The organism is Advenella sp. FME57 (assembly GCF_014897675.1).
Classification (GTDB): domain Bacteria; phylum Pseudomonadota; class Gammaproteobacteria; order Burkholderiales; family Burkholderiaceae_B; genus Advenella.
The window spans coordinates 1-41,085 of sequence record NZ_JABUXU010000024.1 but is presented as its reverse complement, the minus strand read 5'-3'; the positions used below and the strand labels follow the sequence as shown (position 1 = coordinate 41,085).

At 56.5% G+C, this 41,085-nt stretch carries 40 protein-coding genes; 18 read left to right on the top strand and 22 right to left on the bottom strand.

The window, feature by feature from the left end; translation table 11 throughout:
• Nucleotides 1-320: 320 nt before the first annotated feature.
• Nucleotides 321-2,234: a phosphomethylpyrimidine synthase ThiC gene (thiC, locus tag INT32_RS20310; protein WP_193090511.1), complete on the bottom strand. Its 1,914-nt coding sequence runs from the start codon at nt 2,232-2,234 to the stop codon at nt 321-323.
• Between the two features lie 286 nt (nt 2,235-2,520).
• Nucleotides 2,521-3,936 (bottom strand): siroheme synthase CysG, encoded by a 1,416-nt coding sequence (gene cysG, locus INT32_RS20305; RefSeq protein WP_193090510.1) that lies wholly within the window; start codon nt 3,934-3,936, stop codon nt 2,521-2,523.
• Between the two features lie 342 nt (nt 3,937-4,278).
• Here cysG and INT32_RS20300 point away from each other — a divergent pair, with 342 nt between their 5' ends.
• A complete protein-coding gene (locus tag INT32_RS20300) occupies nt 4,279-6,111 on the top strand; it encodes an assimilatory sulfite reductase (NADPH) flavoprotein subunit (protein ID WP_193090509.1) in 1,833 nt (610 codons plus the stop codon).
• A gap of 9 nt (nt 6,112-6,120) precedes the next feature.
• Entirely contained in the window at nt 6,121-7,866 is a 1,746-nt protein-coding gene (gene cysI / locus INT32_RS20295; RefSeq protein WP_193090508.1) for an assimilatory sulfite reductase (NADPH) hemoprotein subunit, read from the top strand.
• A 190-nt stretch (nt 7,867-8,056) separates the two neighbouring features.
• Here cysI and INT32_RS20290 read toward each other — a convergent pair whose 3' ends face one another.
• Complete coding sequence (locus INT32_RS20290; RefSeq protein ID WP_193090507.1) at nt 8,057-8,482, bottom strand: helix-turn-helix domain-containing protein; 426 nt, start codon at nt 8,480-8,482, stop codon at nt 8,057-8,059.
• A 312-nt stretch (nt 8,483-8,794) separates the two neighbouring features.
• The gene (locus INT32_RS20285) at nt 8,795-9,382 is read right to left on the bottom strand and encodes a TetR/AcrR family transcriptional regulator (RefSeq protein ID WP_193090506.1); all 588 of its coding nucleotides are present in this window, start codon (nt 9,380-9,382) and stop codon (nt 8,795-8,797) included.
• A 140-nt stretch (nt 9,383-9,522) separates the two neighbouring features.
• Between INT32_RS20285 and INT32_RS20280 the strand changes: the two genes are divergently transcribed.
• Complete coding sequence (locus INT32_RS20280; protein ID WP_193090505.1) at nt 9,523-10,737, top strand: MFS transporter; 1,215 nt, start codon at nt 9,523-9,525, stop codon at nt 10,735-10,737.
• A 39-nt stretch (nt 10,738-10,776) separates the two neighbouring features.
• Entirely contained in the window at nt 10,777-12,000 is a 1,224-nt protein-coding gene (locus INT32_RS20275; RefSeq protein WP_193090504.1) for an MFS transporter, read from the top strand.
• 147 nt (nt 12,001-12,147) lie between these two features.
• On the opposite strand, the gene proB is transcribed toward INT32_RS20275, so the two are convergent.
• The 9 genes from proB to INT32_RS20230 form a co-directional block, all read right to left on the bottom strand.
• A complete protein-coding gene (proB, locus tag INT32_RS20270) occupies nt 12,148-13,314 on the bottom strand; it encodes a glutamate 5-kinase (protein WP_193090503.1) in 1,167 nt (388 codons plus the stop codon).
• Nucleotides 13,315-13,366: 52 nt separating this feature from the next.
• Nucleotides 13,367-14,485, bottom strand: coding sequence for a GTPase ObgE (gene obgE / locus INT32_RS20265; RefSeq protein WP_193090502.1), 1,119 nt, complete (start codon nt 14,483-14,485; stop codon nt 13,367-13,369).
• 158 nt (nt 14,486-14,643) lie between these two features.
• Complete coding sequence (gene rpmA, locus INT32_RS20260) at nt 14,644-14,904, bottom strand: 50S ribosomal protein L27 (protein ID WP_014749778.1); 261 nt, start codon at nt 14,902-14,904, stop codon at nt 14,644-14,646.
• 33 nt (nt 14,905-14,937) lie between these two features.
• Complete coding sequence (rplU, locus tag INT32_RS20255; protein ID WP_025373688.1) at nt 14,938-15,249, bottom strand: 50S ribosomal protein L21; 312 nt, start codon at nt 15,247-15,249, stop codon at nt 14,938-14,940.
• Between the two features lie 184 nt (nt 15,250-15,433).
• A complete protein-coding gene (locus tag INT32_RS20250; protein WP_193090501.1) occupies nt 15,434-16,564 on the bottom strand; it encodes a DUF1853 family protein in 1,131 nt (376 codons plus the stop codon).
• A complete protein-coding gene (gene argJ / locus INT32_RS20245; RefSeq protein ID WP_193090500.1) occupies nt 16,527-17,753 on the bottom strand; it encodes a bifunctional glutamate N-acetyltransferase/amino-acid acetyltransferase ArgJ in 1,227 nt (408 codons plus the stop codon). The genes INT32_RS20250 and argJ overlap by 38 nt, the downstream gene beginning before the upstream one ends.
• Before the next feature lie 207 nt (nt 17,754-17,960).
• Nucleotides 17,961-19,238: a glutamate-1-semialdehyde 2,1-aminomutase gene (gene hemL, locus INT32_RS20240; protein WP_193090499.1), complete on the bottom strand. Its 1,278-nt coding sequence runs from the start codon at nt 19,236-19,238 to the stop codon at nt 17,961-17,963.
• A gap of 102 nt (nt 19,239-19,340) precedes the next feature.
• Entirely contained in the window at nt 19,341-20,012 is a 672-nt protein-coding gene (thiE, locus tag INT32_RS20235) for a thiamine phosphate synthase (protein ID WP_193090498.1), read from the bottom strand.
• 92 nt (nt 20,013-20,104) lie between these two features.
• A complete protein-coding gene (locus tag INT32_RS20230) occupies nt 20,105-20,914 on the bottom strand; it encodes a bifunctional hydroxymethylpyrimidine kinase/phosphomethylpyrimidine kinase (protein WP_193090497.1) in 810 nt (269 codons plus the stop codon).
• Between the two features lie 208 nt (nt 20,915-21,122).
• On the opposite strand from INT32_RS20230, the gene INT32_RS20225 reads away from it, so the two are divergent.
• From INT32_RS20225 to INT32_RS20195, 7 genes are read left to right on the top strand one after another with little or no spacing between them, the layout of a single operon-like run.
• Nucleotides 21,123-21,287, top strand: coding sequence for a rubredoxin (locus tag INT32_RS20225; protein WP_014749785.1), 165 nt, complete (start codon nt 21,123-21,125; stop codon nt 21,285-21,287).
• A 25-nt stretch (nt 21,288-21,312) separates the two neighbouring features.
• Entirely contained in the window at nt 21,313-21,894 is a 582-nt protein-coding gene (locus tag INT32_RS20220) for a YqgE/AlgH family protein (protein WP_193090496.1), read from the top strand.
• Complete coding sequence (gene ruvX, locus INT32_RS20215; protein ID WP_193090495.1) at nt 21,887-22,282, top strand: Holliday junction resolvase RuvX; 396 nt, start codon at nt 21,887-21,889, stop codon at nt 22,280-22,282. Before INT32_RS20220 ends, ruvX begins: the two co-directional genes overlap by 8 nt.
• 45 nt (nt 22,283-22,327) lie before the next feature.
• Nucleotides 22,328-22,852 (top strand): bifunctional pyr operon transcriptional regulator/uracil phosphoribosyltransferase PyrR, encoded by a 525-nt coding sequence (gene pyrR / locus INT32_RS20210; protein WP_193090494.1) that lies wholly within the window; start codon nt 22,328-22,330, stop codon nt 22,850-22,852.
• Complete coding sequence (locus INT32_RS20205; protein ID WP_193090493.1) at nt 22,845-23,798, top strand: aspartate carbamoyltransferase catalytic subunit; 954 nt, start codon at nt 22,845-22,847, stop codon at nt 23,796-23,798. Before pyrR ends, INT32_RS20205 begins: the two co-directional genes overlap by 8 nt.
• Nucleotides 23,795-25,087: a dihydroorotase gene (locus INT32_RS20200; RefSeq protein WP_193090492.1), complete on the top strand. Its 1,293-nt coding sequence runs from the start codon at nt 23,795-23,797 to the stop codon at nt 25,085-25,087. Before INT32_RS20205 ends, INT32_RS20200 begins: the two co-directional genes overlap by 4 nt.
• Nucleotides 25,084-25,833 carry a lysophospholipid acyltransferase family protein gene (locus tag INT32_RS20195; protein ID WP_370540263.1) on the top strand — a complete coding sequence of 250 codons (750 nt, stop codon included), beginning with the start codon at nt 25,084-25,086 and terminating at the stop codon, nt 25,831-25,833. Before INT32_RS20200 ends, INT32_RS20195 begins: the two co-directional genes overlap by 4 nt.
• An 81-nt stretch (nt 25,834-25,914) precedes the next feature.
• On the opposite strand, the gene INT32_RS20190 is transcribed toward INT32_RS20195, so the two are convergent.
• The 7 genes from INT32_RS20190 to mpl all read right to left on the bottom strand — a co-directional run bounded on the left by INT32_RS20190 (nt 25,915) and on the right by mpl (nt 33,712).
• A complete protein-coding gene (locus INT32_RS20190; RefSeq protein WP_193090491.1) occupies nt 25,915-26,730 on the bottom strand; it encodes a symmetrical bis(5'-nucleosyl)-tetraphosphatase in 816 nt (271 codons plus the stop codon).
• On the bottom strand, nt 26,730-27,905 hold the full coding sequence (gene lptG, locus INT32_RS20185) for an LPS export ABC transporter permease LptG (RefSeq protein WP_193090490.1): 1,176 nt from the start codon (nt 27,903-27,905) through the stop codon (nt 26,730-26,732). Before lptG ends, INT32_RS20190 begins: the two co-directional genes overlap by 1 nt.
• 305 nt (nt 27,906-28,210) lie before the next feature.
• A complete protein-coding gene (mtgA, locus tag INT32_RS20180; protein WP_193090512.1) occupies nt 28,211-28,900 on the bottom strand; it encodes a monofunctional biosynthetic peptidoglycan transglycosylase in 690 nt (229 codons plus the stop codon).
• 83 nt (nt 28,901-28,983) lie between these two features.
• Nucleotides 28,984-29,832 carry a shikimate dehydrogenase gene (gene aroE, locus INT32_RS20175; protein WP_193090489.1) on the bottom strand — a complete coding sequence of 283 codons (849 nt, stop codon included), beginning with the start codon at nt 29,830-29,832 and terminating at the stop codon, nt 28,984-28,986.
• The gene (locus INT32_RS20170) at nt 29,829-31,733 is read right to left on the bottom strand and encodes a ribonuclease catalytic domain-containing protein (RefSeq protein ID WP_193090488.1); all 1,905 of its coding nucleotides are present in this window, start codon (nt 31,731-31,733) and stop codon (nt 29,829-29,831) included. Before INT32_RS20170 ends, aroE begins: the two co-directional genes overlap by 4 nt.
• Nucleotides 31,734-31,745: 12 nt before the next feature.
• Entirely contained in the window at nt 31,746-32,327 is a 582-nt protein-coding gene (locus INT32_RS20165; RefSeq protein ID WP_193090487.1) for a YqiA/YcfP family alpha/beta fold hydrolase, read from the bottom strand.
• Entirely contained in the window at nt 32,324-33,712 is a 1,389-nt protein-coding gene (gene mpl / locus INT32_RS20160; protein ID WP_193090486.1) for a UDP-N-acetylmuramate:L-alanyl-gamma-D-glutamyl-meso-diaminopimelate ligase, read from the bottom strand. The genes INT32_RS20165 and mpl overlap by 4 nt, the downstream gene beginning before the upstream one ends.
• A gap of 206 nt (nt 33,713-33,918) precedes the next feature.
• Between mpl and INT32_RS20155 the strand changes: the two genes are divergently transcribed.
• The 7 genes from INT32_RS20155 to INT32_RS20125 all read left to right on the top strand — a co-directional run bounded on the left by INT32_RS20155 (nt 33,919) and on the right by INT32_RS20125 (nt 39,826).
• Complete coding sequence (locus INT32_RS20155; RefSeq protein ID WP_193090485.1) at nt 33,919-34,449, top strand: TlpA disulfide reductase family protein; 531 nt, start codon at nt 33,919-33,921, stop codon at nt 34,447-34,449.
• 94 nt (nt 34,450-34,543) lie between these two features.
• Nucleotides 34,544-35,008, top strand: coding sequence for a type II 3-dehydroquinate dehydratase (gene aroQ, locus INT32_RS20150; protein ID WP_128395822.1), 465 nt, complete (start codon nt 34,544-34,546; stop codon nt 35,006-35,008).
• 26 nt (nt 35,009-35,034) lie between these two features.
• Nucleotides 35,035-35,472 (top strand): acetyl-CoA carboxylase biotin carboxyl carrier protein, encoded by a 438-nt coding sequence (accB, locus tag INT32_RS20145; RefSeq protein ID WP_193090484.1) that lies wholly within the window; start codon nt 35,035-35,037, stop codon nt 35,470-35,472.
• Between the two features lie 2 nt (nt 35,473-35,474).
• A complete protein-coding gene (accC, locus tag INT32_RS20140; RefSeq protein WP_193090483.1) occupies nt 35,475-36,824 on the top strand; it encodes an acetyl-CoA carboxylase biotin carboxylase subunit in 1,350 nt (449 codons plus the stop codon).
• Nucleotides 36,825-36,882: 58 nt separating this feature from the next.
• Complete coding sequence (gene prmA / locus INT32_RS20135; RefSeq protein WP_193090482.1) at nt 36,883-37,800, top strand: 50S ribosomal protein L11 methyltransferase; 918 nt, start codon at nt 36,883-36,885, stop codon at nt 37,798-37,800.
• A 9-nt stretch (nt 37,801-37,809) separates the two neighbouring features.
• On the top strand, nt 37,810-38,865 hold the full coding sequence (locus INT32_RS20130) for a DUF3426 domain-containing protein (protein ID WP_193090481.1): 1,056 nt from the start codon (nt 37,810-37,812) through the stop codon (nt 38,863-38,865).
• A 10-nt stretch (nt 38,866-38,875) separates the two neighbouring features.
• Nucleotides 38,876-39,826, top strand: coding sequence for a carbohydrate kinase family protein (locus INT32_RS20125; RefSeq protein ID WP_193090480.1), 951 nt, complete (start codon nt 38,876-38,878; stop codon nt 39,824-39,826).
• 59 nt (nt 39,827-39,885) lie between these two features.
• Here the strand turns inward: INT32_RS20125 and INT32_RS20120 are convergent, their stop codons facing one another.
• Entirely contained in the window at nt 39,886-40,434 is a 549-nt protein-coding gene (locus tag INT32_RS20120) for a YggT family protein (protein WP_193090479.1), read from the bottom strand.
• A 199-nt stretch (nt 40,435-40,633) separates the two neighbouring features.
• Nucleotides 40,634-41,085, bottom strand: a 452-nt coding sequence (locus tag INT32_RS20115; RefSeq protein ID WP_193090478.1) for a histone H1-like DNA-binding protein, incomplete at its 5' end; no start/stop codon positions are given.

The window sequence follows — 41,085 nt, the reverse complement described above, 5'->3', positions numbered from 1 at the left end:
ACGGTAAAAGGGCCCGACCGAAGCCGGGCCCTGCCTGATAAGGAGGATACGATGAAGCAAATCGTATTACAACTTATCCTGATCAGTATATCGCTGTTGATGCCAGTGTATAGCTCCCCAGCTTATTGATCAGGGACCGGTGGGAACGTACCCCACCGGTTTCAGGTTTTAATTTACAAAATATATCCCTAGCTGTCAATTGTGGACAAAGGTAGTTTTACCGACAGCATCACAACAGGGATAAGTGCACTGCCAGCACATGCTACCAACCCAACCTCGTACTGCCGGATTGGGTAGCACTCTTTTGCCGCTGCTGGGCATCAGGTTTTGTGATACAGCTCGGCGCCTTTTTTCATGAATTCGATCGATTTTTCCTGCATGCCCTGCTGTAATGCCTTATCTGCCGTCAGACCCTGCTTCTGGGCGTATTCACGTACGTCCTGGGTAATTTTCATGCTGCAGAAATGTGGCCCGCACATGGAACAGAAGTGAGCCACTTTCATCGAATCCTTGGGCAGTGTTTCGTCGTGGAACTCCTTGGCGGTATCCGGGTCCAGGCCCAGATTGAACTGGTCGTCCCAGCGGAACTCAAAGCGGGCTTTGGACAGTGCATTGTCACGGATGGCCGAGCCCGGGTGACCCTTGGCCAGATCGGCGGCGTGCGCGGCAATTTTATAGGTGATAATGCCGTCCTTCACGTCTTTCTTGTTGGGCAGCCCAAGGTGTTCTTTCGGGGTGACGTAGCACAACATGGCTGTTCCATACCATCCGATCAGCGCCGCGCCAATGCCGGAGGTAATATGATCGTAGCCGGGGGCAATATCGGTCGTCAACGGGCCCAGAGTATAGAACGGCGCCTCATCGCAATGCTCCAGCTGCAGATCCATATTTTCCTTGATCAAATGCATGGGCACATGGCCTGGGCCTTCGATCATGACCTGGACATCGTGCTTCCACGCCACTTTGGTCAGTTCGCCCAGCGTTTTGAGTTCGGCAAACTGGGCCTCGTCATTGGCATCGTAACCAGAGCCGGGTCGCAGTCCATCGCCCAGTGAGAAACTGACATCGTAGGCTTTCATGATGTCGCAAATGTCTTCAAAGTGGGTATACAGGAAGCTTTCCTCGTGGTGGGCAAGACACCATTTGGCCATAATGGAACCGCCCCGTGACACGATGCCGGTCATGCGATCGGCAGTCATGGGGATGAACGGCAGGCGCACACCCGCATGAATGGTGAAATAGTCCACGCCCTGTTCAGCCTGTTCGATCAGCGTGTCCCGGAAAATTTCCCAGGTCAGTTCCTCTGCCTTGCCATCGACTTTTTCCAGCGCCTGATAAATAGGCACGGTCCCGATGGGAACTGGCGAGTTGCGGATGATCCATTCGCGGGTTTCATGGATATGCTTGCCGGTGGACAAATCCATCACCGTATCGCCACCCCAGCGGATGGCCCAGGTCATTTTTTCCACTTCCTCATTGATGCTTGAGCCAAGCGCCGAGTTGCCGATATTGGCATTGATCTTGACCAGGAAATTGCGGCCAATGGCCATGGGTTCAATTTCCGGGTGATTGATGTTGGCCGGAATGATGGCGCGCCCGCGAGCGATCTCGTCCCGCACGAATTCCGGGGTGATTTTTTTGGGAATGGAAGCGCCAAAAGACTGTCCCGGATGCTGGCGCAGAATGCGTGCAGCCAGCTTTGCGCCTTCAGGTCCGCTTTGGCGCACGCTTTCGATGTACTGCTCAATCCGCATGTTTTCGCGGATGGCCACAAATTCCATTTCTGGCGTAATAATGCCTTTGCGCGCGTAGTGCATTTGGCTCACATTGCGACCTGCCAATGCACGTCGGGGCGGGCGCTGCAGTTCGAAGCGCATGGCAGTGAGGGCCGGATCTGTCAGGCGTTCCTGCCCATAGACACTGCTGGGACCGGATAGTACTTCGGTATCCTGCCGTTCATCGATCCAGGCGCGGCGTACTTCGGGCAGGCCCTTGCGGATATCAATATGTACCTTGGGGTCCGTATACGGGCCGCTGGCATCGTACACGGTCAGCGGCGGATTGGATTCCCCGCCAAAAAGGGTAGGCGTATCATCCTGACTAATTTCACGAAATGGCACGCGAATGTCCGGGCGAGAACCCTGTTCATAAATTTTGCGTGACTGGGGAAGCGCCTGGATGGCGGCGGAATCAACCTGAGCCGTCGCGGCCAGGAATTTTGGGTTTGCACTCATGTTTGCTCCAAAACAATTGAAATTGGAGCCGAATACGGGACAGCCTTCGTGTAGACGAATGATCTCCCAGCATCGGCATTATCCGTACTGGTACAAAGGGACTCTCTCAACCACGCCGAAGGCGCAGTACCCCTGCTTGAACTGGGAAGTATAGGAGCTTATGCGGATCCAGACAAGTCAATCCGATGGATCCAGCATTTACGCAAGCAATTGAAATGTGCTGCCGCACAAGCGGTGCCGGCACGGCGCAGCAGCGCGCAGTGTATATTGGTGCGACGCAGCATGTTCAGGCGGCGTTTGCAATGACGCTGTTAGTTTCGCTGGCCACGCTGTTTACGCCAGAAAGCCGGGATTCATGCTGTACTGCAGCGACTTCGCCAATGATGAACAGAGCCGGCGCTGCGGCCTGCGCGGCCAGGGCGTGCAGATCGGCCAATGTGCCCGCGTACACTTTTTGTGAAGCGCGTGTGGCATGGCTGACCACGGCAACCGGCGTGTCGGCACGACGACCACGCTGCGTCAGTTCGCGGGTAATTCTGGCCGCATTAACGGTGCCCATGTAGACCACAATGGTCTGACGCGGCCGAGCCAGGGTATCCCAGTCAATCGCATTTTCGTTACGACAGGTGTGGCCGGTAACAAACAGAACCGATTGCGAATGGTCGCGATGGGTCAGCGGGATGCCGGCATAGGCAGAGGCGCCTAGTGCGGCAGTGATACCCGGAATCACCCGACAGGCAATGCCCTGGTCGGTGACTGCCTGCATTTCCTCGCCGCCACGTCCGAAAATAAAAGGATCACCGCCCTTGAGCCGCACCACGCGCAGGCCTTTTCTGGCGTGGCTGATCAACAGTTCATTGATCTGGTCCTGTGGCACAGAATGGTGGCCACCGCGCTTGCCCACCGGCACCCGCTCGGCATCGCGGCGGATCAGTGTCATTATTTCATCTGAAATCAGTGCGTCATGAAAGACAATATCGGCTTGTTGAACGGCCTGCAGGGCGTTCAGGGTAAGCAACCCGGGGTCGCCCGGACCAGCGCCCACCAGTGTGACTTCGCCTTGTTGCGGCACGCCGCTAGCCAGTTGCGCCTGCAGCAACGCCTCGGCGCCCGCCGTGTCGCCCGACTGCGCGGCATCGGCAAAGCGGCTGCTGAACAGCATTTCCCAGAAGCGTCGTCGTTCCGTCAGGGAGCCCAGTTGTTGCTTGACCTTGCCACGCCAGCGTCCGGCAATCTGGGCCATATTGCCGAATTGCTGGGGAATCAGTGTTTCCAGTTGCTGGCGCAATTGCCGGATAAGCACCGGGGCCGTGCCATTGCTGCTAATGGCAATTTGCACGGGCGAACGGTCGATCACCGACGGAACGATATACGAACACAGTTGTGGATTGTCCACGACGTTGACCAGTTTTTTACGAGCTTCGGCGGCATCCGATACGGTCTGATTGACAGCGGCATCGTCGGTGGCCGCCACAACCAGGAATACGTCGTCGAGCCATTGGGCTTCAAACTGCTGCCCGCGCAGCAATACTTTGCCCTGTTCTGTCCATAATTTCAGTTGTGGTGTCAGCTCCGGGGCTGCCAGGTGTACGCAGGCGCCGGCATCAAGCAGGGCGTGCGTCTTGCGCTCGGCCACTGTGCCACCGCCAATCACCAGTACGGGACGTCCTGCGAGATTGGCAAATAAGGGAAAGGTCTGCATCGTGTTTCGAGTCAAATGTGAGAGAAGGGCGGTTATATGGTTATTGCATCTGTAATCGTAGTGTTTTTACAAATAATCGAAAAATATATATCTGCTTGTAGCTTAGATCTTTCAGTAATAAGAAGGTATCACATACCTGGCAGGCTTATATAGATAGAGGTAATGTTGAAATGACATATCTGTCGTTCGTGCAGTGCGCAATCGTTGCTAGGATGAAACCCGTATAAATAGTAAATCGTCCACATAAATAGTAAACAATGAGTGACAAGCCGCCCAGGGCACGGTTCTGACGACCGGCATTCTACTGGGTGAGTATTGTCCGTGCGCAGGGAAATCAGACAAATGAGTTATCCACCACTATCGGGCTTGCCGATCAATTCGGATACGCTATCCGAATTGCAGAAGAACCTTTCGGGGTTGAATCCGTTGCAGACAGCGTGGCTGTCCGGCTATTTATGGGCACGCAGCCAGCAGATGGATGCACCTGTCGCCGCCAGTGCCAGTGTTGCAGCAGCGCCCGGCACGCCGGAACAGGCCAGTCCGGTACTGATATTGTCGGCATCCCAGACCGGTAATGCACGCCGGGTTGCCCAGTCGTTGCAGGATAAACTGAAGGCCGCCGGGGTCGCATCGGTGCTCAAAAATGCGGGCGATTACAAAAGCCGGCAGCTCGCTTCGGAGCGGCTTGTCCTGGTTGTCGTCTCGACCCAGGGCGATGGTGAACCACCTGAAGAGGCGCTGACATTGCACAAGGCGCTGTTCGGCAAGAAGCCACCCGAGGTCAAATCCCTGCAGTTTGCAGTGCTGGGGTTGGGAGACAGTTCCTATCCTGATTTTTGCCAGGCGGGCAAGGATTTCGATTCGCGTCTGGAGCAACTGGGCGCGCAGCGTCTGTTTGAGCGTGTAGACTGCGACTTGGATTACCAGGCAACGGCTGACCAGTGGGTTGAAAAAACAGTGGCCTGGCTGGTCGAACACGAAAGCAGCAATACGGCAGCCACTTCAGCGCCCGCCAGTGTCAGTGGCCTGGTCAATGAACCGCAGGTGCATGCGCAAATTTACACGCGGGAAAAACCGTTTACTGCCACCATTCTGACCAACCAGAAAATCACCAGTCGCGACTCGCTCAAGGATGTACGGCATCTGGAATTTGATCTGGCTGACTCCGGTATCCGTTATCAGCCTGGCGATGCGCTGGGTGTCTGGTTTCGCAATGACCCGGCGCTAGTTGATTCGATTTTGTCCTCGACCGGGATCGATGGCGCCGCAAATGTGACGCTGGCCGATGGCAAGACACAGGTGGGGGTTCGCTACGCACTGATTCATCATCTGGACATTACCCAAAACACGCCGGCCTTTGTGAAGGGATATGCACAGATTACCCAGGATCCGGGTCTTCTTGAGCTGGTTGCCGACAACAAGGCATTGCAGGACTATATCGCCGATACGCCTATAGATACGGTGCTCCGAAGGGTGCCGCAGGTGCTGACAGCGCAGCAGTTGTGCAATTTGCTGCGCCCGCTTACCCCGCGCCTGTATTCCATTGCTTCGGCGCAGGAAGAGGTGGGTGACGAGGTCCACATCACCGTGGCCCTGGTGGAGTATGAGCAGGATACGATACAGTATCAGGGTGGGGCTTCCGGTTACCTGAATCGTCGTCTGGAAGCAGGCGATGAAGTGGATATTTTTATCGAACCGTCGGCGCACTTTCGTCTGCCCCAGGATGCACAAACGCCCATTATCATGATCGGGGCCGGCACTGGCATTGCACCGTTTCGCGCATTTATGCAGAAACGCGATGCCCAAGACCAGGAAGGGGACAACTGGCTCATTTTTGGCAACCAATCCTTCAAGGATGATTTTCTATACCAGCTCGAATGGCAGCAGTTGGCCAAGTCCGAGCGTTTGTCACGCTACAGTTTTGCATGGTCGCGTGATCAGCAGGAAAAAGTTTACGTCCAGCACAAGTTGCTGCAGGAAGGCACGCAGCTGTGGCAGTGGCTGCAGAGGGGCGCGCATCTGTACGTGTGCGGTGACGCAAGTCGTATGGCTAAAGACGTTGAAGCGGCCTTGCTTGAGGTGATCGCCAGCGAGGGCGGGCTCAGTGTTGATGATGCCGATGCCTATCTGGATGAGCTGCGCGAGTCGCACCGCTATCAGCGCGACGTATATTGAGGAATGATCATGAGTGACATCAAAGCACCGGCCGGCAAGCTGTCGGATAACGAACGTCTGAAAAGCAATAGCAGGTATCTGCGCGGCACCATCGTCGAGGATCTTCAGGATCCGTTAAGCGGCGGCTTTCGTGGTGACAATTTCAACCTGATCCGTTTTCACGGCATGTATGAGCAGGACGATCGTGATATTCGGGCCGAACGTGTAGAACAGAAACTGGAGCCGCTGAAAAATGTGATGCTGCGCTGCCGGATGCCGGGCGGTGTCATTACACCAGCCCAGTGGCTGGGGATTGACGAGTTTGCCGCCAGTCATACAATGTACGGCAGCATCCGCATTACCAATCGTCAGACCTTCCAGTATCACGGCGTGTTAAAGCAGAATATTCGTCCGGTACACCAGTGGCTGCATCAACTGGGCCTGGATTCGATCGCTACGGCGGGCGATGTCAATCGCAATGTGCTATGCACGTCCAACCCGGTCGAGTCCCAGCTGCACGTACAAGCCTGGGAATGGGCCAAGAAAATTTCCGAGCATCTGCTGCCCAAAACTCAGGCTTACGCGGAAATTTGGCTGGATGGCGAAAAGGTGCAAAGCACCGATACCGATACACTGGAGCCGATTCTGGGCAAAAGCTATCTGCCACGCAAATTCAAAACTACAGTGATCATACCGCCGCAAAACGATGTGGACCTACATGCCAACGATCTGAATTTTGTTGCTATCGAACAGGCAGGCAGCCTGATTGGATTCAACGTGCTGATCGGTGGTGGCCTGTCCATGGAACATGGCAATGCCGCGACTTTTCCCACCACGGCGTATGAGTTCGGTTTCATCCCCCTGGACAAAACGCTGGACACCGCCGCAGCAGTGGTGACGGCGCAACGTGACTTGGGTAATCGCAGCGACAGGAAAGCGGCCAAAACACGCTACACGATTTTGCGTGTGGGCCTGGAGGCGTTCAAGGCGGAAGTGGAACAGCGCATGGGCTTTGCCTTTGAGCCGATCCGCCCCTACGAATTTACCGATAGAGGCGATAGGATCGGCTGGGTTCATGGCATTGATAAAAAATGGCATCTGACGCTGTTCATTGAAAATGGACGTGTGCTGGACTATCCCGGCCGGTCGCTGAAAACTGGCTTGCGTGAGATTGCGCGAATTCACAACGGTGATTTTCGTCTGACGGCTAACCAGAATCTGATCGTGGCCAATGTGGATGCGGCGAACAAGGATGCGATAGAAAAACTGGCGCGCGACCATGGTTTGATCAACGACAACGTGACTGTCCAGCGGGAAAACTCAATGGCCTGTGTGGCCTTGCCAACCTGTCCGCTGGCGATGGCTGAAGCCGAGCGCTTTTTGCCGTCGTTTATCGACAAAATGGATGCCATCATGGCTCGTCATGGTTTGCAAGACGACTTTATTGTCACGCGCGTGACGGGCTGTCCGAATGGTTGCGGCAGAGCCATGCTGGCCGAGGTGGGACTGGTTGGTAAAGCGGTAGGGCGCTACAATCTGCACCTGGGCGGCAATCGCGTCGGTACCCGCATTCCAAGGCTGTACAAGGAAAACATTACCGAAGAACAGATTCTGGACATCCTGGATGAACAGATCGGTCATTGGGCTGCCGGGCGGCAGGATCAGGAAGGTTTTGGAGACTTTCTAATTCGTACCGGTTTTATCAAGCCGGTGGTCAATCCGTCAGTTGACTTTCATGATGCGAGCAAGGTGCCTGACACTGCAGCAATCGTTTAAGAAGGTTACGGCCGCTAGCTTTGGTCGTAATGTCGCGATCGATGATGATTGATGCGTGCGGATAAGCGTATCGGAGCAGGGCGGGGACTGAGTCAATGGGTCCTGGCAAAAAACGGAAAGAGCCGTGTGCGTTATACATTGCACACGGCTCTTTTTTTGCTGGTACTGGGCAAGGAATCAGCTAGGCTGATCAAGCATTTTTCAGGTATGACTTGATATGCGCCGTCAGCTCTTTGCGCTGTTTGCCGGTAAGGGCAATAAGCGCAGCTGTTTCCTTTTGGGTCAGTGATTTGAACAAGGCGTCGCGGGCGGCCACTTCCGGGGGAACGAAACTTTTTTCCGGAAGAATGGGCAGTGTGCCGTTGATCAGCCAATCGGAATTGACACCAAAGAATACAGCCAGCCGACTGACAATTTGCGCTGATGGGCTGACTTTACGATTACCCATCTCATAATTGGCGATCGTACTTTGGGACACACCGAGCTCAAGCGCCAGTTCGTTTTGATTCATGCCATGATGAATTTTGCGAAGAAAGTGCAGCCGCTCGGCAAAGGTGCCTAGTTTTGCCACTGCGCGCAGGTCTGGCAAGGATTCATAGTTTTTTCGAGTAGCCATATCAGATAGACCAAAAATGTTACAAGTGGTAAATAACAATTTTCAATAATAGCCGGGTTTCAAAGGTTTTCTTTAACAATTATCACTTTTTGACGTTTTTTTATCGAAAATTTTCTTTTCTTTATGTTTGGGGGTAACGATAGCGTCAAATCCACATTTATTCGGCCTATCGCCAAAGGTCAATCACGCACTTGGTATCAAATATACGATATCACGTCCATGATATCGCTTCAGCAATATCAGGTCAGTAACAGGCCAATAATATCCGTATCGGGATATGCATTTTCCTGGTGTGACAATATCAGGCCTGGTCTATGCCCTGATTAACAGGCCCCGAAGTAGCAATTGTAAGGTGGCCTTGGCCTGCTTCAATCGCAGCTTGCCGTCCTTGGCTTGCGCGATCCAGACGGCGGCCTCGGCCAGGCCGCCGTAAATGAGTGCGGTCAATACTTCCGGGTCGGTTTTGACTACAACGCCCTGTTGCATGAGATTTTCGATCAGTCGTTGCATCGTGTCCAGACAATGGCGGCGTGAGTCAGGCGAAGGGCCCCCCAACACCGCTTTGGCGTCGCGTAGCACAATGCGCTGCATTTCGGGTTCCAGCGCCATCTCCAGATAGGCGTGGCAGCGATTGTTAAAACCTTCCCATGGGTCCTGAGCCGAGTCAGAAATTACTCGCAGGCGGGCATCGGTCTCGGCATCGATCTGTTCTACCACAGCCTCAAGCAACCCTTTTTTGTCGCCAAAATGATGATAGAGCGCGCCGCGGGTCAGGTTTGCCTGCGCCGTGAGCTCATCCATCGACGTGTCGGCATAGCCACGCTCAGTGAATACCTTTCTTGCCGTCGCCAGCAGAGTAGCGCGCGTTTCTTCCGTTTCGGCGCGGGTTCGACGGACCATTTGTGCATCTCCTTTTTAATACGTGACGTATGATTATTTACATACGATGCGTATGAATATATAATTCTATTCATACGCACTGTATGTATTATCGCTGCCCCGTGACGCAATGGCAAGCGGGTCGCGCTCTGGAGAATGAAATGGTTAATCCGTATCGAGAACTTTTCGTTGCGCCTGGCGCCATGGGCTTTGCCCTGGCAGGTCTGCTGGCGCGGATTGCACTGCCCATGACTGGTATCGGCATCATCACCATGCTGTCGCAACTGCGTGCAAGCTATGCTTTAGCCGGTGCCGTGTCTGCTACGTTCGTGTTGACCTACGCACTATTGTCACCGCAGATCTCTCGTTTGGTAGACCGTCACGGACAAAGCCGGGTATTGCCCGCAGCGACGATGATCAGTGTTATCGGTATGCTGGTTTTGCTTGCTGCGTCCCGTTGGCAGGCACCCGACTGGATTTTGTTCGCTGGCGCCTTGCTGGCCGGCTTCATGCCCAGTATCTCGGCGATGCTGCGGGCACGATGGACGGCGATTTATCGGGGTCAGCCGCAGTTAAGTGCCGCCTATTCCCTGGAGACGGTAATTGATGAAGCCACCTACATCGTCGGGCCTGCGCTGTCTGTTGGATTGTCGGTAGCGGCGTTTCCCCAAGCTGGTCCATTGGCAGCGCTCGTGTTGCTTGTGCTTGGCGTATGGGCGCTGACCACCCAGCGTGGCACTGAACCCCAGGTTCAGGTCCGGCCCAACGGCACAGATGCCGCAGGATCGGTTATCCGGCTGGCCAATGTACGCTTGTTGATACTGCTGATGGCGGCAATGGGCGTTATTGTCGGCACCGTGGATATCGTGAGCGTGGCCCTCACCGAGCAATTGGGGCAGCCGGCGGCGGCTAGCCTGGTGCTGGCAGCCTATGCTGTCGGATCGTTCCTGGCAGGCCTGCTATTTGGCGCAATGAAATTGCGAACGCCCTTGCATCGCTTGCTGTTGCTGGGTGGGCTGGCAACGGCTGTCACCACGCTTCCCCTGATGCTGGTAGACAATGTCCCCGCGCTGGCTGCCACTGTATTCTTGGCCGGTTTGTTCTTTGCACCAACGATGATAGTGGCGATGACGCTGGTGGAGCGTCTGGTGCCGGCGCGCCAATTGACCGAGGGCATGACCTGGCTGCTGGCCCGTCTGAATGTGGGCGTGGCGTTGGGGGCCGTCGCCTCGGGCCGGATTGTGGATGAATCAGGCGCGCAGGTCGGCTTTGCTATTGCGCTGTGTGCGGGGATCTTGGTATTGCTGGTAGCGCTTTTGGGGCATCTGCGTCTGCGCGCATATTGTCAGTCCCCGCCGGTATCCGAAGCCGCGTAATGGCCGCAAAATTTTCATACAAATTCAAGGATCAATCACATGAACTCGTCGCCAACTGTTTCTGAACAAGCGGATGCCCGGCATCCCTGGCTGGCGGTGGTCGCTGTAGGCCTTGCGACCTTTTGCGTCGTAACCACGGAGATGCTGCCGGTCGGCTTGCTTACGCCAATTGCCCAGACGCTGGATACGTCTGCCGGAACCGCCGGTTTAATGATCTCGTTGCCCGCACTGCTGGCGGCGATGTTTGCGCCGCTGGTGGTCATGGCGGCGGGTGGCACAGACCGGCGCAGGATACTGTGTGGTTTGTTGGGGCTGCTGGTGATTGCCAATATTGCCGGGGCGCTTGCCCCGAGCATGGCGTGGATGCTTGCAACTCGCATTCTGGTCGGTTTCTGTATAGGTGGCATCTGGGCCATTGCCGCTGGTCTGGCCTCCAGGCTTGTCCCCAATCATGCAGTCGGATTGGCGACATCCATCATCTTCGGCGGGGTGGCGGCGGCATCTGTGCTGGGCGTGCCGCTAGGGGCACTGGTCGGCCAGATGTGGGGTTGGCGCTGGGCCTTTGGTTGCATGGCAATGCTCAGCGGGCTCGTGCTGGCACTGCATGTTGCTGTGATTCCGGCGTTACCAGTTGCGCGTTCGGCGTCCGTACGGCAGTTCGGCACGCAGCTTGGTAATCGTCAATTGCAAGTAGGCCTGGCTTTAACGCTGTTATTGGTGGCAGGTCACTTTATCGCCTTTACGTTTGTGCGTCCATTATTGCTGTCTGTTTCGGGTTTTGACGTGCAATGGATTGGGGGATTGCTGTTTGCTTACGGTATCGCGGGCATTGCCGGCAACTTTCTGATGGGCATTCTTGCCGCTCGCTATACGCAGCAGACATTGCTGGCGATTGCGCTGGGGTTGCTGCTTACGCCGGCCCTGTTCCTGCTTGTCGGACGTTCCCCCTTGGGCGGCGGCGTGACGTTACTGATTTGGGGGCTGGCTTATGGAGGCGTGTCGGTTGGTCTGATGACATGGATGATGAAAGCTGCAGCAGGCGCTGTGGAAGTAGCCACTGCACTATACGTGGGCGCATTCAATGTAGGCATAGCGCTGGGATCCTGGCTCGGCGGTCAGATGGTCGATTCGCTCGGGTTGACGGCCAATCTCTGGTTGGCTGGGGCATTTGCTGCGGCCGCCGTACTGTTGTGCTTCACAATAGGCCTGCGTCAGTACAAGGCCGTCACCGGCGGGGGGCGGGCTCATGCGACGCCGGACTGACCCTTGCTGCGACGGCGCCCATAATCAATTTCAATTGCAAGCACCGGTCGCACAAGTGGCAGCCCTACAAGCGGCGCAATTGCAAGCCGTGGCTTAGCCGGCGCTGCGTTCTATCGGCTGCTGCCCAGGCGATGCTACAGCGGGCATTTAAATTTGGGGAATATCGACAGCGGCACCTTGTGGCGCGTGAACGAGCACCATGTTATTGCGGTGAATCAGCTCTTCGTCGCGGCAATGGCCAAGAATGCTTTCGATTTCGCGGGTCGGGTGTCGCATGATCCGGCGGGTTTCGGCCGAAGAGTAATTGCTCAGTCCGCGGGCGATTTCTCGATGCTGCTGGTCGGTGCAGGCCACGACGTCGCCGCGTTCAAATTCACCGACGACATCGGTCACGCCAACAGCCAGCAGGCTTTTACCCTGGTCTACCAGCGCCTTGCATGCGCCTTCGTCCAGCACCAACTTGCCGGGCAGACGCAAATGGTCGGCCATCCATTGCTTGCGTGCGGAGCGCAAAGAGGGCGAGGCGCGCAATTCGGTGCCGATGGCTTCGCCCAGGCCCAGACGCTCCAGGACGCGCTCCTCGCGGCCAGACGCGATAATGGTGGTGGCGCCGCTACTTGCGGCGCGCTGTGCGGCCAGTACCTTGGTCAGCATGCCGCCGGTGCCGATATGGCTGCCGGCGCCGCCGGCCATTTTCTGCAGCGCCGGATCACCGGCGGTGGCCAGGTGAATAAAGCGGGCATCGGGGTTGCTGCGCGGATCGCTGTCGTATAGCCCGCGCTGGTCCGTCAGAATGATCAACGCATCGGCTTCTATCAGATTACTGACCACGGCGCCCAGGGTGTCGTTATCACCCAGGCGGATTTCGTCCGTGACCACCGTATCGTTCTCATTGACGATAGGGATGACACCGAGCTCCAGCAGTTTAAAAATGGTTGACCGCGCATTCAGATAACGCAGGCGGTCGGTCAAATCTTCATGGGTCAGCAAAATTTGTGCTGCGCGCATGTGGTGCGCTGCGAAAGCCGATTCATAGGCCTGGATCAGGCCCATCTGGCCCACCGCAGCTGCAGCCTGCAGCTCGCTCATGGCTTTGGGACGGGTTTTCCACTTCAGGCGTGCCATGCCTTCGGCGATGGCGCCGCTGGACACCAGAATCAGTTGCTTGTTCTGGCGACACAGGGTGGCGATTTGCGATGACCATTCTCCGATGGCCTGCGGATCCAGGCCCTGACCATTGTTGGTGAGCAGGGATGAGCCCACTTTGACGACGATACGCTTTGCCGTGGCCACTGAAGAAACGAAATCGCTCATGTTGCAAAAAATCCAGAAGAAGGAAACGAAAGAGTGATAGGGCGCAGAACCGTTATTTGTCGGCGTCGTTCAGATTGTGACGTGATTCGTCAAAGCGCGGATCTTCCGGCACGTAGGCTTCTGCCGCTTTGTCCTGTTCGGCCATTTCGCGACCTTTTTCTGCGTCCAGATAATCCTGCAGCGCCCAGATCAGCGCCTGGGTGCCATCGCCCGACAGGGCCGAAATGGCAAAGACCGGTCCGTCCCATTGCAGTTCCTTGCACAGCCGTTGCTGTATGTCCTGCGGATCGTTGACCATATCCAGCTTGTTCAGCACCAGCCAGCGGGGCTTGGCGTGCAGTTGGGCGTCGTATTTGCGCAGTTCTTCGGCAATGGCGCGCACGTTATGGGCGGCAACCTCCACTGGATCCTGGTCTGGATCAAGGCCGGCAACGTCCACCAGATGCAGTAACACACGAGTGCGCGACAAGTGGCGCAGGAAAAGATGGCCCAGCCCGGCGCCTTCGGATGCCCCTTCGATCAGGCCGGGAATATCGGCGACCACAAAACTGCGTGAGGGCGAGGTGCGTACCACGCCCAGGTTTGGATGCAGGGTGGTGAAAGGGTAGTCTGCAATCTTGGGCTTGGCATTGGATATACGCGTGATGAGCGTGGATTTGCCGGCGTTGGGCATGCCCAGCAGCCCGACATCGGCCAGCACTTTGAGTTCCAGTCGCAGCTTGCGCTGCTCGCCTTCCTTGCCGTAGGTGAACTGGCGTGGCGCACGATTGACGCTGGACTTGAAGTGCAGATTGCCCATGCCCCCCTGGCCACCAGCAGCCAGCGTGACCTGCATCTGATGATGGTTCAGGTCAAACAACTGCTCATTGGTTTCGGCATCATAGATGACCGTGCCGACCGGGACACGCAGGGTGATATCGGCGGCCGCGGCGCCGTATTGGTCTGAGCCGCGGCCGTTTTCACCATTCTTGCCGCGATGCAGGCGTGCATAGCGAAAGTCGATCAGGGTATTGATGTTTCTGTCGGCAATAGCATAAATGCTGCCGCCACGTCCGCCATCGCCGCCATCGGGGCCGCCCTTGGGGATGAATTTTTCGCGACGAAAACTCGCCGCCCCGTTGCCGCCCTTGCCGGCAATGACTTCGATCGTCGCTTCGTCAACGAATTTCATGATGGATTCCTGTGGCCTGTAATAAATGGAGTCGCCGTGTAAGTGCTTTATTATCATTCACGCGGGCAGGTCTGAGCATATCAGAGCGCGTTGCGGAATAAAAAATGCCGTTCACCTGGCGACAAGTGAACGGCACTGCATGATGTCCGGGGAAAGGTTTAGTCTACCTTTGTGACGGAAACAGTATGCTTGTTGAGTGCGCCTTTATGTGAAAAGGAAACACTGCCGTCTACCAGTGCGTACAGAGTGTGGTCTTTACCGATACCAACATTGGTTCCCGGGTGAAAACGTGTGCCACGCTGACGAACAATAATTGAACCGGCTGGAATAACTTCACCGCCAAAGGCTTTTACGCCCAGTCGTTTGGATTCCGAGTCGCGGCCGTTGCGGGTCGAGCCGCCGCCCTTTTTCTGTGCCATGTTTAAGCTCCTGTTGTGCTGTTAACGAACGGATCAAGCAGTGATTGCTTCGATGACGATCTGGGTGTAATTCTGGCGATGGCCTTGGTGCCGCTGATAATGCTTGCGACGGCGCATTTTGAAAATTTTCACCTTGTCGTGACGTCCATGTGCAAGAACTTTGGCTTTAACCACAGCGCCTTCGACCAGGGGTGCACCCACTTTGAGTGTTTCACCTTCGCCTACTGACAAAACTTGGTCTAGCGAGATTTCTTGCCCGATGTCTGCCGGTATCTGTTCTACCTTGAGTTTTTGACCTTCGGCAACACGATACTGCTTGCCTCCGGTTTTTATGACCGCGTACATATGGGTTAACCTCTAAAAATAAATTTGGAATTAGCATATTTCAACGCTAAGCCCGTTATTCTACTGCGAAAACCAATAAAAAGTCAAAAGAATCAATCGCTTGTTCCAATAAAGTCAGCCGGCGAGGGGGTAGGCCGGCACAAAATGTGGTATTTTTGCCGACAGATGCCAGCCCGCGACGCGATCACAATACTGCGTCGACCCAATCATTGGCAACCACAAAACCACGGTGTACTTCTGTGTACGCCCGGCCGAAAGATTCCTGCAGCAGGTGCCCGGCCCCGGGCGCGGCGAACTCCGGTCCTGCTGCAGCCTTTACCGGTACGCCGGTGTCGCTGACCGGTGCTGCGACGCCCGACGGGGCCAATGCCACGATCAACAGTCCTGGCCTCGGGCCTGTTGCTGCAGCGACGGAACAGAACCAGGCTTCAAGTTGTGCCAGAAGTGCCGTGGCCTCAAGCGTGTCGGCGACATCGATCTGTTGCGGAGACAGCCATTGCATGCGCGATAGAATGCGCCAGCGCACAATACCGGTCCCGCCTGCGCGGGTCTCGCGTGTGAGGCGCTGCGCAAAATCGGCTTGCGTCAGCCACCAGCCCCTTGGGTGCAGAGGATTGAGCATCGCCCGGGTGGCAGGTTCGGCAAGGACATAATCATCCCAGCGCTCGCCCCGCAAGGGGTAGAACAGCCAGCCCTTGACATACGCTGCGGCGGCGTCGACTAGCACGCCCAATTGCTGGGTAACCTGTGGCATTGCGGACAGCGGCAACTGTCGATCGCGCAATTTTGTGGTTTTGCGAGCCAGCGTATCGCGCTGTTGCAGGCCGACGAACCGGTCGGCGTCCTGGGTCCGGCTAGCCTGCGGCACATAAAGATAATACTTGACGGCCAATTCCCAGTGCCACACCTGATTGTTATGGCGGTCGCGCCAGATATAGTCCAGCTCGCCAACGGTTTGCCGGGCAGCGCCAAGAGCCTGGGAAACGGTGATATGGATGGGTGTGCGGTGCGCCAGCAGTTCAATGCTGCCGGCCTGCTGCAGCGCGATACGCAGCAGGGCTTCGGCATAGAGCCCAAGCCGGCGGTAGTGTGCGCCAAAGTCGCTGGAGAGGGGCTCGGGCGCATTGCCTTGGTGCTGCAGCCAGCGGTCAATCTCGCGCAGCGCGGTGGCCGGCCAGCTTGCCAGTGGCAGATCTGCAGCTGGCGCCAGCAAATCCGGAGAATGCGTCAGCCAGTGAAGATCATGCCAGGCCTGGCTACGCTGCCCGGGTTTGATCTCAGGAACGGTAGTCTGCGTTGATGCTGATGTACTCATGCGAGAAGTCGCAACTGTATACCGTTTCCGATACATTGCCGCGGCCCAGTGCTACACGCACCAGAATCTCGGGCTGCTGCATGACACGCTGCCCATCTTCTTCTAGATAGTCAGGATCGCGGCCGCCGCCGGTGGCAACCAGCACATCGTCAAGCCACAGGCGCAGGGCGGTCACATTCAGATCATCGACGCCGGCGTAACCAATGGCGGCCAGAATGCGACCCAGGTTCGGATCCGATGCGTAGAAGGCGGTTTTGACCAGCGGGGAGTGCGCGATCGCGTAGGCAATTTTCAGCGCAGTCTGGCTGCTTTCTGCCTCTTCCACCTGGATGGTGATGAATTTGGTGGCGCCTTCGGCATCACGCACGATTTTTTGTGCCAGCTCGCGGGCGACTTCAATCAGCTCTGCCTTAATGGTCTGGTAATGTGGACTTTGGGCGTCCTGTACCTGTATGCCGCTTTGACCGGTGGCGATCACGATAAATGAGTCATTGGTCGAGGTGTCGCCGTCTACCGTAATACGGTTAAAAGAACGGTTGGCAATATCCTTGACCAGCTCCTTGAGCAGTGCCGGGGCAATTTCCGCATCGGTTGCGACAAAGCCCAGCATGGTGGCCATATTTGGGCGGATCATGCCGGCGCCTTTGCTGATGCCGGTAATGCTCACTTTACGCCCGTCCAGTGTCAGTTGCCTGGAGCAGATTTTGGGCAGCGTATCGGTGGTCATGATACTGTGCGCTGCCTTGAGCCAGGCATTTTTGTCCAGGGATCGAATGCATTGCGGCAACGCTGCCGTAATCTTGTCTACCGGAAGGGGTTCAAGAATAACCCCTGTAGAAAATGGCAGGATTTCTTCTTCCAACAGGCCCAGTTCCTTGGACAGCACGCGACAGGTCTCAAAGGCACGTTCCAGGCCGTCAGCACCGGTGCCGGCATTGGCATTGCCGGTATTGATGACCAGGGCCCGCATGGCATTGCCCTTGGCCAGGCGCGATTCGCAGATCTGCACCGGGGCGGCTCTGAAACGGTTACGGGTGAAAACGCCAGCTACAGAGGTACCTGGTGTGAATTTGAATAATGTGAGATCATCGCGGCCAGGCTTTTTGATCCCGGCTTGCGCAATGCCAATTTCAACCCCTGCTACCGGATAGATAGCTGATTCGTCAGGTATATTTAAGTTTACAGCCATACAGCTTCAACACCTTTAACATATTATGGATAACCCTGAGTGTAGCGTCTTTTTTATTTCACATTGAGAAAACCGGGATATCTGAAAAAAAATCTCCGAGGGTCCGCAATGGCGTTTTTCCGACGCAAGGCTTGGAAGCGGCGGCGACGGGGATGCGGCACCGGATCGATGGCGCAGGGCGCACATGCGATCTGGTGCCGGTTGTTGTTATAGCAGTGAAAATGCGCGGGCGGCTGCGTCCAGCGTTTTTTCCAAAATCTCGTCACTATGCATGGCCGAGACAAAACCGGCTTCAAAGGCCGATGGCGCCAGATGAACGCCATTGTCCAGCATGCCGTGGAAAAAGACCTTGAAGGCGTCATGGTTGACGTCGGATACCTGCGCGAAAGTGGTGGGAACGGTTTCACGGAAATACAGCCCGAACATGCCGCCCACTGAGTCGGCGCAGAACGCTACGCCTGCAGCCTTGGCCTTTTCCTGCAAGCCGGCAACCAGTTTGGCCGATTGTGTCTGCAAGTGCTCATAGAAACCGGGGCGCGACAGTATTTCAAGTGTAATAAGGCCGGCGGCGACGGATACTGGGTTGCCCGACAGGGTGCCCGCCTGATAGACAGGTCCCAGTGGTGCAATCTGGTCCATGATATCGGTGCGACCGCCGAAGGCGCCCACCGGCATGCCCCCGCCAATGACTTTGGCCAGTGTCGTCAGATCGGGCGTGACGCCAGACAGGCCTTGTACTCCCTGAGGGCCAGCACGAAATCCGGTCATGACTTCGTCGAAAATCAGCAGTGCGCCATATTCCGTGCACAATGCGCGCAGGCCGGCCAGGAATCCTTCCGCCGGCTTGATCAGGTTCATATTGCCGGCTATCGGTTCCACAATAATGCAGGCAATGTCGGCGCCGAATTCGACAAATGCAGCCTTGACTGCGTCCAGGTCGTTATAGTCCAGCACCAGCGTATGCGCGACAAATTCGGCAGGGACGCCGGCAGATGTCGGGTTGCCAAAGGTCAACAGTCCGGAGCCAGCCTTGACCAGCAGGCTGTCGGCATGACCATGGTAGCAGCCTTCAAATTTGATAATCTTATTGCGGCCGGTGGCGCCGCGGGCCAGGCGAATGGCGCTCATGGTCGCTTCGGTACCAGAGCTGACCAGACGGACCTTTTCAATGGAAGGAATGCGCGAAATAATGGCTTCGGCCAGCAATGACTCGGCCTCGGTCGGCGCGCCGAAAGACAGGCCTGATTCTGCGGCCCGCTGCACCGCCTGAACAACTTCCGGATGTGCATGGCCAACAATGGCCGGGCCCCACGAGCCCAGATAATCAATATACTGTTTGCCATCGGCATCCCATATATAAGCGTCTTTTGCCTTGCTGATGAAGCGCGGCGTGCCACCTACCGAGCGGAACGCCCGTACCGGCGAGTTGACGCCACCTGGAATGGATTGAAGGGCGCGTTTAAAGAGAACTTCGTTCTGGGACATAATGAAATCTTTATCTGAAAAATGAGTGAAAAGGTGGCCGGTTGTGTCAGGGCTTGTTGCGCGCGGCATGGGCGGTGACATGACCGGGCAGGAAAACGTCAATCATGACGACGGCGAGGGGCGCTTGTCAAACAGCGACGCATAGTAGGCGGCGGCGCTGCGAATGTCCGGTTCACCGAATAATCCGGTGATGACGGCGATACTGTCGGCACCGGCTTCTACCGCCAGATGGGCATTTTGCCTGTTGATTCCGCCAATCCCGACCATTGCCGGCTTGCGCTGCGCACCCGGCGGTTTTCTGACTGCCTGAAACAGCGACAGGGGCGCATGGACCGCGTCGGGCTTGACCATGGAAGGAAAAAGGGCACCAAAGGCAATGTAATCTGCCTGGTCCTGCATGGCGGTGCCGGCCAGCTCCAGGCTGTCATAGCAGGAGACGCCGATCAGCAAGGGCGCCTGGTTCCGTTGTTGCAACTGTGCGCGAACGGTTGCGATGGCTGCATCGTTTTTACCTAAGTGAACGCCATCTGCATCCAGCTCCAGTGCCAGCTGCCAGTCATCATTGACGATAAACAACACGCCTGCCGCACGACAGATCGCCCGCAGCGACGCAGCGATATCGCGCGACTGTTCGGGCGGCATGGTTTTCTGTCGCCACTGCAGCACCCGCATGCCGCCTTCGCAGGCCAGTGCAACGGCCTGTTGCAGGCGTCCGGCGTCATGCCATTCGGGCGTAATGCCGTATAGACCGGAGGGAAACGTTTTTGCTGTCATTGCGCGGTATGCCTGAAGGGAGATGCAGATATCTATAGAAGTATAGCGAGAAAGCGCTGGCGGTTGTCCGCAAGCCTGTATCAGGCAGAGGATCAGGGTTTCTGCAGCCTTTGCGCAACCAGCTTGCTCATGCCCAGCTTGCGCCCGTTGGCCAGCGCCTTGTGGGCGTAGGTAATGGCCTGCTCGCAGGCTTGGGTCATCGCCTGGCCTCGCGTCAGTTCGCAGGCCAGGGCAGCGCTGATCATATCGCCGGCTTCAGATTGTCCGGCCAGCGGGAAAAAGCCAAAAGCAAGGCTGCGATCGCCGCCTTCGAGCAAGACATGCTGATGGGCGTCGTCTGGTGAAGGACAAAACAGCGCCAGGCAGGATTTTGCCCCTGCTGCCAGAATGGCTTCGAGCACCACCGGGATCGGGTTCACGTCGTCATGGTCATCTTCCGGGGCCCATAAGTTCAGGTAGCTGCAGTCGACGACAACGCAACTGGCCTGTGGAATAAGGGTTTCCCAAGTTGCCTGCAGCAAGGCCTCGATCTCGTCATCGGAGCTGTCTTCGATGACCGACGCGTATTGCGGCCCAAGATACAGAACCAGCGGGACGCTGTCATAGTCGGCGGCGATTTGCGCAATCACACTGACGTGGTCGGGGCTGTAAAGGCCGCTGGCCCGGATGGCATGAACCGGGATGTCCTCGAGCAGGCAGCGTGCCTGATTGTCCAGGATTTCGTCCGCAATGGGATGGATTTCCTCGATGACGCCGGTGTCCTGCACCATAATGGCGGTCAGCGCGGTGACCGCCTGGCAACCGAATTGCGTGGCGGTCAGGACATCGCCAGCGAGCCCGGAGCGCCCGGTTGGATCCAGATGGTTGAAAAACAGCACTGCAGGGGCATGATCAGGGGACACGAGGCGTACTAAGTGAAAAACAAAAGCGGTGAAAATTGCCGGTGCACAAAAAAGCACGGCGCGGTTTTTGGGAAAACGGACCAAAGGTATCATTTTAAATTAAAATGGGTACTAAAGCGTGCGCGAGCATGTTTTCGGGAACAAGCCCGATGGGCCGGTTCCATCCGATTCGTGAAGTTACATTTGAATGTTAGGAAATAACCGTATTATGCGTACCTGGATGTGTTTAATTTGTGGTTGGGTTTATGATGAGGAAACCGGCGTTCCTGAAGAAGGAATTGCGCCGGGTACCAAATGGGAAGACGTCCCCCCCAACTGGGTCTGTCCTGAATGCGGTGCGCGCAAGGAAGACTTTGAAATGATGGAAATCTGACGCGCATCCTCAAAAAGGAAGGACCATGACCGAACACGAAGACAAAAAAGAATCTGAATTTGTCAGTATGGCGAACCAGTTCCTCATGGCCATGCCTTCTCAAACATCCGATATTTTCGAAGGTGGCGTGGTATATGTTTGTGAACATTCCGAAGACGGTGCGCTGGGCCTGTTGCTGAACCGGCCTACTGACCTGTCGGTGGAGCAATTGCTGGAGCGGCTCGAACTGGAAGTCAATGCCGATCTGGCTGCGCAGACCGTTTTCTATGGCGGGCCTGTCCAGACTGATCGCGGTTTCGTCCTGCATCATCCGGCCGGTCATTATCGTTCCAGTGTCGTGCTGGGCGAGATGGCGCTAACAACCTCGCGCGACGTGCTGGAAGACCTGGCGCGGGGCGAAGGTCCGCAGCAAATTTTTATTACGCTGGGTTATGCCGGCTGGTCTGCGGGTCAGCTGGAGCAGGAAATTGCCGCCAATACCTGGCTCAATGTCAGCGCAGACCGCAATATCATTTTCAACAAACGACCGGCTGACCGTTATACGGCAGCACTGGCGCTGCTTGGCATCGAACCCGCAGCCTTGTCCGGTGATGCCGGACATGCCTGAAGAAACCCTGCTGGCGTTTGATGCCGGCATGAAAAAAACCGGCGTGGCCCTGGGTAATACGTTGACGCGACAGGCGCGCCCGTTGTGCATTATCCGCGAGGTGACGCGCGATGGTCGCTTTGCCCGTATTGCTGCGCTGCTGTATGAATGGCAACCCGAAAGGGTGGTGGTCGGCCTGCCGCTAACCAGCGCGGGCGACGAACAGCCTGCTTCAAAATTTGCCCGGCGCTTTGCCAACCAGTTGCACGGCCGTTTTGGCCTGCAGGTCGAGCTGGTAGACGAACGCGGTTCCAGCATGGAAGCGCAGGCGCTTCTTGGCAACAACGAAGAAGATGATGCCGTGGCGGCCGCAGTTATTCTTCAACGCTATCTGGATAGCTTAAAATAACGGCATCTTTGATAACGGCACCTTTGCTAACAGGATCGAAAAACCATGACAGGCAGCCTGCCCAGCGCCGAAGAACTTTACGCGCATCTGAAAAACGCCCTGAGCGAAAAGCTAAGGGGCACTGACCCGGCCAACACATATCTAGTAGGTATTTATTCAGGGGGCGCCTGGCTGGCACGGCGACTCTGCGGCGATCTGAATCTGCCCAATCAGCCGGGCACGCTCAATACCAGTCTGCATCGCGACGACTTCAGCCGCATTGGGCTGCATTCGCAAACTCAGCCAAGTCACGTGCCGTTCGAGGTCGAAGGCGCGCACATTTTTCTGATCGACGATATTCTCTTTACCGGCCGCACGATCCGGGCAGCGCTCAATGAGCTGTACGATTATGGCCGGCCGGCTTCGGTTCGCCTTGGCGTGTTGATCGACCGGGGGGGCCGCGAGCTGCCCATTGCGCCCGATATCTGCGGCGGCGTGCTGCCTTTACCACGCGGCAGCAATTATGTTCTGGCTGCTGATGAGGACTCCCGTTTTACCCTGGCCCTGGAAGAGGAACCCCGCCATGTTTAACCCGCAATTGAACCGGCATGGCGAGCTGACCCATCTGCTGTCCACCGAGGGGCTGCCGCGCGATATTCTGACCCATATCCTGGACACGGCCCAGACATTCGTGCCCATGGCTGAACGCGATATCAAAAAGGTGCCGCTGCTGCGCGGCAAAAGCGTCTTCAATCTGTTTTTTGAAAATTCTACCCGCACCCGTACCACATTTGAAATAGCTGCCAAGCGGCTCTCGGCCGATGTCTATAACCTGAATATCAACGTATCGTCTACCGCCAAAGGCGAGTCGCTGCTCGATACCATCAGCAATCTGACGGCCATGCAGGCCGATATCTTTGTCGTGCGGCATGAAGCCAGCGGCGCACCGTATCTGATCGCGCGCCACGTGCAGCCGCACATTCACGTCATTAACGCCGGAGATGGTCGCCACGCGCATCCTACGCAGGGCTTGCTGGATATGTACACCATCCGCCATTTCAAGAAAGATTTTTCCGGGCTGACGGTCGCCATTGTGGGCGATATTCTGCATTCCCGGGTCGCGCGGTCCGATATTCACGCACTCACCACGCTGGGCGCGGCCGAAGTGCGCGCCATCGGTCCGCTCACACTGCTGCCGGGCGGGCTTGAACAAATGGGCGTCAAGGTATTTACCGATATGCGCGAAGGCCTGCGGGACGTGGATGTGATCATGGTGCTGCGCTTGCAGAATGAGCGCATGAAGGGCGCGTTGCTGCCGTCTTCGCAGGAGTATTTCAAGCATTACGGGCTGACCCACGAAAAATTAGCCTATGCCAAACCGGATGCCATTGTCATGCACCCGGGGCCCATGAATCGCGGGGTTGAAATTGATTCTGCCGTCGCGGACGGACCACAGGCGGTTATTCTTAATCAGGTAACGTTCGGGATTGCTGTCAGAATGGCAGTCATGAGCATCGTAGCTGGAGCTTCTCAGTGAAAATAGTAATTAAAGGTGGCCGGCTGCTTGACCCGGCTTCCGGTACGGACCAGGCCGGTAATCTTTATATCGCAGCCGGACGCATAGTCGGCACGGGCCGGGAACCGGACGGATTTGAATCGGCACGCACCATCGATGCCACCGGTAAACTGGTGATTCCGGGTCTGATTGACCTTGCTGTCCGTCTGCGCGAACCCGGCTTTGAACACCGGGCAACGCTGGAGTCGGAAATGCAGGCCGCGCTCGCCGGCGGGGTGACCAGTCTGGTGTTGCCGCCCGATACCGAACCTGCACTGGATGAGCCTGGCCTGGTCGAAATGCTTAAACACCGCGCCCGCCAGTTGCATCAGGCTAATCTGTATCCCTTGGGCGCAATGACCAATCGCCTTGAAGGCAAAATCATTACCGAAATGGCCGAGCTGACCGAAGCCGGTTGCATTGCCTTTTCCCAGGCTTCACTGCCGCTGATCGATACTGGAGTCCTGCTGCGCAGCATGCAGTATGCGAAAACCTATGGCTATACCTTGTGGCTCACGCCGCTGGACGCATCCCTGTCCAAGGGAGTAGCGGCCAGCGGACCCTTTGCCTCGCGTCTGGGGCTGGTCGGCGTGCCTGAGCAGGCAGAAACGATTGCGCTGCATACCCTGTTCGAATTGCAAAAAGTTACGGGTACGCGCCTGCATATATGCCGCCTGTCGAGCGCGGCCGGGATTGCACTGGTGCGCCAGGCCAAGGCGCAGGGCCTGCCGGTTACCTGCGATGTGTCGCTCAATCATTTGCACCTGACAGACCTGGATATCGGGTTTTTCGACAGCAATTACCGGCTGGATCCGCCCTTGCGCGGCCAGCGTGATCGCGACGCGATTCGCGCCGGGCTTGCCGATGGAACGATTGATGCCGTCTGCTCGGATCATACGCCGGTGGACGACGATGGCAAGCTGATGCCCTTTGCCGAGGCCGAGGCAGGCGCCACGGGTGTGGAGTTGCTGTTCTCGCTGGTGGTCAAATGGGCGCAGGAGGAAAAGCTGCCGCTGGTACAGGCGCTGGGACTCATTACCACCGGGCCGGCCGCCATTCTGAAGGCGGGCGCACCGTCGTTGCCGGGCTGCGGTACGTTGTCTGTGGGCGCGCCGGCCGATATCGCCATTGCGGATGCCGACGCTGCCTGGACAGTCGGGCGCGATACGTTGCTTAGCCAAAGTGCGCACACGCCCTTTGTCGGTTACGAACTGCCTGGCAAAATTATCATGACGCTGGTCAGTGGTCGCAGCGTGTGGGAGTCTGTGTGATCGCGTATTTACGGTTTGTTGTCAGGGCGATCTTTCTGATTCTTCTGTTACTTTCGGGACTGCTGACGGCCGCTATCGCTTTGCCATTCATGAATCGGCCGGTGCAAGATGCCGTGACCAAAGCCTGGTCATGCTGCCTGATGCTGGTTTGTGGCGTCAAAGTGGTGCGTCATGGCACACCGATCAAGAGCGGCCCGGTCTTGTGGGTTGCCAATCATGTGTCGTGGATTGATATTTTTATTCTGAACAGCTGGCGGGCGACGTCGTTTATCGCCAAACAGGAAATCCGCAGATGGCCGGTGATCGGCTGGCTGGTGGCCAGGGTGGGCACGGTGTTTATCGAACGAGGGCAGCGTCAGGCCATCGGTCGTGTCAGTGACAATATGAAGAGGCTGTTCGAGCGCAATATCTGCGTTGGCTTGTTTCCCGAGGGCACGACCTCCGATGGCCTGGACGTCAAGCCATTTAGCACAAGTCTGTTCGAGCCCGCCATGCGTGCCCATGTGGCGATTCAACCGGTCGCATTGGTGTTTTGGTATGAAGGTCAGCGCAGCGGGAAAATGGCTTTTATCGGCGACCAGACTCTAATTGGCAATATCTGGGTTCTGCTCAGTGCAAGCCACGTCTGCGTTGAAGTTTATTGCCTGCCTGCGGTCACGCAAAATGGTCAGCCATCGGAGCTGGGGCGCGCCGAGTTGGCGGCAAAAGTGCGTGACGCCATTCGGGCCAGGGTGGTTCAGGACTGAACGGTTACTGTCGGCTCTGGCAGGGTTGGGTCAGGCCCCTGCCGGTCCCGGCAGAACCGCTGCATTTGCCGCTTGCATGCTTTATTGCTTGCCGTGCTGTTTGCAGTCTATCTGGATGAGCTTGCGATCGCTCAGGCGCAGCGCGGTCAGTTTTCCGCCCCACACGCAGCCGGTGTCCAGGGCCAGCAGATTCTTGCGAATCAGCAGGCCCAGTGTTGACCAATGTCCGAAGATGATAGGGATATCGGCCGTTTTTCGGTCAGGCACGTCAAACCAGGGCACCAGCCCCGGATGGCCATCGGGCGCGTCCTTGGATGCAAAATCCATTTCGCCCTGCATTGTGCACAGTCGCATACGGGTAAAGGCGTTGATAATCACCCGCAGCCGTTTTGCGCCCGATAGCTTGTCCTTCCACTGGACGGGCTCATTTCCGTACATTTTTTGCAGGTTCTTTTTCCATTTGTCGCTGATCAGCGCCTGATGCGCCTCTTCGGCCAGCGCCAGGGTCTTGTCCAGATCCCATTTGGCCATGACGCCGGCATGAACCATCAAATGCCCTGCCTCGTAATGGGCCAGCGGGCGATGTCGCAGCCAGTCAATCAAATCGTTGACATGCTTGTCCTTGAGAATCGCGTCGAATGTGTCTGATTTGTTCTCATTGCGTATGCCGGCATGGACGGCAAGCATATGCAGATCATGGTTGCCCAGAATGCTGACGGCGCGATCGCCCAGCTTGATAATGCGCTTTAACGTACGCAACGACTGCGGCCCGCGGTTGATCAGGTCGCCGGCAAACCAGAGCCGGCAGTCGGGATCTTCCTGAATCAATGGATGGTCAAGCAGTTCGTCCAGCGCACCACAACAACCCTGTAAATCTCCTATAGCCCAAATATTCATTACGTCGCAGCCTTCCCCGACAGTGGTGCACGTTGCATGCGCGGGGTCCGCCGGGCTTCCATGAGGTAGAGCGCAAGCATGGCGATCAGCATCGCGATCGTATTGGGCGTAAGCGCGGTAAACCAGGGGGGCAGATTCTTCAACATGCCCACATTCAATGCAAGCTGGTTGATCATATAGAATGCAACGCCCAATAAAATGCCCAGAAACACCTTGCCGCCCACACCGCCCTTGCGTGTTTGCATGAATCCGATAGGTGCGGCAATGGTAATCATGACCAGCAACGTGAACGGATAGCTCAGTTTGCGCCACAACGCCACAACCTGACGGTTTGTCTGCAACTTGTTCTCTTCCAGGTATGAAATGTAATCAAGCAGCGAAATCGTCGACATGCGGTCCGGTTGCATCTGGCCGGCCAGCAGGCGATTGGGGGTAAGCGTCGTTGTCAGTTCCAGCGTTGGCAACACCGTGCGCCTGGCAACATCGGCGACCGGCTTGTTGGGGTCGGCCAGGGCGGATTTGGCATCGATCAGGCTGGTGATGTGTACTACATCGGTCAGGGTGAGGGTGTTCTGGCTGAAGTGTCCGGTTTTTGCATGATCAAGAGAAATAAACCGGCTCTCGTCTGCGTTGTACGTGATGATGCGAATGTCCTGTACGCTGCCCTGGTCGCGAAGTTGTGCAATGTTGATGGTGCGGATATTGCCGTGGTCATCGGGTTCGCGAAACCAGTGGCCCGAATTCATCTGTCCGCCGCTGGCTTTGCCCAGGTACTTCAGGCTGGCTTCGCTGGTCATGAGTTCGGCACGAGGCGTAACAAATTCCGACAGTACGAATGCGCCTAGCATCAGCGGAATGGTAATGGTCCAGAGCATGAGCAGCAACGAAATGCTGCTGACACCCGAAACGCGTAGTATCACCAGTTCGTTGCGCTGCGCCAGGCTGGCCAGCGCCAGCACCGACCCGATCAGCAGCCCGATGGGCAACAGATCATACAGACGCGTTGGCAATTGCAATACCTGCAAATACAACAGCGAGAACAGCGGAAACTGATCGCTGATGCTGTCCAGTTCGTCTATTAGGGCAAAAAAGGTGAACAGGCCCACGAGCGCCACCAGTACAGCCACGGTGGAGCGGTAGATTTCTGTCCCTATATATTTTCTTGCTGTGCGCATGTGTCTTATTAGTGTCCAGTCAGACGCAGGAAAGTGTTGCGGCTGGCCTCAGAATCGTTGATTTTACTGTTGTTTGCAGGTCGATTCCAGCATAACAGCTTCTCGCCGATAAATTTGCAGGCCCTATTGCAGACCTTGCAAATGCTGTTGATCCAGCACTCATGTCTGGGGCATCGGTCGTATCCCCAATGTCGTTCTCCTGTATTTTAGCGTTGATTGCCGTGCGATAAAGTAACTGGTTGGTAACCGGGGATGCTGTCATTGCGTTTAGGTGATGACGGTCGACGGCCTGCCGCGGTTCCGCTTTATTCAGGCAGGATTGCGCTGCGCATGCGGGCAGAAATTGTCCGGCCGCGCGATTGCACATAGCGCGATTGCAGGTTCTTTCCATAGACCCTTGGATTGGGCAGAATGGCTGCCAGGCGCGCGGCCTGAAAAGTCGACAGACGCGCTGCATCCACGTTGAAATAGTGGCGGGCAGCAGCCTGGGCGCCGAAGATGCCGTTGCCGTATTCCACAACATTCAAATACAGTTCCAGAATTCGCCGCTTGGACATGATCGCTTCTATCATATAGGTAATGACCAGTTCCTGGCCCTTGCGAATATAGGTGCGATCGGCCGATAAAAACAGGTTCTTTGCAAGTTGCTGCGTGAGCGTGGAGCCACCGCGGCGGCGATTGCGGCCGGCTTGCTCCTGCCGTTCGTTATAGCGCCAGGCCTTGCGGATTGCCTCCCATTCAACGCCGGAGTGTTCGGTAAAGCGGGCGTCCTCGGCGGCAATGACCGCCTTTTTCAGGGCAGGACTGATTGCCTCATAGGGTGTCCATTCATATTGAATGCTCACTGGCCGATCCAGGGCCGCCAGACGGCTGGCCTGTTCGCGCATATAGGCACTGCCGCCGGGATTGAAGACGCTGTACCAGAGTACCCAGGCGAACAGATAGATCTGATACAGCAGAATGACCGCAATCAGCAGGGCAACAAGATCGACCATTGAGCGAGCTATCGACTGTGCGCGCACGCGCTCGGCGATACCGATAACAATCTGGCTGGCGATGCGTCCGACTGCCTCGAGCATCAGACCGACCCCGTCAGTTCCATGCGCAGCGCAGTGAGAGCCGACGCAGCATCGGGCTCAATCTGGTTCCAGATGCGAAAACTCTCGGCGCCCTGGTAGACCAGCATGCCCAGGCCGTCTGATGTATAGCAGGCGCTGGCGTTGCGCGCCTGCTGCAGAAACGGCGTGTCGCCGTCTGCGGTATAGAGCATATCGTAGGCCACGGCGTCGGCGCGAAACAGGCTGTCAGGCAGGGGCAATGTCTGGCCCGACAGGCTGCTGGCGGTGGCATTTATGATAATGTCCCAAGTGCCCTGCAGCAAGGAAAATGCCGAGGCCGTTACCTGTGCGTGCGGGCCCGATAGCGCCGTAGCCTGTGCGGCCAACGCATGGGCTTTTTCTTCAGTACGGTTCACAATGTGCAGATGTGCGCATCCGGCCTGCAACAACGCAGGCATGACGCCGCGCGTTGCCCCGCCGGCTCCGATCAATAGAATACGACTGTCACGCAGCGTGATGTGCTGGCGCAGCATGTCATTGACCAGCCCGACGCCATCGGTATTGCAGGCGTGTATGTTGCCATTTTCCTGCCACAGGGTGTTGGCCGAACCGGCCGCCCTGGCGCGATCGGAGATACGAGGTTCGGCCAGTGCGTAGGCTTGTTCCTTGAAAGGCAACGTAATGTTCAGACCACAGCCGCCGGAGACAAAGAACTGCTTCACGTGATCGCTAAAATGCGCCGGTTCTACGCATTGCTTGCTGTACTCGATCTGCAGGCCGGTCTGCAGGGCAAACAGGGCGTGCAGGCGTGGCGACAGGCTGTGTTTGATCGGGTTGCCAAGAACGGCGAATGTGCGTGGTGTGTTCATGATGCAGTTGCCTCTGCGTCCGGTTGCACGAGCCCGGCATATTCGGCGTCAATATGCAGTGACAGCTCATCGGTGCCGCGTACATTAATGACAATACGATCATTGCGTTCAAGCTCTGGTACCCCGTTCACTTCGATAACAAGCGGGATTTCTTCGAGACGAACCAGATTGTCGCGGATGAAGGTGCCATGAAGCCTGGTACGTGACTGCTGGGTCAGCCAGCGCAGACACCAATAGCGCTCCAGCCGGTTCTGGAATTCGTGCCAGAGCATGTACTGGGAGTCGAAGGCGCCGATGATGGCGTACAGATCGGCGTCTTTGGGTTTGAACGGTGCCACCAGGCGTGCCGATACGCCGTGTTCGGCGGCGGCAAGAATTTGGCGCTGGTTCACCAGATCGACATAGCGGCGCAGTGGCGACGTGGCCCAGGCATACTGGGGAACGCCGATAGATTCATGCGGCAATGGATGGGTAGACATGCGCGCGCGCCCCATCTGTTGGGATCGATACACGCCGGGCAGGCCGTGCTCGTTGAGATATCCACCCCACTGCGTGTTGGCAAGTATCATGTACTCGGCAACGATTTGATCGAGCGGCGCATTGCGCTGTCGCGGAATAAGCTCGATGACCGAATTGGGATCATCGGCAGGCCCGTGCAGGCGGAACGTGTATTCCGTGCGGTTGTTGTTTTCCGGTTTGCCGCGCATCTGTTCGCGCGCAGCCTTCAGGTGCTGTCCCAGCTTCCATAGTGGCCGGAATAACTCGGCGTAGGGCAGGCTAGCCGCCTGGTCTTCGAGCGCTTCGCGGGTAACCTGCGTCACCAAATCGTCGATACGCAGGTTTTCACAAATCGTGATGGTTTCAGCGCGCGTGACAGTTTCCTGTATTTCACCTGTAGCGATATTGGCTGTGACGTACAGGGACAGGGCAGGCACCCGCTTGCCGGCATCCAGCGAGAACATGCTGATCAGCGTGTCGCTTTGCATGGGAATCTTATCCCCCGGCATGTATAGCGTAGACATGCGACTGCGGGCCAGTTTGTCCAGGTCCGAATCACGCGTGACCACCAGCGCCGGAGCAGCAATATGCACGCCAATCCGGTACAGATCGCCTTCAATATGTGTCGCCGACAGCGCATCGTCAATCTCGGTCGTGCTGATGTCATCAATGGAGTAGGCCACAACGTCGCCGGACGGCAACTCTGGTATTGGCGGGATGTCCAGCTCGGGCACTGCCGTTCCCTTGGGAAAGTGCTGTTTGAGAAATCTTTCCATATGCACGGCTAGCGCATGCGGATATACGCCCAGCTCCAGCAACAGGGTTTCAGCGGTCTTGCCACTTTCGGTCAGCGCCTTCTCGAAGGCTTTCCACTGCAGCGTGTTTTTGTCCGGGCGAATCAGGAATGTGCGGGCGGCTTCGCGCAAGTCGTCGGGCAGCGTGCCGGCCAGCATGGCATCGGTCCAGGCCTGCTGCTGTTCGGCCTGACGCTGTTTCTTTTCCAGGGCAGCCAGTGCCGCCTGCAAAATATCGGCAGGCGCTGCCTTGTAATGACCTTTGCCCTTGCGGTGAAAGTAGGCTGGCGCGCTATGCAGGCGCAGCAAAATCGCCGTTTTTTCGGTAATGGACGGTTCGTGTCCGACATAATCGCGAGCCAGATCCTGGGCCGAAAATTCATCTTGCGGAGCGCATTCCCACAGAAATTGCAGATCGAGCTCTTCGCCCATCGCCCGTGCCTGTTCGAGCATGGCTTGTGGCTCAATACCATCGAAGGTAAAGATGACTGCGTTGCGCTTGATTTTGCTGCGTTTACCGCTGACCGACTCGACCTGTAGCGTCGAATCGGCTTCGGAATGAATTTTTTCAGCCTTGAAGCTGCCGTCGTCTTCAAAAACCACGTACATGAATATGAGTTCCTACTTAGAGGCGGTGAAATCGAGAATGGCAGGGAGATAGCGTTCAAACATGGAAAATGCGTGATCCCCTCCCTGTATCAGTGTGAGGCGTGCGCCATCGTAGCGTTGGGTCATTTCCTGCCAGTCCAGCACTTCGTCTCCGGTACAGGCCAGCAGATAATAGTGTTGCATGTCGGTCAGAACGGGCCGATACAGGCTGGCCAGCGCCTGAACGGACGCCGCCGTAAATGAAAAAGACCCATCACTATGAAATTTTGTGGTGTGGCCTAGCTGGGTGGACAGGTCACGTACTGCGTATATTGCCGGATTGATCAGGACTGCCTTGCAGTTCAATTCCTCCTTTAGCCAGGTGGCATAGTAGCCGCCAAGCGAAGAACCGATCACTGTCAGATTTTGCATATTCCCGGACGGGCACAGCTGCTTTGCATGTGCCATGGCCAATGCAATGGCGGCATGAGGATCATCCGGCAGATCGGGCGCGGCCAGTTCATGGGTGCGACCAGCGGCAGCCATCGCTTGCTGCAATTGCTGCGATTTGGCAGAAAGAGAAGACGAACGAAACCCGTGCAGATAGAGAATCATGAGACCGTTTGCGTCGCTGTCTGCTGCAGGGCTTGCAGCAGTTTTTCGTGGATGCCGCCAAAACCGCCGTTGCTCATGACCAGAATCACGTCATCGGGCTGAGCCTGCTTGCTGACCTCTTGAACCAGCAGATCCAGGTCGTTGAAGCCCTGGGCGGGTACGGTGCTGTTGCCGAATACTTCGGCCGGGTCCCAGCCAAGCGCATGTTTACCGGTTTTGGCGCCGAAACAGTAGATACGGTCGGCCAGAGCCAGGGCCTGTGGCAATCTTGCGGCCATCGTGCCCAGTTTCATGGTGTTGGAGCGGGGTTCGAGTATGGCAAGAATGCGGCGCGGTCCAACCTGCTTGCGCAAGCCGTCCAGGGTGGTCTCAATGGCGGTGGGGTGATGGGCAAAATCGTCAAAAACCTGGATCCCATTGACGGTCCCGCGCAGCTCCATGCGGCGGCGGATGCCGGAAAACCGCGACAGCGCTGCAATGGCGGCGGCCACCGGCACATTCACATGGCTGGCCGCAGCAATGGCAGACAGCGCATTATTGGCATTGTGCACGCCCGTGCGCGACCAGCTGACCTGTCCTTGGGGTTTGCCGTCATACAGGACGGTAAACCTGCTCATGTCGGCCTGGTCCGTTTCGAAGGTCCAGCGCCCGCCGGGGCCGAACTGATCCTCTTGTGACCAGCAGCCACGCTGCATCACCCGCGCGAGCGCCTGGTCCTGTGGCGGATAGATAATGCAACCGCTTTGCGGTACGGTCCTGACCAAATGATGAAATTGCGTTTCGATGGCGGCAAGATCAGGGAAGATGTCGGCGTGATCGTACTCAAGATTGTTCAGGATCGCCGTGCGGGCATGATAGTGCACAAATTTTGAACGCTTGTCGAAAAAAGCCGTATCGTATTCGTCGGCCTCAATGACAAAATAGCGTTGCGCCTGGTCGTAACGGGCTGAAATACCCAAATTGGTAGCAATGCCCCCAATCAGAAAGTTGGGTTGCAGGCCGGCATCCTGCAGGATCCAGGCCAGCATGGAGCTGGTCGTGGTTTTGCCATGCGTGCCTGCCACGGCAAGCACGTGCTGGTGCTGCAGGACATGATCTCCCAGCCATTGGGGCCCGGACACATACGGCAGCCCCTGGTCAAGAATCGCTTCCATCAGGGGGTTGCCACGCGTGACAACGTTGCCGATCACAAAAAGATCGGGCCTGATGCCTGTCTGGGCGGCATCGAACCCTTCGATCAGCTCGATACCCTGTTCCTGCAATTGTGTACTCATGGGAGGGTACACGCCAGTATCGCAGCCCGTGACCTGGTGCCCGGCCGCGCGCGCAATCAGGGCCAGACCGCCCATAAACGTGCCACAAATGCCCAAGATATGTAAATGCATAAATTTCTCCTGAGCGGTATTTTAAGCGGAATCAGCCACATCGCGGCCATTGCACCGCTCAGTAGGTAGAATTAGCAATACGTATGTCATACAGTTGCTGTTACAGGATGCGTTGTTTCCGGTAGCGGAACCTGCCACTGGCCCCGCTCCTGCCCGAGCACGCTGTTATTTTCATACAACGTTTAAAACATGATGGGTAATACAGAATGAATCGTAGACAGTTAGTTGGGGCAGGCGTGGCCCTTCCCTTTTTGTTAATGACCCGACCGGCCTGGGCCAAGGCGAAACTGAATGAAGACGTGTCGGCCGTGGACGAGGCTGCGCTCAACGAACTGCTGGGCCTGTCGCTGCCCAATCTGGGTGGTACGACGGTATCGTTGCGGGATGCCATCGACGGCCAACTGACCATTATCAATTTCTGGGCCTCATGGTGCGCCCCCTGTGTCAGGGAAATGCCTGCGCTGGACGCGCTGCATAAAAAACAGCAGTCGGTCAATGTCGTGGGCATCGGGCTTGATACTGTCGCCAATATTGAAGCATTTGCACGTAAAACGCCGGTATCTTACCCTTTACTGACGGCAGGGGCAGGTAAAATCAGTCTTATGCGCAAGTTGGGCAACCCCAAGGGAGGGCTGCCATTTACACTGGTGCTCGATAGTAAGGGCAATCCACTGGCCACGATCCTGGGTGAAATAGAGATGGAAGGCCTGGCTGCGTTCGCGCGTAGGCATGCGTGAGTCGGCGCCAGACCTGCGGATTGGTAGATTTTAATAGACAAAAGCGTGAAATTGCCGTTAAATACGAGTTTATTTGCTTATAGACTGGCGCTCAATGACGCAAAAGGTACTGGTTCTCAATGGTCCTAATCTGAATCTGCTGGGTACGCGCGAACCGGATGTCTACGGTCGGCAGACACTGCAGGACATTCATGACGCATTAATGCTTGCTGCAAGCGAAGCCGGCGTGCAATGCGAATGTTTCCAGAGCAACCATGAAGGCGAGCTGGTCGAAAAAATCCAGTCTGCGCGTAACAATACCGCGTTCATCGTCATCAATGCTGCAGCGTATACGCACACCAGTGTCGCCTTGCGCGATGCCCTTGGCGCCGTAGCCATTCCATTCATAGAGGTACATATTTCCAATGTACATCAGCGCGAATCCTTCCGGCATCACTCCTATCTGGCAGACAAGGCGGTTGGGGTCATCTGCGGGCTTGGTGCCGATGGTTATATGGCCGCCTTGCAATACGCGATAAAACATCATTTAAAACAGGCCCGGAAAACGGCGTCTGTCTGACAATCAACTCGAAGCATGGAATTAATATGGATCTCAGAAAACTGAAAACGTTAATAGATCTGGTTGCCGAATCAGGCATCGCAGAACTTGAAATCACCGAAGGTGAAGGCAAGGTCCGCATTGTCAAGTTCTCCCAGACGCTGCAACCGGTAGCCCCGGCCCAGCCACAGCCGGCTCCTGCAGCTGCCGCGGCTCCCGCCGCCGCGCCTGCTGCACCGGCAGCACCCACCGGCCACATTGTCAAGTCTCCTATGGTTGGCACTTTTTATCGGGCGCCCAACCCAAGTTCGCCCCCATTTGTTGAAGTGGGCGCCACGGTTGCCGAAGGCGATGCGCTGTGCATTATTGAAGCCATGAAACTGCTCAATGAAATCGAAGCGGACAAATCCGGTGTGATCCGGGAAATTCTGGTTGAAAATGGCGAACCCGTTGAGTTTGGCCAACCACTTTTCGTGATTGCGTGAGTATGTTTGAAAAAATCCTGATTGCAAACCGGGGTGAAATTGCCCTGCGTATCCAGCGCTCCTGCCGCGAATTGGGTATCAAAACGGTGGTCGTGCATTCTGAAGCCGACCGCGATGCCAAATATGTACGCCTGGCCGATGAGTCGGTATGTATCGGCCCAGCGCCGGCTCAGCAGAGTTATCTGCATATGCCGGCCATTATTTCTGCTGCAGAAGTCACCGATGCCGAGGCGATCCACCCGGGCTATGGTTTCCTGGCAGAAAATGCGGATTTCGCCGAACGCGTTGAGCGCTCCGGTTTTGTGTTCATTGGCCCTCGTCCCGAAACCATTCGCATCATGGGTGACAAGGTCAGTGCCAAGCAGGCCATGATCGCTGCCGGCGTACCGGTAGTGCCTGGCTCCGAAGGCGCATTGCCCGACGACCCGGCCGTCCTGCTGGAAACGGCCCGCAAGGTGGGCTATCCGGTCATCATCAAGGCAGCCGGTGGTGGTGGCGGACGCGGCATGCGCGTGGTTCACACCGAAGCCGCCCTGGTGAGCGCTGTGAATCTGACCAAGGCAGAAGCACAGGCAGCATTCAATAATCCCGAAGTGTACATGGAGAAGTATCTTGAAAATCCACGGCACGTTGAGATCCAGATCCTTGCCGATGGCAAGAAAGACGCTGTCTGGCTGGGTGAGCGCGATTGCTCAATGCAGCGTCGCCACCAGAAAGTAATTGAAGAGGCGCCGGCGCCCGGCATTCCGCGCAAGCTGATCGAACGCATTGGCGAGCGCTGCGCCGAAGCCTGCCGCAAAATGGGTTACCGTGGTGCGGGCACCTTCGAATTCTTATACGAAAACGACGAATTCTATTTCATTGAAATGAATACCCGCATTCAGGTTGAGCACACTGTGACCGAATGCATCACCGGCATCGATCTGGTCCAGCAGCAGATCTTTATTGCTGCAGGCGAGCCGTTCAAGCTGCGCCAGCGTGACATTACCTTTAAAGGGCATGCCATCGAGTGCCGTATCAATGCCGAAGATCCCTATACCTTCATGCCGTCGCCCGGCCTGATCACCAACTGGCATGTGCCCGGCGGACCAGGTGTTCGCATCGATTCACATGTGTTCAATGGCTATCGGGTACCCCCAAATTATGACTCCATGATCGCCAAACTCATTACTTTCGGCGATACGCGTGATCAGGCCATCGCCCGCATGAACCTGGCCCTGTCTGAAATGGTCGTGGAAGGTATTCAAACCAACATTGCACTGCATCGCGAACTCATGACCGATGCACGTTTTGTCGAGGGTGGAACCAGTATCCATTATCTGGAACACAAACTCGAACAACGAGCAAAATAATCGTGTCAGCAGAAAAGGTCTTCGGACCTTTTTTTGCAACGACGCAAGAGGATAGGCCATGCGGGAACTTGTTTTATCATGCTCGGAAGACCGGGCGGAAGCGCTGTCGGACATATTGCTCGAACTCGGCGTGCTGTCGGTGTCTGTCGAGGACGCCGACTCGGGCACCGAGCGCGAAACGCCGCTTTTCGGAGAACCCGGCGGCGAGCCCGATGTCCAGGCCTGGAATCACAATCGTGTTGTTGCGCTTTTGCCCGATGACATCGCGCTCGAAACTTTGCTGCAAGCGCTGGCGCAGCAAAGCGGCGAAGACTATGCCGGCTCGGCTGTCGTGCGTGAAGTCGCCGACACCGATTGGGTGAGGCTGACGCAATCGCAGTTTGCGCCCATTAGCATTACCGATCAGATCTGGATCGTGCCCAGCTGGCATCGTGAAAATCCCGAGGTGCCCAACGCCGACGGGCAAGGCCACCCCATTCTGATCGAATTGGATCCCGGGCTGGCATTTGGCACCGGCAGTCATCCAACCACACATTTATGTGCGCAGTGGCTCGCGGTCAATCTGCAGAGCCAGCAAACGGTGCTCGATTACGGTTGTGGTTCCGGTATTCTTGCCATCATTGCAGCCAAACTCGGCGCCCGTGATGTTGTCGGCGTCGACATTGATGAGCAGGCGGTACAGTCTACTGAGTACAATGCGCAGAACAACAGGGTACAGGTTAAAGCATGTCTGCCCGATGGGCTGCAGGCCGGAACCTTTGATATCGTGGTGGCCAATATTCTGTCAAATCCGTTGAAAGTACTTGCGCCCATGTTGTGTGGCCGCGTGGCGCCGGCGGGCCGGCTTATTCTGTCGGGTGTCCTGGAGCGCCAGGCGCAAGAGGTTGCCGCTGCCTATGCGCCATGGATCGACATGTCGGTCTGGCGCAGCCATGAGGGATGGGTATGCCTGGCCGGCACTCGCAAGCAGACCTGAGAGACTTGTATGAAAACGCGTTGTCCAGATTGCAGTACCAGCTTTGATGTGACGCCGGCGCAGTTGAATGTGCGTAACGGCAAGGTGCGTTGCGGCGTTTGCTCCACCGTTTTCAATGCTTTCGATCACGCAGTGCAAGAAGAGCCTGATTTTCCGGTATTGCGAGCTGACAAGGCGCACGACGATGCATTCTCTGTCCGTCATGAGCCAGGGTCGGTATACCATACTCCTGCGCGCGCCGGCGATCGCCCGGGACGTCCCGCCGTGTCGACGGGGCGATATCATGAAGCTGCAGCAGGCCCGCACGCGGGTCAGGCGACTGAGCCGATGCTGGACGATGAGGATGATGAGGATGATGAGGGCCTTGAGGATGACGGGCTCGCCCCGCGAACAGGCCGGGCGCAGGACACCGACCGGGGGGCTGGCGAGCGTTTTGTGGTGGGCGCGCCAAGCCTGTCGGGCAGCGGCGCATATTATCAGGATAAACGGGGGCCAGCGCCCCAGGTTCATGTGGAAGGCCAGTATCGCCGACGCGTTCAGCGCGACACTGAGTACGATGATCCCGAGCGCAGCAGCGGCAGTGGCCTGATCTGGTTTCTAGCCGTGTTGTTTGCCCTGATTGTTCTGTTCGCCCAGGGCGCCATTGTGTTTCGCAACCAGATTGTCAGTGTGGCGCCAACCTTGCGACCCAAGCTCGTACAGTTGTGCAGTTTTGTTGGTTGTCAGGTCGGCTATACGCGCTCCGTACGGCATCTGGCCATTATGAAGCCGGCCTTGCGTCAGGTGAGCACGCCGTCGGCTACGCCCGAAACCCGGGCATTCAGTCTGCATGCCGTCATCAAAAACAACGATACGATCGCCCAGCCGTTGCCGTCGCTGGTGCTGAGCCTGAAGGATGCGTCCGAATCCGTTTCTGCCCGCCGCATCATCAAACCGCAAGAGTATCTGTTGCCCGAAGCGCAAAAGCGCGCTTTCCAGCCAAATGACGAAATTGCCATTAATTTACCTGTACAGGTCAGTCGTACAGATGTGGCCGGTTTCGAATTGAGTTTGTTTTATCCCTGAAGGTTTTTCAATGAATAATGCAGTTCTTATTTGCGGTTCGGTGGCATTTGACACCATCACGACCTTCGAAGGTCATTTCAAGGATCATATCCTGCCGGGCAATATCAAGTCATTGAGCGTGTCCTTCTTTGTACCCACGATGCGCAAAGAATTTGGCGGTTGCGCGGGCAACATTGCCTATAACCTCAGGTTGCTGGGCGGCAATCCGGTGCCTGTGGCAACGGTAGGGCCCGATGCAAGTGATTATCTGGCGCGCATGAGCAGCCAGGGTATCGATACCCGTCTGGTGCGTGTGCTGGATGATATGTTTACGCCGCAATGCCATATCACCACCGATCTAGATGGTAACCAGATCGCGGCGTTCCACCCTGGCGCCATGACGCGCTCCACTGAAAATGATGTAAGCGGCGAGTCTGCGGCCTGGGGTATTGTTGCGCCAGATGCCAAGGACGGGATGTTCAAGCATGCCCGCGCCATGCAGGCGGCAAAGGTTCCGTTTATTTTCGACCTGGGCCAGGCCATGCCCCTGTTTGATCGCCAGGACCTGGAAGACATGCATGCACTGGCAGATGTCTGGACCTTCAACGACTACGAGGCATCCGTGGTTGAGCAGCGCATGGAAAAGTCTGTCGATGAGCTGGCTGATGGGTTGCGGGCGATCATTGTGACACGCGGTGCCGAAGGGGCGACACTGTACGAAAACGGCAGCCAGCGCGCCATCGCGCCTTGCAAGGCGGTCGCCGTCAACGACCCCACCGGGTGTGGCGACGCGCACCGGGGCGGTTTGCTGTATGGGCTGACTCTGGGCTGGTCATTTGAAGACGCCTGCAAACTGGGTAGTATCATGGGCGCCATCAAAATTGCCTCCCAGGGGCCGCAGAACCACAGTCCATCAAGGGATGAGATTTCGAGCCTGCTGGATACGGCCTATGGCCTGCAACTGCCCGTGAGCACGCGCTGATAAAAAAATGCCAGCCCAGTATAACCGGGCTGGCAGTGCATATGTTGGCCGACTGGGTCTTAAAAAGGCATTAGGCTGGCAAGCGCGATTTGCAATACTTGCAGAATAAGAATCAGCACCAGCGGTGAAAAATCGATCATTCCCGTGCGGGGCATAAAGCGGCGGATCGGATCAAGCAGCGGGGCCAGCAGCGTATTGAGGACCGGCATTACCGGCTGCATGGGGTTGATCCAAGACAGGATCGCCTGAAAAATACATAGCCAGGTGGCCAAGCTCAGCGCCCATTTCACCGTCATCAGCAAAGCAACAACCGGCAGGCGCAGTAACAGGCCGTCTGCGAATCCCAAACCGCTAACCGACATCATCAGAAGCAGTTCCACTGCGGCGCAAATAAACGCCATGAGTAAAGAGGCGCTATCTATCTTGGTTCCCGTTGGCAGGATCGTGCGCAAGGGGACGACAGCCCAATCGGTGATGTTATTGATCAGACGCGCGTACGGGGTAAACGGATGGATCCGTACCCAGTACATCCAGGCTCTGAGCAGGAATATGGAAATCAGCAGCGAAAATACTGTCGAGATCAGAAATGTGAGTATGGAAGAGATCATGATTTACGGGCCCGACAAAATAAAAAACCGCCCAACCAAAGGCCGGACGGCTTGATCAATACAGCTGCGGCCCGCTTCGATCGCAAAATTTGAGTTTGATCGAAGCGGTGACGCAGGGGCCACTGGGACTCCCTGCGTTCCGGATATCAACGTGCTGTCCGAGAGGGCAACATCATTATAACCGGACTGATGCCGCGTCTTAAGGACGACCACCTGTTGGGAATGGCCATGCTGCAGACGTATTGCTTGCGGTTTTTGCATCATCGGCGGACACGGTTTCTGCTACTGGCGCAGCCGGCGCTTTTTTCACGACTGGCTTTTTGGCAGCAGGTGCCTTCCTAGCGACCGGCTTTTTTGCAGGTGCCTTTTTCGCTACCGTCTTGGCAGGCGCCTTTTTGGCAACGGCTTTTTTAACCGGTGCTTTTTTGGCCACTACTTTTTTAGCGACGGCTTTCTTGGCAGGTGCTTTTTTAGCTACGACCTTTTTGGCAACAGCTTTCTTGGCAGGTGCTTTTTTGGCGACGGCTTTTTTAGCAACGGCTTTCTTGGCAGGTGCTTTTTTAGCTACGACCTTTTTGGCAACAGCTTTCTTGGCAGGTGCTTTTTTGGCGACGGCTTTTTTAGCAACGGCTTTCTTGGCAGGTGCTTTTT

Coding starts and splice junctions, on each gene's coding strand:
- thiC (WP_193090511.1), bottom strand. CDS start 2,234: ATGAGTGCAAACCCAAAATTCCTGGCCGCGACGGCTCAGGTTGATTCC.
- cysG (WP_193090510.1), bottom strand. CDS start 3,936: ATGCAGACCTTTCCCTTATTTGCCAATCTCGCAGGACGTCCCGTACTG.
- INT32_RS20300 (WP_193090509.1), top strand. CDS start 4,279: ATGAGTTATCCACCACTATCGGGCTTGCCGATCAATTCGGATACGCTA.
- cysI (WP_193090508.1), top strand. CDS start 6,121: ATGAGTGACATCAAAGCACCGGCCGGCAAGCTGTCGGATAACGAACGT.
- INT32_RS20290 (WP_193090507.1), bottom strand. CDS start 8,482: ATGGCTACTCGAAAAAACTATGAATCCTTGCCAGACCTGCGCGCAGTG.
- INT32_RS20285 (WP_193090506.1), bottom strand. CDS start 9,382: ATGGTCCGTCGAACCCGCGCCGAAACGGAAGAAACGCGCGCTACTCTG.
- INT32_RS20280 (WP_193090505.1), top strand. CDS start 9,523: ATGGTTAATCCGTATCGAGAACTTTTCGTTGCGCCTGGCGCCATGGGC.
- INT32_RS20275 (WP_193090504.1), top strand. CDS start 10,777: ATGAACTCGTCGCCAACTGTTTCTGAACAAGCGGATGCCCGGCATCCC.
- proB (WP_193090503.1), bottom strand. CDS start 13,314: ATGAGCGATTTCGTTTCTTCAGTGGCCACGGCAAAGCGTATCGTCGTC.
- obgE (WP_193090502.1), bottom strand. CDS start 14,485: ATGAAATTCGTTGACGAAGCGACGATCGAAGTCATTGCCGGCAAGGGC.
- rpmA (WP_014749778.1), bottom strand. CDS start 14,904: ATGGCACAGAAAAAGGGCGGCGGCTCGACCCGCAACGGCCGCGACTCG.
- rplU (WP_025373688.1), bottom strand. CDS start 15,249: ATGTACGCGGTCATAAAAACCGGAGGCAAGCAGTATCGTGTTGCCGAA.
- INT32_RS20250 (WP_193090501.1), bottom strand. CDS start 16,564: ATGAGTACATCAGCATCAACGCAGACTACCGTTCCTGAGATCAAACCC.
- argJ (WP_193090500.1), bottom strand. CDS start 17,753: ATGGCTGTAAACTTAAATATACCTGACGAATCAGCTATCTATCCGGTA.
- hemL (WP_193090499.1), bottom strand. CDS start 19,238: ATGTCCCAGAACGAAGTTCTCTTTAAACGCGCCCTTCAATCCATTCCA.
- thiE (WP_193090498.1), bottom strand. CDS start 20,012: ATGACAGCAAAAACGTTTCCCTCCGGTCTATACGGCATTACGCCCGAA.
- INT32_RS20225 (WP_014749785.1), top strand. CDS start 21,123: ATGCGTACCTGGATGTGTTTAATTTGTGGTTGGGTTTATGATGAGGAA.
- INT32_RS20220 (WP_193090496.1), top strand. CDS start 21,313: ATGACCGAACACGAAGACAAAAAAGAATCTGAATTTGTCAGTATGGCG.
- ruvX (WP_193090495.1), top strand. CDS start 21,887: ATGCCTGAAGAAACCCTGCTGGCGTTTGATGCCGGCATGAAAAAAACC.
- pyrR (WP_193090494.1), top strand. CDS start 22,328: ATGACAGGCAGCCTGCCCAGCGCCGAAGAACTTTACGCGCATCTGAAA.
- INT32_RS20205 (WP_193090493.1), top strand. CDS start 22,845: ATGTTTAACCCGCAATTGAACCGGCATGGCGAGCTGACCCATCTGCTG.
- INT32_RS20190 (WP_193090491.1), bottom strand. CDS start 26,730: ATGAATATTTGGGCTATAGGAGATTTACAGGGTTGTTGTGGTGCGCTG.
- lptG (WP_193090490.1), bottom strand. CDS start 27,905: ATGCGCACAGCAAGAAAATATATAGGGACAGAAATCTACCGCTCCACC.
- mtgA (WP_193090512.1), bottom strand. CDS start 28,900: ATGGTCGATCTTGTTGCCCTGCTGATTGCGGTCATTCTGCTGTATCAG.
- aroE (WP_193090489.1), bottom strand. CDS start 29,832: ATGAACACACCACGCACATTCGCCGTTCTTGGCAACCCGATCAAACAC.
- INT32_RS20170 (WP_193090488.1), bottom strand. CDS start 31,733: ATGTACGTGGTTTTTGAAGACGACGGCAGCTTCAAGGCTGAAAAAATT.
- INT32_RS20165 (WP_193090487.1), bottom strand. CDS start 32,327: ATGATTCTCTATCTGCACGGGTTTCGTTCGTCTTCTCTTTCTGCCAAA.
- mpl (WP_193090486.1), bottom strand. CDS start 33,712: ATGCATTTACATATCTTGGGCATTTGTGGCACGTTTATGGGCGGTCTG.
- INT32_RS20155 (WP_193090485.1), top strand. CDS start 33,919: ATGAATCGTAGACAGTTAGTTGGGGCAGGCGTGGCCCTTCCCTTTTTG.
- aroQ (WP_128395822.1), top strand. CDS start 34,544: ATGACGCAAAAGGTACTGGTTCTCAATGGTCCTAATCTGAATCTGCTG.
- accB (WP_193090484.1), top strand. CDS start 35,035: ATGGATCTCAGAAAACTGAAAACGTTAATAGATCTGGTTGCCGAATCA.
- accC (WP_193090483.1), top strand. CDS start 35,475: ATGTTTGAAAAAATCCTGATTGCAAACCGGGGTGAAATTGCCCTGCGT.
- prmA (WP_193090482.1), top strand. CDS start 36,883: ATGCGGGAACTTGTTTTATCATGCTCGGAAGACCGGGCGGAAGCGCTG.
- INT32_RS20130 (WP_193090481.1), top strand. CDS start 37,810: ATGAAAACGCGTTGTCCAGATTGCAGTACCAGCTTTGATGTGACGCCG.
- INT32_RS20125 (WP_193090480.1), top strand. CDS start 38,876: ATGAATAATGCAGTTCTTATTTGCGGTTCGGTGGCATTTGACACCATC.
- INT32_RS20120 (WP_193090479.1), bottom strand. CDS start 40,434: ATGATCTCTTCCATACTCACATTTCTGATCTCGACAGTATTTTCGCTG.